Consider the following 55,400-nt stretch of genomic DNA (forward strand, 5'->3'; position numbering starts at 1 on the left):
CGGGGATGATCCGTGCGCTGGTCCTGTGCCTGCTGGCCGGGCCGGTCGCGGCCGACCCGCTGTTTCAGGATCGCTCGGGCGCGCTGCCGATGCATATCTATGATGGCGGCTGGGAACATTTCGTCGGTGGCGGCGTCGCAGTTTTCGATTGTAACAACAACGGCTTGCCGGACATCTTTGCCGCAGGGGGTGAAACCCAAGCCATCCTGTTGCGCAATGGGGGTGATTTCCGGTTTACCCCCCTGCCGCTGCCTGCGCTGACCGGTGTGACAGGGGCCTATCCGATCGACATTGACGCCGATGGCGCGATGGATCTTTTCGTGATGCGCGTCGGCCCCAATATCGTGCTGCGCGGCGATGGCGCTTGCGGCTTTACCGATGCGACCGCCGATTGGGCTGTGCCTATGGGCGATCACTGGACCACCGCCTTTAGCGCCTGGTGGGACGGCGACGGCAGGCCGGTCATGGCGGTCGGCAATTACGTTGACCGCAAGAACCCCGATGGCCCGTTCGAAGCCTGCGACGCCAACCAGATCCTGACGCCCGTAACAGGCGGCTATGCCAGCGTCGATCTGACCCCCGGCTTTTGCCCGCTGTCGATCTTGGCGGCCCAGGATGCGCGCGGGCGGTTGACGCTGCGGCTGTCGAATGACCGGCATTATTACGTCCGTGGCGGGCATGAACAGATGTGGGATATCGCTGAAGGGCGGTTTCTGGGGCCGGATGATGGCTGGCAGAATGTCTCGCTTTGGGGGATGGGGATTGCCAGCCGCGATCTGACCGGCAATGGCCGCGATGATGTGATGCTGACCTCTATGGGTGATCAGCTGCTGCAATTGGCGCAAGAGGACGGCACCTATGCCAATGCGCCCTACAGCATCGGCACCTATGCCCAGCGCCCGCATACCGGCGATGACGGGCGCCCCTCGACCGGTTGGCATGCGGAATTTGCGGATGTGGACAATGACACCCGCGCCGATCTGTTCATCGCCAAAGGCAATGTCGACCAGATGCCGGGGCTGGCCATGGCCGACCCCAACAACCTGCTGATGCAGCAAGCCGATGGCCGTTTTGTCGAGGCGGGCCAGACCGCAGGTATCGCCACCACCGCGCGGTCACGCGGGGCGGCTTTGGCTGATTTCGACGGGGACGGGCGGCTGGATCTGATCGTCGTCAACCGCCGCGCGCCGCTAAAGATTTACCGCAATGTGACCAAGGACACCGGAAATTGGCTGCAAATCGCGCTGCGCCAATCGGGTGGCAACCGCAATGCGATCGGTGCAATCGTCACGGTCACCACCGACAGCGGCACACAAAGCCAGCAAAACATCATCGGCGGCGGTCATGCCGGTGGCAAGGCGCTGCCGCTGCATTTCGGTCTGGGCAAGGCGGATCGCGCGATCGTCACTGTGACATGGCCCGATGGGGCGCAAAGCAGGCATCAGGTTCAGGCGAATGCGCCCCTAACCCTCGGGCATCCGCGCGACGGCTAGACCGCTTGGCACCGCATCGGGGATGCCCAGCACGCCCGCCTGCGCATTGGGATCTGTCAGGCTGTCCAGAAAGGCCAGCAAAGCCTCCAGCCCCGCCGCATCCACATTGACCGGCGCGACTGTCACCGCCGCCGCAATCGCCGCATCATCGGCGCGCCCGCGCGTATCATCGACCGGCAGATCAGGCAGCAGCGCAAGATCGAGCGTATAAGCCTCTAGCGCTGCCACCGGATCAAGATGCGCGACCAGGAAAGCGCGCAGATCGGCATAGGCCCCCGAATGCCCATAAGGGCCGGTCAGCGCCACATTGCGCAGGCTGGGCGTGCGAAAGGCGTAAAGGTCCGCCGCATCGCCCGTGACACGGTAGCGGCCCAGATCGCTGGCATGGCTTTCGAACCGTTCCGCCTTGCCCGGCCCGATCTGTGGCACGCCCATCGCGTGAAACTGATGGTCGGTCAGGAAAGGGCCGGAATGGCAGCTGACGCAGCCCGCCGCGCCATAAAACAGCGCCATGCCGGTGGCGGCGGGTTCGGGCAAGGTGGCCTCGCCGCGCAGGACCGCGTCAAAGGGGGCATTGTCGGACCGCCATTCCAATTCCATGAAGGCCGCAACCGCGTTGGAAATATCGGTAAACCCGATCTGGTCGGGGCTGTCGATATGGTCATAAACCGCGATGAAAGCATCGCTATAGGCGGGGATATCCGCGACACGTTTGGCGATGATATCCCAAGCACCACCCTGCCCCGTGATCATGCCGCGCCGGACCGCCTGGGCCACGTCGTTTTCGCTGTAATGGCCGGCCATTTCATCCGCAGACAGCACCGGAAACATCGTCTGCGCCGAGAGAAGCGAGGCAAAACCCGCAACCATGTCGTCGGCCAGCGGCGTGCGCAGGCCACCGGGGCGGGCGGGGTCCACCTCGATCCGGCCATCATGGAACAGGACGGCAAATTCATGCGCGCCAAGATTGAACAAGGCCGGCGCATTGCGCGGGATGCGCTGTTCTGGCCGGTTGGCGGGGTCGGCCACACGGTCAGGGCCAAGCCCCGTGCCGCCATCGCCCAGACCCAGCGACAGCCCGTCACCGGTGCCAAAGGCAGGGTGATGGCAGGTCGCACAAGACACATCACGGTTGCCCGACAGGATCGGGTCATAGAACAGAAACTGGCCCAGTTCCGCCTCGGCGCGGTTGACGAGCCTGAAATCGGCATCGCTTAACGCGCGCGGCAAATCCTGCGCCGCCGCATTGCCCGCCATCACGGCAAACCCCAAAACCAGACGCATGTGATCCCCCCTGTTCGCAGGCCGGATCGTATCACCTGCCAAGGGGCTGGCAAGCCTGCATCATTCCATCCGTTTGCGAATCCGGCTGACCATCAGCCAGACCAGCACCAGCACGATCGGCGTGGCGACCGCCGTCATCACGGGTTTGGTGATGCCAAAAGCCTGTTCCAGCGGCGCGGCCATGTAAAGCGCCAGATTGACGGCGTAATAGCTGATTGCGACAACCGACAGACCCTCGACCGTGCGCTGCAGGCGCAGTTGCAGATCGGCGCGCTTGTCCATGCTGGTCAGCAATTCCTGATTCTGCGCCGAGCGTTCGACATCGACCCGGGTGCGCAGCAAATCCCCCGCCCGCAAGGCGCGTTCGGACATGGCGTAAAGCCGCGCTTCGGTGGATTTGACGGTGCGCATGGCGGGGTCGAACCGGCGCATCATGAATTCGCCGAATGTCTGGCGCCCGCCGAACCTTTCTTCGCGCAGGACCGCAATGCGCTGGTTGACGATGGTTTCATAGGCCCCCGCCGCGCCAAAGCGGAATGTGGTCTGCGCAATCGTATTCTCGATCTCGGCCGAGACCTGCAACAAAGATTGCAGCACCTTGGCGGGGTCGGCCATCGACAGGCGCATATCTTCCAGCAGGCTGGTCAGGATCCTGTCGAATTCCGCCATCTTCGGCCCCAGCGAGCGCGCCTTGGACAGGGCCAGCATCGACATCGCCTTATAGGTCTCGATCTCGCACAGGCGTTGGACCACCCGGCCGATCCGGCGGTCATCGACATGCGGGCGGGCAAAGACGGCAAAGCGCATATGCCCTGCCGTATCGATGCGGAAATCACCCGCGATCACCAGATCGTTTTCCACAACCCGGCTGATCGCAAGGCTTTCCGGCACGAACCAATCTTGCGCCTTTTTCAAAATGCCGTCATCGCCATCGACCACCTCGATCCTGATCAGCGCCGATGTCACCCGCGTCCCCGGTGCCTTGGACAGCCAATCATCGGGAAACACCTCGAATGTGGCGGCATCAAAGGGGCGCGAGGCGACACCTTCGCCAAAGACCGTATAGGTCACGAATTCGGTATGGCTTTCCCATTTCAGCTGATGCTTGCCGATGGTGCCAAAATAATGCGTGGCATCGGGCTGCGGATGCTGCGCGCCGAACCGGTCCAGCAGATCGATCAGATGCGCGCGATCCGCCGCACGGTCGCGGCCCGCGGCATTGCTGGCCGGTTTGATCGCCAGATAGGCCGCACGGCTGGGCGCGCCCACCGCCGGGAATGGGCGCGCATGCAGTTCATTCGCCAAAGTATAGCGCTGGGGATGGTCGGCAATCGGCGGCATGGCGGGCGCTTTCACAATCAGGTCACGCCCACACTAGCGTCGCAATTCGCCATGTAAATATAAAATCGTTGATTTATAATTACTTAGTCGCACACAAAGGTATACGGTGGACGGCATGGCGCGGGCCGGGATAGAAAACGCCATGTCGCGCATCGTGCTGTTCAACAAACCTTTTGGCGTCCTGTCGCAATTCACCGATGCGCGCAGCCCCTCGCCCCGCCCCACGCTGTCGGCCTATGTCGCGCTGCCGGGCGTCTATCCTGCCGGGCGGCTGGATCGCGACAGCGAAGGATTGCTGGTGCTGACCGATGACGGGGCCTTGCAAGCGCGGATCGCGGATCCACGCTACAAACTGCCGAAAACCTATCTGGTACAAGTCGAAGGCGCGCCGACCGACGCCGATCTGGCCCCGCTGCGGGAGGGTGTTTTGCTGAACGATGGGCCGACACGGCCTGCGCAGGTGCAGCTGATCGCGCCGCCCGTGCTATGGGACCGCGACCCGCCGGTGCGGTTTCGCAAATCGGTCCCGGATCGCTGGATCGCAATCACGATCAAGGAAGGCCGCAACCGCCAGGTCCGCCGGATGACGGCGCATATCGGCTTTCCGACACTGCGGCTGGTGCGCTGGCAGATCGGCGATTGGACCCTGGACGGGCTGGGCCCTGGTGCCTGGCGCGACACCACGCCGCGGTGATGTCACGACGGGGGGCGCAAGATTTTTCGTCCGAAAAATCTTGCCGGGCAGAAAGGTTTTTCGGACGAAAAACCTTCAGCGCTGCGGGCGCTTTCGTTGTTTATTAACCTCAAAACCGTGTTCTACGGTGCCGGTTGATGTCGCGTTATTAAATGAGGTCAGTTCCAACGAGAGCCTGATTGAGATCAGTCATCACAACAAAGTCACTTTCGTCAGACATTGTCTCAACGCCATCACCTTCGACAAACAATGCGTCATGTGCCGTCTCAGCGTCAAAACCAGCAGCGAGCGTAAACACACCGCTTGTTGCATCGTAGCTACCGTATACAACTTAGGATACCCCGTCTCTGAATTCGTTAAATTGATTCGTGACTAGAAAATCACTCGGCGCAATACCTGCAGTCGTTACATCGAGCTTATCGGTGCCGGAAACAAAATCAGTAATAACATCAACACCGTTTCAAACGTGAAGCTGTCACCAGGCATGATATTAACAGCAGTAACGTCGACGGCACTAGCAACCACGCTCTGATCTTCCGCACTGAAACCTGCAAACGTATCCGCACCTGCGCCACCCGTCAGCGTATCCGCACCTGCACCACCAGTGATTATATTCCCTCCATCGTTGCCTATCAGGCTATTGCTCCCGTCATTGCCGATAAGGGTCACGTCTTCACTTGCGGCCATGTTACGAGCGTCAACGTTTAGCGCAGTTGTGCCAGTATTTTCGCCTGCAGCATCGCTGATCTCAATCGTCTCGACAGTGACGCCCGCATTGAGTGTCAGGGTCTCGTTCGCCGTTGTCGAGGTAAAACGAATTGTGTCTGTCCCAGCATTTCCATCGATATCCTCGCCAGCTGCGTGATCAGCTGCAGCCGCAATGATGAACACATCGTTCGGATTGCCTGTGCCGCCGCCGTCGCTGCCGTCCAGATCATCGGCTCCAGCGCCGCCAATTATTGTTACGCCGTTCATGTTATTCGTATTGGTGATGATGTCGTTGCCTGCAGATCCGACGTAGCTGCCTATGGCTATGACGTCGACCAACATATGAAACCCGCCGGTCGCAGCGTTGGTAACCGATGCAAGCGACATGTCGACACCAGTCGCACCAATACCAGCTGTTACTCGCGCATCTGTGTTGGCTCCACCCAAATTTTCGGTTGCGTTTGTTGCAGTGAATGCGCCGTTCACTGTTGCTCTGACCTTCGCGCCCGCCGCGACTGTGAACACATCCCCAGTCCCTAAGTCGCTTATCGTGTCTGTCCCTGATCCAATAGTGAAGATGTCATTGCCCGCACCACCACTCAGCGCATCATCGCCCTGGCCGCCATCAATCGCATCATCTCCGAATGATCCACTGATCGTGTCGTTGCCGGCTCCGCCAGTTATTGTGTCATTGCCACTTGTCCCCGTAATGGTGCTTGCCAGAACGGCGCCCCCATCGATCGTGAGGCCCACACCAAAATTTTGACCTGAGTAATTGACGGTAAGGTTGTTTGCTGTGATTTCAATTCGCTCGAACTCTGCGAACTGATTGATTGCATTTGGCGCAAAATTTGCCGCGACGGTTAGAATATCCGTTCCATTTCCACCGCGTACGGTCGCATCGTTTTCATCAGCAATCACCGTGTCATCTCCATCTCCGGCACGGATTACGTCATTGCCCGCACCCCCATCGAGGGTGTCATTTCCATCGCCACCGGCGATGTGGTCGTTTCCCGCTCCGGCGTCGATATTGTCGCTGCCGTCGCCGCCAAAAATGAAGTCGACACGATTACCCGCCCCGGAGGTGTCAATTGTATCATTGCCTGCGGTGCCGAGGGTGAATGTCTGCGCCGAGACGGAACTCGTCTGACCATTCGCACGGGCGAACAAGGTGCCTGTGGTGACAACCCCCTGCTGAACCAGCGTGAAAGCATTGCCGCCGACAAGGTTGGCCAGAACGCCACCGCCTGTCACCTCGAGCGTCGCGTCAATATCGGACTGAACGGTGAATGTGTCGGTCGGGTTGTTCACGGACAATACCGGTGCTGGGCCTGCGGGTGCGGGCGGCGCTGGTGGCGTGAAGCCGTTCTCGGCCAGTTGCCGTTCCAAACCTGCCCATGTGTCAAGAGACAGGCCGGGGTTGGCTTGGCCATTCGCGATTGCTGTCGCTGCATCCTTTACCTGGGCATAGAGGTCTGATGGTAACCCAAAGACCGCCCGCGCTTCGGTCGAGGTCAGGTTGCCAACCGCAAGGATACGCTGGTTCACGATGTCCATCGCGCTGTCTATCTCTGCCCGCAGCGCGTCAAAAACAGAAGTGGAATGGCCTGCCGCTTCAAGACCCGCCCGGTATGCGCTCAAAACCGCCCCAATGGTCGCATCCCCCCACAGATCCATCTCGCTCTTGGGGTTTTGGGCGACGTGCTGCACAAGGACCGTGTTCAAGGCGCTAGACGCGATATCAAAGGCTGGACGTGCGTCAAGTCCTGCCCCCTGACCAAGGCCGGTTAATGCGCGGGTGATATTGGCAAGTTGCTGGGCCACATGTTCGGCATCCCGAGCAGCTGCAGTGCTGATATTAGCTGCATCAAACGGATTGTAGCTCAACAGGTCGACTGACAGCCCCAAGGCCTGACGTAGCTCGGCCTCGGACAATGTGGTCTGAGCAAGCACCGTGGTCATTGGCGACATAATTGTTGCCCCTGCCGGCGTTTCCGCAAAAAAGCCTGAAAGCACCCGTCCTGAGGCCGCATCGGTCGTTGTAGCGGTTACTTCACCGGCAAGTCCGGAATCTATCGGTCCTCGCAAACTGAAGGTACCGTCCGCATGCGTTATCGCAAAGCTTTCGCCGGGATCATGCACGCCATTGTCGTTGTCATCGAGGAAGACACGGAAATCATCCAACAGCCCTTTGATAGCCAAGCCACTTACCGTGGTCGTTGCAGCCTCGGTCGAACCTTCTGAGCTGCGGCAAGCGCCAAGCCCCAACGCTGAAGCCATCACGACTGACCCGTTGATGACTTTCTGTTTTTGTAAAGCATATTTGGGATTTGAGGGGTCTCGCTGACGAGTTGGACGATGATATTCCATTGGATCTCCAAATTTTTCCAATGGTTAACAACAAAAAAATAACAAAGGTTACAAAGGCAACAAAGCCCCGCTACCATCGTTCTCTCTGACAGCAGCAGAAAATGCGCGCCGCAACGCGCGCTGTTGACCCTAGATGTTCGGTCCCGGCATCTGGTGGATCGGCTTATGGATGAATCTGTCCGGCTCGGATATCCAGATCTTGCAGATGTCGTCGCAAGACGTGAGACCGCCGAGTGTCTTGAGCCTGCGTGCGAAGTTGTCGGCGGCCATGAAATCCGCCAAATGGATGCGCAGCTGGTCGTGGTCATCGTGATGGAACCGCGTGACTGTTGGGTCTTTGATGGTGCGGTTCATGCGCGACCAGACCGTTGGTCCATGGATGGTTTGGCGTCGTCAGATGGTGCTCGATCCCATTGGCCATTGCCCTCGGACCGATGGCGGACCATGGCTCGCCCTCGCAGATCATGTCGAAGCGCATCGGCCGTGAACAGCCGAAGTGCACCCCGACACGGTGCGCTATTGGGAACGCAAGGCGCGGATCGACCTGCGTGGCTGGGCACCTGACCCTCTGTTGCGGGCGCTGGGCAAGGACGATCTGATCCAGCGCCATAGCGACCCCGCAATCCCGATGGTTGGGGCGTTTTCGCACATTATGCGCGCATGGGGTGGTGCCTTCGCCGACAACGCGAACCACGCCCAGCGCCAGCCAGGCAGCGCACGCACCCGCAAGGGGCACCCTATCGTGCGATGGCGATCAACGGAAAGGGCCGGTGTTTCGCGGTGGCATGACCACTGGCCCCAAGACGCCCGAAGGCCGCGCAGGCATGACAGACGCGCAGCAAGCCGGAATGACTGCCTGACACACTCTATGCGTTTATACTTTCCTTTATAATACAACCAGAGAAAGAATAGGCCGGCATTACCCAGCCTAAGGCCAGACCGTTGCAGATTAACGATTTCATCGACCGTTGGAAAAACTCGGGCGGCAGCGAACGCGCCAATTTCCAGACCTTTGCGAACGAACTCTGCGACGCGCTGGGCGTGCCGCGCCCTGCCCCGGCGACGGAAACCGCGACCGCCAATTCCTATTGCTTTGAACACCTCGTGACCTTCATCCACACCGGCAGCCAGACGCGGGGGTTTGTGGACCTCTACCGCGCGGGCCATTTCGTGATGGAAGCCAAACAGGGCGTTGCAGCCGCTGTGGATGATGCACAACCCGCCCTTCTACCCGACCTGCCCAGTGCCACCCGCAAGGGGCATGGCACGCGCGGCACGCGGCGCTGGGATGATACCATGCTGCGCGCCCGCAATCAGGCGGATGGCTACGCGCGCGCGGTGTCGCGCAAGGATGGCTGGCCGCCCTTCCTGCTGGTGGTGGACGTGGGCCATGTGATCGAAGTCTATGCGGACTTCTCGGGACAGGGCCAAGGTTACACCCAGTATCCAGACGGCAACCGCTACCGGATCACGCTGGACGATCTGCGCAATGAGGCGACCCGCGACCGCCTGCGCACGATCTGGACAGACCCGCACGCGCTCGACCCGTCCAAGATCGCGGCCCAAGTCACCCGCGAAGTGGCTGACAGGCTGGCCGCGCTTGGCAAGTCATTCGAAGGGCAAGGCCACGAACCCGAGGCGGTGGCGCGTTTCCTAATGCGGTGCCTTTTCACCATGTTTGCCGAAGATGTGGAGCTGATCCCGCACAACAGCTTTTCGGACCTGCTGAAACGGTTGCGCGGGCATCCCGAACACGCGGCCCCTGCGCTCAAAGGACTATGGGAAACGATGAACACCGGCGGGTTTTCGCAGGTGCTGACGATCGACCTGAAACGCTTTAACGGGGGCCTGTTCAAAGAGGCCGACGCCCTGCCCCTGTCCAACGTGCAACTGTCGCTGCTGATCGACGCCGCCAGCCGCGATTGGCGCGAAGTCGAACCGGCCATTTTCGGCACCCTGCTGGAACGCGCATTGGATAAGAAACAGCGCCACAAGCTGGGCGCGCATTACACGCCGCGCGCCTATGTCGAACGGCTGGTAGTGCCGACCATCATGGACCCTTTGCGCAGCGACTGGCGCGATGTGCAGGCGGCGGCGCTGACCTTGGCCGCCCAAGGGCGCGACGATGACGCCCGCGCCGCTGTGCGCGCCTTTCACGACCAGTTGTGCGAAATCCGCGTGCTGGACCCGGCCTGCGGATCGGGCAATTTCCTTTATGTCGCGCTGGAGCTGATGAAACGGCTGGAAGGCGAAGTGACCGCCCTGCTGGCCGAACTGGGCGAGGATCAGGCGAACCTGTCGCTGGCAGGCCATACCGTGGACCCGCACCAGTTTCTGGGGATCGAACTGAACCCCTGGGCGGCGGCGGTGGCCGAACTGGTGCTGTGGATCGGCTATCTGCAATGGCATTTCCGCACGCATGGCACGGCATCCCCCGCCGAACCCGTGCTGCGCGATTTCCGCAATATCGAAAACCGCGATGCGGTGCTGACCTATCAGGGCACGCAACCAAGGCTGGATGATGCAGGCGCGCCTGTCACCCGCTGGGACGGGACCAGCACCATTTTGCACCCTGTCACCGGCGAACAGGTGCCAGATGCGGCGGCGCGCGTGGCCGTGCTGGATTACATCAAGCCCGCCCCCGCCAAATGGCCCGAGGCGGATTTCATCATCGGCAACCCGCCGTTTATCGGGGCAAGCCGGATGCGCGACGCGCTGGGCGATGGCTATGCCGAAGCCTTGTGGAAAGCATATCCCAAAATGCCGCAAAGCGCGGATTTCGTCATGTTCTGGTGGGAAAAGGCGGCATTGGCAGCGCGCGCATGGAAACCGGTCACCGACAAGACCCGCGCCAAAGGCACGCGGCGTTTCGGGCTGATCACCACCAATTCGCTGCGCCAGACCTTTAACCGCAAGGTGCTGGAACCGCATTTGGCCGACCCGAAAACACCCCTGTCACTGACCTATGCCATTCCAGACCATCCGTGGGTGGATGCAGGCGACGGGGCAGCGGTGCGGATTGCCATGACCGTGGCGGAAAAGGGCAAGGCCACGGGTCGGCTGCTGACCGTGACCGAGGAAGTCAAAGGCGAGGCAGAGGCCGAAGGCCGCGCCGTGCGCTTTGATATCCAGAAGGGCAAGATTTTCGGCAATCTGCGGATCGGGGCAGATGTGGCGGGGGCGATGCCGTTAAAGGCGAATGATGGAATATCATCACCAGGCGTTAAATTGCATGGTGCAGGCTTCATTGTCACGCCAGCAACAGCACGGGCGCTCGGGCTTGGAACAGTAACCGGACTGGAAAACCATGTCCGAGAATATCGAAATGGGCGCGACCTCATGGCCAATTCGCGCGGCGTTATGGTCATTGATCTATTTGGTCTGACAGCGGCCGACGTGCGCGAACGGTTTCCGGCGATATATCAACATGTTTCGGACAACGTGAAACCCGAACGGGACCAGAATAACCGTGAGACCTACAAGCGCAACTGGTGGATACACGGCGAACCACGCAAAGACCTACGCCCTGCGCTGAAAGGCCTTTCGCGCTATATTGCAACGGTGGAAACGACGAAGCATAGGGTCTTCCAATTCGTTGAAGGGCACACGCTTCCCGACAATATGCTTATCGCTATTGGTCTTAACGATGCCGCTGCATTAGCAGTGCTGACATCACGCTTTCATGTCACATGGGCTTTGAAAGCGGGTGGCACTCTCGAAGACCGCCCGCGCTATAACAAGACAGTCTGTTTCGACCCCTTCCCCTTCCCTGACCCGACCGAAGCCCAGAAGGCGCATCTGCGCAGCCTTGGCGAACAGCTCGACGCGCATCGCAAGGCACAACAGGCGGCGCATCCCAAGCTGACCCTGACGGCCATGTATAACGTGCTGGAAAAACTGCGCGCGGGCGACCGGATCGAAGGCAAGGACAAGGACATCTATGACCAAGGGCTGGTCGGCATCCTGCGCGACCTGCATGACCAGATCGACGCCGCCGTGGCCGACGCCTATGGCTGGCCTGCCGATCTGTCCGACGATGACATCCTGCACCGCCTTGTGGACCTCAACCGTACCCGCGCGGCAGAGGAAGCGCGCGGTCTGATCCGCTGGCTGCGCCCAGAATACCAGAACCCCGCCGGTCACGCCGCGACCGTCAAGGCCGACCAAGGTGCGATGGACCTTGGCCCTGCTGTCACCACGGCCAAAGACCCCTGGCCCAAAACCCTGCCCGAACAGATCAAGGCCGTCCGCGCCGCCCTGACCGACATGGGCGAAGCGACGCCCGAACAAGTCGCCCGCCAATTTGCCCGAGGCCGCGCAAGCACGGTGCAACCCCTGCTGGAAAGCCTGACAGCACTAGGTCAGGCACGGCTAACGGATAAAGGGCGCTTCGCCGCGTGATGGCTGACCCGGTGGCGCGACTGTCGCAAGCACCCACCTGTCGATCGCATGGGGGGCCGAATCCTTGCGCCGATCCATCTAGGGACCGATGCGGCAAGGATATTGCGCGCAGCCACAAAATGGGGATTTCCCTGAATGCAGGGAAAATTCCTTTCCCATAAAGACGGGTAACCAAACGACACAAAGGATATTTAAGGGATAAGCAAAGATTACCCTAAGATTTTATCCATCAATATCATATAATTATTTGGATTTTAATGGTGCCCCCACACGGACTCGAACCGCGGACCTACTGATTACAAATCAGTTGCTCTACCAGCTGAGCTATAGGGGCACTGGTCGGGGCGTGCCCCGGTGGCGGGCGTATAGCAGGGTGAAATACACTCTGGCAATGCCGATCTGGTGGAAAATGTGCAAAATCTGCGCGCGACGATATCAGCGGTTCGCGCGCGCCAGCAAGATCACCGCAGCCAACCCCACCAGCGTGATCATCAAGGCGGCCGGGGCGGCCTCGGACAGGTTTTCCAGCACTGCCTTGGCATGGACCCGCGTGGCCAGTGTTTCATAGTTGAAAGGCCGCAGCAGCAGGGTTGCGGGCAGCTCTTTGACGATATCGACAAAGACCAACAGCAGCGCCGATCCCAGTGACGCGCGCACCAGCGGCAGATGCACCGCGCGCAGGGTTCCGCCTGCGGTGCGTCCCAGTGACCGCGCGGCCATCGGCAGGCTGGGCGATACCCGCCCCAGCGCCGCATCCGCAGCGCCTTGTGCGATGGCAAAGAACCGCACGACATAGGCCAGCACCAAGGCCGCGGCCGATCCGGTCAGGATCAGGCCGGGGTCGCTGAACCCCGCGGCCACCAAAGCATCGGCCAGCCGGTTGTCAAAGGCGGCCAGCGGCACCAGGATGCCAAGGCCCAGCACAGCCCCCGGCGCGGCATAGCCGATGGCCGTGACCGGCATCAGCAGCGCAGGCAGCCGGTGGCGCGACATCCGCACGCCATAGACCATGAACACCCCGCCCAGGACAGTCAGCACCGCCGCGATCCCACCGACCGTGACAGTGTGCAAAACCGCCCGGCGCAGCCCCGGGGCCAGCCATGTCTCGGCATCAAGCGCATGGCTGCTGATCACCACCACCGGCAGCACGAATCCCATCAGCACCGGAAAGAGGCAAAGCGCGGTCACGCCCCAGGCCTTCCAGCCGGTCAGCGCTTCGGGTGCGACCGGCCTTGCGCCGCGCGCAGAGCCAAAGAAACGGATCTTGCGACGGCTTAGCTTTTCGGCCAGCACAAGGATCACGATCACCGCCAGCATCGTGGTCGCAAGCTGCGCCGCCCCGCCCAGATTGCCCGCCTGCAGCCAGACCGAGAAAATCCCGGTCGTCAGGGTCTGCACGGCGAAAAAATCCACCGTGCCGAAATCATTGACGGTTTCCATCATCACGATGGCGACGGCGGCGGCGATCGCAGGGCGCGCCAGCGGCAGCCCGACCCGCAAGAACCGGCCCCAGGCCCCTGCCCCCAGCGCGCGGGCCACCTCGAAAGCGGCCCCCGATTGTTCGCGAAAGGCCGCACGCGCCAGCAGATAGACATAAGGATAAAGCGCCGCGCTTAGCACCACGATGGCCGCTTCGCGGGTGCGGATCGCGGGGAACCAGTAATCGCGCGGGCTGGTCCAGCCAAAGGTTTCGCGCAATGCTGTCTGCACAGGGCCTGCATATTCCAGAAAATCGACCAGCGCATAGGCCCCCACATAGGCCGGCACCGCCAGCGGCATCAGCAAGGCCCATTGCAGCACCGCACGGCCGGGAAAGCGGTACATCACCACCAGCCAGGCCGTGCCGGTGCCCACGACAGCCGTGATCGCCCCCACACTGAGCATCAGCACAAAGGTGTTCGACAGATAGCGTGGCAGCGTCGTGCTGATCAGATGTGGCCAGATATTCTCGGTCGGTGTCAGCGCAAACCAGATCACCGCAAGGATCGGCATCATCACCGTCGCCGCAATCACAAAGGCGCCGACCGACCAAGGGTCGATCCGGCGTCGTCTGGGGCGGGGCAAGGAAATCTGACTTATTTGATCGGACATGAAAACCGGCTTAGTCGAAACCGGTTTCGCTGTCCAGAATGCGCCTGATACTGTAAAGCAGGGCAAAACGCCGGGGACCGCTTATGCAGATCGCTTTTCATATCGGCGCGCATTGCACCGACGAGGACCGTTTGCTGAAATCGGTGCTCAAGAATGCGCAGATCCTTGCCCAGCAAGGCATTGCCGTGCCCGGACCCGGCAAATACCGCAGCCTGATCCGCGAGGCGATCCACGGGTTGGCCGGCAATGACCTGCACCCCGACACCCGCGATATCCTGCTGGAAACGATCACCGATACCCAGACCCCGCGACGATTGGTCCTGAGCAACGAGAATTTCCTCTGCGTGCCGAACCGGATCTATGAACATGGCGTCTTTTATCCGCAGGCCGAAACCAAGACCCGCGGCCTGCACCGGCTGTTCCCCGAGGATGAGATCAGCCTGTTCATGGCGATCCGCAATCCCGCAGGTTTCCTGCAAGACAGCTTGGCCCGCATCCAGCAGACCCGTATTGACGCCAACCTTGGCGTACTGGACCCCGAAGAGATCCGCTGGTCGGACGTGATCCGCCGCATCAAGCAAGGCGCGCCGGACACATTGCTGACCCTGTGGTGCAACGAGGATTCGCCGCTGATCTGGGATCAGCTGATCCGCCGCCTGTCAGGGATCGACCCGCAAAGCCCGATCACCGGCGGCACCGACCTGCTGGCAAGCCTGCTGGACCCCGAGGGGATGGCGATCCTGTCGGATAGTCTTGCCAAGGCGCCGTTTGACAGCGATGCCGACCGCCATGACATGATTGCCGCGATCTGGTCCGAACATGCCCGCCCGGATGTGGTCGATCAAGACATCGAGCTGCCCGAACTGGACGCCGCCAGCGTGGCCCATCTGACAGCGCTTTATGAACAAGACCTTGCGGTGATCGATGCGATGCCGGGGGTCGAATTGCTGCTGCCGTTCCGCTGATCTGTCAGGACATGCCCAGCGCGGACATGTAAAGATCCATCACGGCCTCTTCTTCGGCCAGATCATTGGCGTCGCGTTTGCGGATCGCGATGATCTTGCGCAGGACCTTGGTGTCATAGCCGCGCCCTTTTGCTTCGGCCATCACCTCTTTCTGGGCATCGGCGATGTCTTTCTTTTCCGCCTCTAGCCGTTCAAAGCGTTCGATGAACTGGCGCAGCTCTTCGGCGGCGACGTTGGATGTGGTCTCGATGATTGAATCGGTCATGGCGCTCTCCTGCGGGTTGGCGTTTCCTAGCGGCTGGCCTGTGGACCCGCAACCCTTGCGCCGCACCCGCCCCCGCGCTAGGGCAGGCAAAACAAACGAGGTACGGGATGGAAATCGTTATCTGGATCGGTGCGGCCATGTCGGCGATCGGCCTGATCGGGATCGGCTATAGCGTTGTCATGGTGATGCGCGCCAAGCGGGCAAACCTGCCTGATGCCGAAATGCGCGCCCGTCTGGGCAAGGTGCTGCCGGTCAATCTGGGGGCTTTGTTGGTCTCGGTGCTGGGGCTGATGACGGTCGCGCTGGGGATCATGCTGGGCTAAGGCCCGTCACGGGTGACCTGCAAGGCCAGCGCGGCCAGAACCGGCACCGCCTGACCGTAAGCGCGGGCCTGATCGGGGTTCGAGGCATTGCCGCTCTGCGCGCGCGCGCCCACCCCTGCAAGGATCGCAGCCAGCCGGAAAAACGCAAAGACCAGATAAAACGCCCAATTGTCGATTGCGGGCAGGCCGCGCCGCGCAACATAGGCCGCGACATATTCCGCCTCGGTCGGCAGGCCATGCGCTGTGCGGTCGATCCCGCCCAAGCCCCGCATCCGGCCATCATGGGGCAGCCGCCATTGCATGCATTGATAGGCCAGATCGGCCAGCGGATGGCCCAGCGTGGATAATTCCCAATCCAGCACGCCCAAGATATCGGGCGCATCCGGCGCAAAGATCATATTGTCCAGCCGCCAATCGCCATGCACCAGCGCCACCTGCCCGTCATCGGGCGGCATTTGCTGTGCCAGCCATGCCATGATCTGCGCCATCGCGGGCGTCGGTTCTGCCACACTGGCCAGATATTGGCGCGACCAACGGTCCAGCTGGCGGACAAAATAAGTGCCGGGCTTGCCGAAATCCGACAGGCCGACAGCGGCGGTATCGACATCATGCAACGCCGCCAGCGCCGCATTCATCGCGTCATAGATCGCAGCCCGACCCGCCGGTGCCACCTCGGGCAAGGCCGGATCCCAGAAAATGCGCCCGTCCAGATGTTCCATCACGAAAAACGCGCGCCCGCTGGGCGATGTGGCGGCATCGGCCAGATGCAACATGCGCGGCACCGGCACCGCTGTCTTTGCCAGCGCCTGCATGACGCGAAATTCACGCTCTACCGCATGGGCCGAAGGCAGCAGGTCCCCCGGCGGCTTGCTGCGCAGCACATAGCGCCCGCTTTGGGCGGTGATCAGATAGGTCGGGTTGGATTGGCCAGTGCCGAATTTGGCAACCTCTTGCACAGAAGCGATGCCCGGCACGGCGGCGGACAGATATCCATCCAGCTGTGCCAGGGACATGCCCAGATCTTTTGCCGCCTCTTTCATCCCGCAATAGGGCCATGTGACGCCAAGTAGCGCAAGCCGTTGATTGACACGGACCGCCCGCGATGCACGATGTCCTAGGGGGAGGAACACCATGGACCTTGGACAGACCGCGCGGCTGAAACCCGTGCTTGCCGCCGTCAAGGCGATGATCGCGGATGAGATCGCGCCACTGGATGCCGAATTTCTGTCGCAGGTCGATATCGGCGACCGCTGGCAATTCACCCCGCGCCAGTCCGAAATCCTCGAAGGGTTAAAGACCAAGGCCCGCGACCGGGGCCTGTGGAATTTCTGGGATACGTTCGGCGATGGACCCAGCCTCAACACCGTCGAATATGCCTATCTGGCCGAGGAAATGGGCAAAAGCCATCTGGCCGCAGAGGTGTTCAACTGCAACGCACCCGACACCGGCAATATGGAGGTGTTCGCCCGCTACGGCACCGCGGCGATGAAGGACCGCTGGCTGAAACCGCTGATGGCGGGCGACATCCGGTCGGCCTATCTGATGACCGAACCCGATGTGGCCAGCTCGGACGCCACCAATATCGCCATGACCTGCGTGCGCGACGGCGATGATTATGTGCTGAACGGGCAGAAATGGTGGGCGACGGGTGCGGGCGATCCGCGTTGTGCGGTGCATATCGTCATGGTGCGCAGCAACGATGAGGCGCCCAAGCACCAGCGCCATTCGATGATCGTGGTGCCTGCCGACACGCCCGGCATCGTGAAACTGCGCGCGATGGAGGTTTACGGCCATGACGACGCGCCGCATGGCCATATGCATTTTCGCTATGACAATGTCCGCGTGCCCGCCGAAAACCTGCTGCTAGGGATCGGGCGCGGGTTCGAGATCGCCCAAGGCCGCCTTGGCCCCGGCCGCATCCATCATTGCATGCGCGCCATCGGGCAGGCCGAAAAGGCGCTGGCGCTGATGTGTGAACGGTCGGTCAGCCGGGCGGCCTTTGGCAAGCCCTTGGCGGAATTGGGCGAAAATTACGACCTGATCGCCACCGCCCGGATGGAGATCGAACAGGCCCGCCTTTTGTGTCTGAAAGCCGCATGGATGATGGACCAACGCGACAAACGCGCCGCTGCCCCTTGGATCAGCCAGATCAAGGTGGTGGCCCCTGCCGTGGCGCTGAAGATCACCGATATGGCGGTGCAGATGTTCGGGGCAGCGGGCGTGTCACAGGACACACCGCTGGCGCGGCAATGGACGCATCTGCGCACGCTGCGGCTGGCCGATGGCCCCGATGCGGTGCATCGCCGACAGGTCGCAAGGGCGGAACTTGCCGCTTATGGGACGGGGCAGAAGATATCGTAGATGCGTTCCAGCAAGGGGCGCACCCGCGGGTCAGCCAGATGATAGCGGATATTGCGGCCGTCACGGGTACAAGACACCAGGCCTTCGTTGCGCAAGCGCAGCAATTGGCCTGATACATAGGATTGGCTGGCACCAAGGGCGGTTTCCAGATCGCCGACCGACATCTCGCCCGGCACCAGCGCGCAAAGAATGCGCAGCCGGCCGGGGTTCGACAATGCCTTCAACAGCTCTGCCGCTTCGGTCGCTGCGGCATCCATCGGGTCCAGTTTGAAATCTGTTGCTTGTTTCATAGCGTCACCCTACAGCCCTTTTTTATACATTTCAACATTGAAATGTTTTCGGAAATACTTATTGTATGACCGCAAAGGAGAATCAACATGAAACCAGATGTCAAAGCCTTCTTCGATGAAGCCACCAACACGATTTCCTACGTTGTGCGCGAACCTCAGGGCAGCGCCTGCGCGATTGTTGACAGCGTGCTGGATTACGACCCCGCCGCAGGGCGCACCGATACGACATCCGCCGATGCGATCATCGCCTGGGTCAAGGACCAAGGGCTGACTGTCGCCTGGATCCTCGAAAGCCATGTCCATGCTGACCATCTGTCTGCCGCCCCCTATCTGCAACAGCATCTGGGCGGCAAGATCGGGATCGGGTCCAATATCACCATCGTGCAGGATACTTTCGGCAAGATCTTCAATGAAGGCACCGAATTCCAGCGTGACGGGTCGCAATTTGATGCGCTCTTCAAAGAAGGTGATGCGTTCCATATCGGGCAGATGCGCGCCGAGGTGCTGCATACGCCGGGCCACACCCCCGCCTGCCTGACCTATGTGGTGGGCGATGCGGCCTTTGTGGGCGACACTTTGTTCATGCCCGATTTCGGCACGGCGCGCTGCGATTTTCCGGGCGGATCGGCCGAAGACCTTTACAATTCGATCCAGAAAATCCTGGCCCTGCCCGATGAGACACGGATTTTCGTGGGCCATGATTACAAGGCCCCCGGCCGCGATGAATTCGCCTGGGAAACCACTGTGGGCGAACAAAAGGCGATGAATGTGCATGTGGGCGCGGGCAAACCGCTGGAAGATTTCGTCTCTATGCGCACGACGCGCGATGCGCAGCTGGGCATGCCTCGGCTAATCCTGCCATCGCTGCAAACCAATATGCGCGCGGGCAATCTGCCCGAACCCGAAGACAATGGCGGGCGCTATTTCAAAGTGCCGATCAACCAGCTTTGATCGCGACAACATAAGGAAAGACAATGCAACAAGATTGGATCATGGGCCTGATCGGCGGCGGGCTGATCGGGACGGCAGGAGCTTTGTTCCTGCTGGTGAACGGGCGGATCATGGGGGCCTCTGGGATCATCGGCGGGCTGGTCGATGGCAGCGGGCGCAGTGATTGGCAGGAACGCGCAGCGCTGATCGCGGGGCTGGTGCTTGTGCCGGCCATCGCCGCAGCGGCGATCGGCGGGTCGGAAACCAACCTGACCGGCAATTGGGCCGTCATCATCGCGGCGGGGCTACTGGTCGGGATCGGCACAAGGCTGGCCAATGGCTGCACCTCGGGGCACGGGGTCTGCGGGATTTCGCGGCTGTCGCTGCGCGGCATCGTGTCCACCGCGTTTTATATCGGGGCGGGCGGTCTGACGATGGTCCTGTTCAAACATGTGCTGGGGGTGATCTGATGCGCGCTTTTGTTTCTTTCCTGACGGGCGGCCTGTTCGGGCTGGGCCTGCTGGTGTCGGGCATGACCGATACCACCAAGGTGCAAGGCTGGCTGGATGTGTTCGGCGATTGGGACCCGACGCTGGCCTTTGTGATGGGCGGCGCGATCATTCCGATGGCCATCGCCTGGCGGCTGACGGTCGGGCGTAAACCCGTGCTGGCGGCTGCTTTTCCTGCGCCGCCCGAACCTCGGATCGGGCGCAACCTGGTGATCGGATCGACGCTGTTCGGCGCAGGCTGGGGTCTGGCGGGGCTCTGTCCCGGCCCGGCGATTGCCTCGCTCAGCTATGGTGGCGCGGGTGGTCTTGTCTTTCTGGCAGCAATGCTGGCAGGTATGATGCTGACACCGGGGCTGCGGGTCCGTTTCGAGCGCGCCCTGCCTGCAACATAAGAGGACGATCATGGATATCCGACACATCACCCCCGATTACGCGGTCACACCACAGATTGATGTGGCGGATATCGCCGCGATTGCCGCGGCTGGTTTCACCACGATCATCTGCAACCGGCCCGATGCCGAAGTGCCGCCTTCGCATCAGGCCGAAACGATCCGCGCCGCAGCAGAGGCGGCGGGGATCACCTTTACGCTGAACCCCGTGACCCATCAGGGGCTGAACATGGGCATGGTCGATACCCAGATGGCGGCGGCTGACGCCTCATCCGGGCCAGTGCTGGCCTATTGCGCATCCGGCACGCGGTCTTCGATTGTCTGGTCGCTGGGGCAAGCGGGCAAGATGCCGACCGATGCGATCATCGCGGCCACAGCGCTGGCGGGCTATGATCTGGCCGGGATGCGCGGGCAGCTGGATATGCTGGCCAAGGGGTAAAACGCGGCACCAAAACGGATCGCCTGCGTCAGGGCGCGGTGCTGGTTGATCCAGCATCGCGCCCTTTTTGCGCGGGATAAGCCGCCAGTAGATGTCATATGGCGCCATGCCCCGCCCAGCATGGACCGGCGCTTGCCCCGCACTTTCGCCAATGATCAGGTCAGCAGCGCGCAGGCCGCCTTGCCCCCCGGCGGCGCGCGGATGCGGCCAAGCGCGTCTCACGCCCCTTCCAGCAGGCCCGCCATATCGTGATCATCGGGCTGGTCGGACTCGTCGAACTGCAGGGACATATCGCCAGTCATATCGCCGGTCATATCGTCAGAGATGTCTGATGCCATATCTGGGGCCATGTCCAAGGCCATATCCGGCAAGGCCACGCTGCCGCTGACCAATTCATCCATATCCATGCCGGGGGGCAATTCGATCCGCACGGCGCGGTGCCCGGCCAATTGGCCCAGTTTCGCCTGCGCCACAAAAGATCCATCAGCCGCGATCAGCCGGACCGAATTGACGGTGCAGCCCGGCAGCGCCACCACCTGCCCGACCTGCAAGGCCTGCGCCTGCCCCAGCGGCATTTTGAAACGGTGCAAACGCGCGGTCAACATGGCGGCCGAATCCTGCACCACGGCGCTGAATGCCGTGCCCCAATCCAGCACGGGGGCGGGTGTGTCGGGGGCGTCGGATTCCGCCTGCACCGGCAGGACCAGCATCACCTCGCCCAGCCGGTCACCGGCGCCGAGTTCCACATTCATCCGCAACACGCGGTAATCGCCATCATCCAGCAGCAGACCGGCCAGCCGGCTGTCGGCCAGCCTGTCGCCGACGCTGACATCATCGACCCAGCCATCATAAGCGGTGGTCATCACCGCCGGGGGCAAGGCCTGCAGAAACGCCACAAGCAAAGGATCGCACAGCGCCTTGTCCGTGCCGGTCGCGGGGCGGTCATCGGCGGGATGATCCAGCAGCCGGCCTGTGGTCTGCACCTCGACCATGGCGGCGCGCAATTGCATATCCACCGCGACAAACCCCGCCAAAGCACCCCGCCGGTCCAGCCCGACCAGCATCAGCCCCGGATCCAGCCCGCCCAGCAAATCATCCAGCCGCCCGACATCATCGGCCGTGCTGGCCACCCGCAGCACCAGCCCGCCCGCATCGCTGGCCGCCTTGACCAGCGCCAGCCGCACAGCGCGCGACGTGGTCAGCGGGCTGACGGCGGGCGTGCCAATGGCCTGCCCCGCCATGCGCCGCAGAATAGAGATATGAGAGCTGTCAGTCATGCGCCTGCCTTGGGTCTGACCCCAGATTACACCCGCAGAGATTACTTTTCCGCTAAGACCCGGCCAGCGCGGCGAAATCGGCGCGGCTAGATCGGCAAGCTCACACGGAACGCCGTGCCGGATGTGCCGGGCAGATAGGTGATATCGCCATGCAGCCGGTGCATGATCTCGCGGCAGATCGCCAGCCCAAGCCCTGCGCCGCCTGCCTTGGATTCATCCGCCAGCCGCGAGAATTTTTCAAAGATCAATTCATGATTCTGCGCCGCGATCCCGATGCCATTATCCAGAAAATCAATCCGATGCTGCCCTTTGGCACGGCTGACACGAATCGTCAGCGCCGGCGACTTGGCGTCGCAATATTTCGCCGCATTCGAAATCAGGTTGATGAACACCTGTACCAGCCGGTCCAGATCGGCGGTGATCTCGATCTCTTCGGTGGCGCGGTCGCGCAGGATCGTCAGGTTGCGGTCATGCACCCCCGCCGCCGCAATCGCCCGGTCCAGCAGCACCGACAGCCGCCCGGTCTGCGGGCGCAGCACGACCTGTCCGTTTTCCAGCACCGACAAATCCAGCAGATCATCCAGCAGCAGCGACAAGCGGATCGATTCGTCCAGGATGATCCCGGCATAGCGGTTGCGATCCTCGGCGGGCAGATCATCCTCGCGCAGGATTTCCGAAAACGACCGGATCGAGGTCATCGGCGTGCGCAATTCATGGCTGATCTGGCTCAGAAACGCATCTTTCTGGATCGACAGCGCCGTCAGCTTGGCATTGGCGTCGCGCAGCGCGCGCGCGGTGGCCTCTTGTTCGGCGGATTTCGCCTCGAGCCGGTTGGAATATTCCAGGATCTGGGCGGCCTCGTCAGCCACGGCGATCAGATCCTCGACCGAGACACCGCTGCCCCCCGTCAATTGGCCGATCATCGCATGGGCGGTCGCAGCCCCGACAGAGCCGCCCAATTCGCGTTCCAGCCGCGCGACGAAATCGGTGGTGGCCTTGGGCAGCTGACCGGGGATGCCCTGGCGTGTGGCCTCGCGCGCAAAGATCCGCTGCGCCTCGGTCCGGCCGATGATGCGTTGCGACATCAACAGCAGGTCCTCGGCGGCGGCAACGGGGCGCGACCATGTCCGCGCGCCGGTGGTATGTTCAAAGACATTGACGAATTGCGCGCCTTGCAGCCGTTCCAGCGGCGATGGAAAGGTCACCAGCGAGACACCCACGAAGGCCGCAGTATTCAGCAGCATCGACCACAGGATGCCATGCACCAAGGGATCGATCCCGCCGATCCCGAACAGCGCCTCGGGGCGCAGCCAGCCGATGCCGAAAGGCCCGTGCACAAAGACCTCGGCCGGGATCACGGCACCGGGGCCAAAGCTGGGCAGAAACATCGACCAAAGCCAGACCACCAGCCCGGTCAGCAGACCTGCCGCCGCCGCAGGCCGGGTCGCGCCGCGCCAGAAGATACCGCCGATCAGCGCGGGCAGCACCTGCACCGAACCCACGAAAGAGATCAGCCCGATCGCCGCCAGCGCCGTGCCCCCGCCCGACAGCCGGTAATAGACAAAGCCCAGCGCCAGCACGCCCGCGATGGACAAGCGCCGCGCCAGCAGCGTCAGCTGGCGCACATCGCCTGACATCGCGCCGCGCTGGTCGCCCTGCAAGGCGAACCACAAAGGCACCACGATGTGATTGGACACCATCGTCGCCAGCGCGATGGTCGCCACGATCACCATGGATGTGGCAGATGAAAAGCCGCCCAGAAAAGACAGCATTGCCAATCCGTTAGCGCCCTGGCTTAAAGGTATTGTCAAGACGAACAGATCAGGGTTGCTGCCTGCGGGCATCAGGTCAAGCCCGACCACCGCGATCGGCACGACAAAGAGGCTCATCGCCAGCAGATAGGCCGGAAAGGCCCAGCTGGCGAAACGCAGCTGCGCCTCGTCGTCATTTTCCACCACCATGACCTGAAACATCCGCGGCAGGCAGACAAAGGCCGCGGCCGAGACAAAGATCAGCCCGAACCAGCGATGCGTGTCCTGCTCCCACAGTTCCAGATCAGCGGCATCGATCCGCGCCATCATCTGCACCGGGCCACCGCCCAGCCCCCAGACCACGAAAACGCCGACCGCGATCAGCGCGAAAAGCTTGACCACCGCCTCGACCGCGATGGCCGTGACAATGCCGGGATGGCGTTCATTGGCATCCAGGTTGCGGGTGCCGAACAGGATCGTAAAGACCGCCAGCCCCCCCGCGAACCACATCGCGGCGCGCGCGAAATCGCCATCGGTCCAGGCCGCCCCCTCATGATCTGCAAAGACCGCCAGTGACAGCGTGACCGATTGGATTTGCAGCGCGATATAAGGCGTGGCCGCGACCACGGCGATCAGCGTGACAACCGCGCCCAGCCGGCGCGATTTGCCAAAGCGCGACGAGATCAAATCCGCAATCGAGGTGATCCGCTGCGCCCGCCCGATCCGCACCAGCCGCCGCAACAGCCACCACCAGCCCACCATCACCAGCGTCGGCCCCAGGTAGATCGTCACGAATTCCAACCCCGACCGCGCCGCATAGCCCACCGCGCCGTAAAAGGTCCAGGCCGTGCAATAGATGCTCAGCGACAGCGTATAGATCACCGGCGCATGCAGCCATTTCGCCTGCCCCGCCGCCGCCCGCCTTTCGGCCAGAAAGGCCACCCAGAACAGCGCCGCCACATAGCTGAGCGCGACAAGGATCAGGATATTGAAGGAAACCATTACCGCCGCATGTCATCGGGTGAATGGTCGGTATCGGGCAACAGCCGCGCCAGCACCGCCGCCAGCCCGATCAGGATCAGCCAGATCACGAAAATATACGCCACCATGCCCGATTTCGAGGGTGTCTCGGGGCCAGAGCTTGCCCAGAGCAGCGGGATGAACCACAAGACCGCCCCCAGCACGGGCAGGAATTGCGCAGCATCCCCCAGCCGCCGCTGCCGATAGCTGGCCCGCTCCAGAAAGACCGGCGGTTTGGCGGGCGGTTTGGCAGGCGGTTTGGCGGGCGGTTTCATGGGGCCATCATGGCGCGGACATAATCGCGCACATCGCTGTTGGAAAAGGGTTTGGTCATGAAATGGCTGGCACCCAGCCGCAGGGCCAGCGCGCGGTCCTTGTCCTGCCCGCGCGCGGTCAGCATCATCACCGGGATATCCTTGGTGACATCGGTGCTGCGCAATTCGCGCAAGATCTCAAAGCCGCTGCGCCCCGGCAGCATCACGTCAAGAATGATCATATCGGGCGGCAGGGCCAGCACCTTGGCCATGGCGGTCTGACCGTCTTGATGGGTATGCACGGTCCAGCCGTCGCGCGACAGGATGAATCCGATCGCCTCGATGATGTTTGGCTCATCCTCGATCAGAAGGACGCGCTTGCCCATCCCATCGCCTCCCCTTTGCTCGCCGCGCTGGCGCGCGGGCTCCCCTTGGTATCGACTATCCTTGTTTCAGAGCGGCCTGTCAAAGCGCAGTTGGCGTGCCGATGATCGCAGGCTCGCGGCGGCTGGCGCAATCGGCGCGCGGACAGATGCGGCAGGCAATGCCGACAGGCACCGGCGGCGCGCTGGCCTGGGCCATATCGGGCAGCACCAGCATCGTGCTGCGCAAGACCGGCGGCAGATCGAATTGATGCACCGCCAGAGGCATCGCGATCGCATAGCACAACAGCCGTGGCGCTGTCGGTCCGGGCAGGATCGCCTCGGCGCGCAGCGGCTGGCTGGGGCGGCTCAGCGCTGCGAACAAAGGCCAGAGCGGACAGGCCGCCCCCATCGCGGGCATCGCAAAGCCCGGCACCGGTTTAAGATAGATCAACGCCCCCGCAGCATCGCAAACGGCAAGCCCCATCGGCGGATGGCCCGCATCGGGCGGCAGACAGGGCAACCGGCGCAGGACCGTGGCGAAATCAACGCCATATTGCGCGGCCAGCTGGGCGGGGTCATAATGGCAGGCCCGCGCCGCCTGCGCAAAAGCGGCCATCGGCAAGGCGCGCGCATCATCGGCATATTGGCGGCAGATCCCGGCCAGCAGCGCCGCCGCCGCCCCGGTCAATCCCGATTGCGCGACAATATCCTCTGGGCTGGCCGTTTCGGCCTCGATCATCGGCAGGTGATAGCTGTGCTGCGCCAGAAACGCATCGACCTGCCCCATCGGCGTATCGGGCGACGGATCGGCGGCGGCGGGCGCGTCCAGATAGGCCACCAGCGCCTCGCTGCTTTTGCCAAGGCGCAGGCTGTCGGTATGGATGTTTTCGTGAAACCGGCGCTGCCAATCGGCGTCGATCTGTTCCTGACCGACAAGAATCGCCGCGCTGGACCGGATCGCGGTCACCGCCGAAATCACATCATGCAGGGCCGTCGCCAGAAACGGGTCATGCGCCATGCGGTCGGTCAAAGCATCGACGCGTTGATCCAGCACCGCCAAACGGCGCGCCTGCAAGGCGATCAGCCCGGCCCAACCGGGGAAACGCGCGACCAATTCCTCGGCGCGGGCGATTTCGGCCATGTCACCGGCAAGGCCTGCGGCGCTATGCAGCTGGTCCAGCAGGTCGCGATCCGCGCCATCGGCAAGACTGGAGGGATCAACCCCCAGCGCGCGCGCCAGATCGGTCAGCAGCTTGCCCCCAATCCGGCGGCGGTTATGTTCGATCAGGTTCAGATAGGACGGCGAGATCCCCACGGCCCGCGCCACATTGGCCTGCCGCAGGCCCAGATCGATGCGCTTTTCGCGAATGCGGGTGCCGGTCATGCGTGCTATGGTCATCGGGTCCTGTCAGGCTGTCGCTGTGGCCATCCGGCATTTCGGGGTTTCTTTTACAAGATTTACTGCGCACGCAAAATACAATGACAACTTTGACAGCGGCTTTGGTTCAAATGCAAGATATTGGGACCAGCCCCGTTAACATTTTGGCAAGGTTCAGAGCCGATTCTGTTGGTGACAGTATTCCCCTGATGGATGAACGCCATGGACCCGTCTTTACATCTTACGCCGACATCGCCCGCCGCGATGCCCTATGCCGCCCAGCCCCGGCAGCTGCCCGATACCACGGTGGCACCGGTCAGGTCCTTGCAGGCCGCCGCCACGCTGCCGCCCGAACGCCCCTTTGTGGCACAGGCGGTCGCGGCACGGCTAGACAGCGGCTTTGCCGAAGACCCCGCCGAAATTCTGCCCGATGACCGAATCCTGCGCCCCTATGGCGTGCCGATGCTGCCCGCGGACAAGCCCGAGGATGACATCACCGCGCCACCCAGCACGCAAGACCGCCCGCAGAAATTGTAAATCCTTGACGCAAGGTTGCGCATTTTGCGCCGCTGCCGCTTCCCACCATGGCCCGCTTACCCTATAAGCGCACTGGATGTGCAAAGCCCGCAAAAAGCGGGGCATGAACGATAGGCAACGGGCCGAGGAACAGATGAGCAATAAAACCTCCCACGATAGCGATGTCAGCTTTATTCAGGCGCTGGCAGAATTGCTGCGCCAGAACGATCTGACGGAATTGCAGGTCAAGCGGGATTACGGCGAAAACGACAGCCTGAATGTGCGCGTCAGCCGCCAGACACAGACACTGGTGCAGGCCAGCGCCCCCGCGGTGGCAGCAATGCCCGCCGCACCGGCCGCCGCCGCCCCAGCAGCCCCCGCCGCCAGCGCCAATACCGACCCCGCCAGCCATCCGGGTGCCGTGACATCGCCGATGGTCGGCACCGTCTATATGGCCCCTGAACCCAATGCCGCGCCTTTCGTGGCCATTGGCCAGAATGTGCGCGAAGGTGACACGATCTTGATCATCGAAGCGATGAAAACGATGAACCATATTCCCGCCCCCCGCGCAGGCACAATCCGGCGCATTCTGGTCGAAGATGGCGGCGCGGTCGAATTCGGCGCACCTCTTGTCATCATCGAATAGAGGCTGCGATGTTTGAAAAAATCCTGATTGCGAACCGGGGCGAAATCGCCTTGCGGGTCGTGCGCGCCTGCCGCGAAATGGGCGTGAAATCGGTGGCCGTGCATTCCACCGCCGACAGCGATGCGATGCATGTGCGCATGGCCGATGAGGCGATCTGCATCGGCCCGCCCGCATCCGCGCAAAGCTATCTGTCCTTTCCCGCGATCATCTCGGCCTGTGAAATCACCGGCGCGCAGGCGATCCATCCAGGCTATGGGTTTCTGTCGGAAAACGCAGCTTTCGTGCAGGCCATCGAAGATCACGGGCTGACCTTCATTGGACCCACCGCCGAACATATCCGCATCATGGGCGACAAGATCACCGCCAAGGACACGATGAAGGCGCTTGGCGTGCCCTGCGTGCCCGGATCGGACGGCGGCGTGCCCACGCTCAAGGATGCGCAGCGCGTCGGCGCGGAAATCGGCTATCCGGTCATCATCAAGGCCACGGCCGGCGGCGGCGGGCGCGGCATGAAAGTGGCGCAGACAGAAGCCGATATGGAAAAAGCCTTCCATTCCGCAAGATCCGAGGCGAAAGCCGCCTTTGGCAATGACGAAGTCTATATCGAGAAATATCTGACCACGCCGCGCCATATCGAAATTCAGGTCTTTGGCGATGGCAAGGGCAATGCCGTGCATCTGGGCGAACGCGATTGTTCGCTGCAACGCCGCCACCAAAAGGTGTTCGAAGAAGCCCCCGGTCCCATCATCACCCCCGCATTGCGCGCGCGGATCGGCAAGGTCTGCGCCGATGCTGTCGCCGCGATCAATTACATCGGCGCGGGCACGATCGAATTTCTGTTCGAAAACGACGAATTCTATTTCATCGAGATGAACACCCGCCTGCAGGTCGAACATCCGGTGACCGAAGCCGTCTTTGGCGTCGATCTGGTGCGCGAACAGCTGCGCGTCGCCTCGGGCCTGCCGATGTCCTTCACCCAGGATGATCTGCGCATCAACGGCCATGCGATCGAAGTGCGGATCAATGCCGAAAAGCTGCCAAATTTCGCGCCCTGCCCCGGCACGATCACGCAATATCACGCGCCGGGCGGCTTGGGCGTGCGGATGGATAGCGCGCTTTACGACGGCTACCGCATCCCGCCCTATTACGACAGCCTGATCGGCAAGCTGATCGTGCATGGCCGCGACCGGCCAGAGGCGTTGGCGCGTCTGGGCCGCGCTTTGGGTGAATTGATCGTCGATGGTGTGGACACGACCATCCCATTGTTCCATGCGCTGCTGGCCGAACCTGCGGTGCAGTCGGGGGATTACAACATCCACTGGCTGGAACATTGGCTGGAAACAAACCTGTCCTGACGTGACAATGTCCCAGCCTCCGCTGACGCCTGCGCTTGTCCTGCAAGCCTATCGTCTGGGGGTCTTTCCAATGTCCGAAAGCCGGGACGACCCGGGTATTTTCTGGGTCGATCCGCGCAGGCGCGGTGTGTTTCCGCTGGACCAGTTCCGCATCAGCCACAGCCTTGCGCGGACCATCCGGCGCGGCCAGTTCCGGGTCAGTTTCGACACCGCCTTTGCCGATGTGGTCGATGGCTGCGCCGACCGGCCAGAGACCTGGATCAACCCCAGCATCCGCGATCTGTCGCTCATGCTGCACCGCCAAGGCCATGCCCATGCCGTCGAGGTCTGGCAGGATGCGCAGCTGGTGGGCGGTGTCTATGGCATCCATATCGGGGCCGCGTTTTTCGGCGAAAGCATGTTCAGCCGCGCCACGGATGCCTCAAAGGTGGCGCTGGCCTATCTGCTGCATAACCTGCGCGGCAGCGGCTTTACCCTGTTCGACACGCAATTCCTGACGCCGCATCTGCCCAGCCTTGGGGCCGTGGAAATCCCGCGCGCCCAATATCACCGGATGCTGGCGGCGGCGGTTGCTCAATCCGCGCGGTTTTCGACCGCGGTGCCGGCATCCAGCGATGTGATACAGCGCAAAACCCAGACATCGTAACGCGGATGGTCCAGCGCATTCAGCGCAGGCGAGGACGCCAGCATCCAGCCGGCAAAGACCGGCGTCACCTGATTGCGGCTATGGATCATCAACGCCGCATAGCCGTCGCTGGCCACATGATCAGCCGGATAACGGCAGTCATTCAGCGTGACCGACAAGGCGCCGAAAGCGTCGCTTTGCCCGTTGCGCAAGGCCAGATCGGTCACAGCGCCGGTCAGCTTGTCCAGAATGCGGATCTCTGCGCCGATGCCCGACAGCATCTGTTGGCCGGCGGCGGGGGCGGCCAGCAGCAGGCAGGCCGCTATGGCGGATAATCGCCGCATCGCCCTATTCGGGGGTCCAGGCTTCGTAATCCTTGCGGTCGGCGGGGGCCATGCGCCGGATCGAACCGGCAGGCGCATAGGCCGCCATCGTGCCGGTCAGGTTCGGCTGATGCGGCTTTTCCCAGCTTTTGCGCGGCAAAGGCGTCTCGGTCGGGGGTTCATCCCATGTGTGATGCAGCCAGCCATGCCATTCGGGGCTGACCCGCGAGCCTTCGATCGCGCCGTTGTAAATCACCCAGCGGCGGCTGTCATCGGCATTGCGGTAATAGATATTGCCCTGCGCATCCGTCCCGACGCGCAACCCTTTGCGGGATGTCCACAACTGGGTGCCATAGGTCTGTCCATCCCACCATGTGAAAATGCGTTTGATTGAATGGCCAATACCCATGCTGCCTCTCCGGTAAACTGCGGCTGTCATGCCCTATTGCGCGCAAAAGGTCCAGCCTGCGCAAGGCGTCCCTTTCTTCCGAGAAGAAAATATCCCCGCCGGAGGCTCCCGATGACGCGGGGCCACCAAGGATGCGGCATCAGCCTGCCGTCGCGGGTTCTTTTTTCTTCACGTCGTCATGGATCATCAAGGGCGCAACATCGGATGTCACCGCCTCTTCGTTGACGACGACTTCGGTCACCGTGTCCAGACCGGGCAGGTCGAACATCGTATCCAGCAAGATGCCTTCCATGATCGAGCGCAAGCCGCGCGCGCCGGTCTTGCGCTTGATCGCGCGTTTGGCGATGGCGGTCAGGGCGTCATCGGTAAAGGTCAGCTTGGTGTTTTCCAGCTCGAACAGGCGCTGATATTGCTTGACCAGTGCATTCTTGGGCTTGGTCAGGATGGTGATCAGCGCGTCTTCGTCCAGATCGGTCAGCGTGGCGATCACCGGCAGACGGCCGACGAATTCCGGGATCAGGCCGAATTTCAGCAGGTCTTCGGGTTCGAGATCCTGAAACACCTCGCCGATGCCGCGTTCGTCCACATCCTTGACATCCGCACCAAAGCCCATGCCAGAGCCTTTGCTGCGCCGCGCGATGATCTTGTCCAGCCCGGCAAAAGCACCGCCACAGATGAACAGGATATTGGTCGTATCCACCTGCAGGAATTCCTGCTGCGGATGTTTGCGCCCGCCCTGCGGCGGCACCGAAGCAACGGTGCCTTCCATGATCTTGAGAAGGGCCTGCTGCACACCCTCGCCCGAGACATCACGGGTGATGCTGGGGTTGTCGGATTTGCGGGTGATCTTATCGACCTCGTCGATATAGACGATGCCGCGCTGCGCGCGTTCGACGTTGTATTCGGAAGCCTGCAACAGTTTCAGGATGATGTTCTCGACATCCTCGCCGACATAACCGGCCTCTGTCAGGGTGGTGGCATCGGCCATGGTGAAAGGCACATCAAGGATGCGCGCCAGGGTCTGCGCCAGCAAGGTCTTGCCGCAGCCGGTCGGCCCGATCAGCATGATGTTGGATTTCGCCAGCTCGATATCGGATTTATCGGCATGGTTCAGGCGTTTGTAATGGTTATGCACGGCCACGGACAAGACCCGCTTGGCATGGACCTGGCCGATCACATAATCGTCAAGAACGGCGCAGATCTCGGAAGGGGTCGGCACGCCTTCGCCGGATTTCAGGCCGGATGCCTTGGTTTCCTCGCGGATGATATCCATGCAAAGTTCGACGCATTCATCGCAGATGAACACGGTCGGCCCGGCGATCAGCTTGCGCACCTCATGCTGGCTTTTGCCGCAAAAGCTGCAGTAAAGCGTGTTTTTGCTGTCGTTTCCGGTCGTCGTCGCCATATCAACCCTCTTGGCCTCTTGGCCCGTAAAACATGAACGGGCTGCCCTGTCTCGACACTAGGACAGCCCGCCAAGGTCTACAATGTCAAAATGACCAGTTTCCGGGTCACTTTTTCACCGTGGTGAATGACGCAAGATCATTCAGATGATTTTTCGCGGTTCACCACGATCTCGTCGATCAGGCCCCAATCCTTGGCCTCTTCGGGGGACATGAAATTGTCGCGTTCCAGCGCAGTCTCTACCTTTTTCAGGGGCTGGCCGGTGTGTTTGACATAGATTTCGTTCAACCGCGTCTTAAGCTTCTGGGTCTCGGCGGCATGGATCATGATATCCGTCGCCTGCCCCTGATACCCGCCCGAGGGCTGGTGGACCATGACCCGGCTATTGGGCAGCGAAAAGCGCATGCCGGGGTGGCCTGCGGTCAGCAACAGCGACCCCATGGACGCGGCCTGCCCGATGACCAGCGTGCTGACCTTGGGTTTGATGTATTGCATCGTGTCATAGATCGACAGGCCGGATGTCACCACGCCACCGGGGCTGTTGATATACATGCTGATTTCTTTTTTCGGGTTTTCCGATTCCAGATGCAGCAATTGGGCCACGACCAGCTGGCTCATCCCGTCATGCACGGGACCGTTCAGAAAGATGATCCGTTCCTTCAAGAGACGCGAAAAGATGTCATAGGCGCGTTCGCCACGCGCGGTCTGTTCCACGACCATGGGAACAAGGTTCATATAGGTTTCAACGGGGTCTTGCATGTTCATGCCTCTCTGCTGGACGGATGTCCGACTTCATCAATTCGCCCGACATTAGGCGTCGGCGCGGGGGGCTTCAAGGGCTGGTTGTAAGGTGGGTCAAGACCCACCCTACGCGCGTCATCCGACGTGAAACAGCGAGGCGAAAAGCCGCGGATCAAGGCTTTCGGCGGCAAAGGTCGGCCCTTCGGTCATGACCGAGACCGCGTCATGGCTGTGCAGGCTTTCCTGATGGCTGGCAATCACCCGGAAATCCGACACCAGCGGTTCCAGCTGCAATTGTTCGGTGAACAGGCGCGCGGCATCCTCGACAAAGATCGGATTGGCGGCGTTCAGCTCTGCAAAGGCCTGTTCATCCTCGCGCTTGACCATGACCTGCGTTTCGGTCGGCACCGCCGCACGGGCGCGGTCGATCAGATCTTCGAACCACAGGATCGGCCCATCCTCGACCAGCACCGAGATCCGCGCCACCGAGCGTTGCGAATGCGGCGTCGCCAATTGGCCGCGGAACTGGCGGGCATGTTCGGACAATTCGAGCGAACAGGGGCAGGTCGATGAATAGACATAATCCAGATGCACGATCTTTTTGCGCACCCCGGCGCTTTCGACCAATTCCAGCGCGATATCGTAATATTGATAGCCTGCCAGCCCCGAGCGCAGGCTTTGCACCTTCATCGGAAAGCTGAACCGCATCTGGATACGCGCATCAAAGCTGTCCAGATCGGATTTATAGGCATCCAACGCGCGTTCGATCACTTCGAAGCTAAAGGTTTCCTCGGCATGCTGGTAAAATGTCCGCATGATGCGCGACATGTTGATGCCCTTCTTTTCCGCCTCCAGCGACACGGTGCCGGTCACCGATGTTTCCAGCGTCAGATCGCCATTGTCGCGGGTGCGGAACCTTATGGGCAGACGAAAGTTGGAAATCCCGACATGCTGGATCTGCTGCTTGGCGCCGCGGATCAGGCTTGATGGCCCGTTCTGCAGGTCAGGCATCGAGGCTTTATAGGCCTCGTCCACCGCGAAATCCTCGGGATAGGCGCGGGCAAGGGCGGGGTAATGCGACACCTCTTGTCCGGGGATCAGACGCGACACCAAAGGGTCAAGCGTCGCCACTTCCTCGGGCGTGACATCACCGGCCCAGCGCCGCAACAGCGCAAGCGCCGCCTCGGCATCGGATCTGGTGGGCTGGCGATCCATGTCGCGTGCGTGGATATTCATATCGAGACCCTCTTGTCGTGCATCCGCCTTGCGAAGATGGCGCTGCTGCGGCGCATGTCCAGCCATGCTGCGGCAAAATTGTAACAAATCGGCACGAAGGTCAGACATCCCCACATCCCCTTTGCCGCAAAACGATCGGCACCCGCAGGTCAAGCCTGCCGGAAAAGGTCGCAAGATGCCAGCCTTGATCGCTGCTTTACCCGATTGCCGCGCGCAGATCGGCCAGCAGATCGGCCGGATCTTCCAGCCCGATGCTGCACCGGATCAACCCCGGTGTGATCCCCAGCGCGATCTTGGTCTCGGCATCCAGGCGTTGATGCGTTGTCGTCGCGGGATGGGTCACGATGGATTTCGCATCGCCCAGATTATTCGAGATCGTGAAGATTTCCAGCTGGTTCAGCAGCGCAAAGGCGGCCTCTTTGCTGCCCGCATCAATCGCCATCACCGTGCCGCCTGCCCCCATCTGCGCCATGGTCAGCGCATGTTGCGGATGATCGGCCAGACCGGGGTAGATCACCCGCAGCTTGCCATCCGCCACCAGCGCCTGCGCGATCTGCTGGGCGCTGGCCGCCTGCGCGCGCACCCGCAGATCCATCGTCTCTAACCCTTTGAGCATCAGCCAGGCGGTGAAAGGCGACATCGACCCGCCGGTATGTTTCATGAACGGCTCTACCGTGCCGCGGATGAAATCGCGCTTGCCAAGGATGATCCCGCCCAAGGCCCGCCCCTGCCCGTCGATATGTTTGGTCGCCGAATAGATCACCACATCCGCGCCCAAAGCCACCGCATCCGAAAACACCGGCGTCGAAAAGACATTATCCACCATCACCATGGCACCCTGCGCATGGGCCAAAGCGGCGACCGCCTTGATATCGACGACTTCCAGCGTCGGGTTGGAAATGCTTTCAAAGAACACCAGCTTGGTATCCGGCCGGATCGCGGCCTGCCATGCGGCCAGATCGGTGCCATCAACAAAGGTGACATCGACCCCGAAACGGGGCAGCACCTCTTGCAGGATGTAAAGGCACGACCCGAATAATGCGCGCGCAGAGACGACATGATCCCCCGCCCGCAGCATTGCGGCCAGCGCCCCGTGCACAGCCGCCATGCCAGAGGCGGTGGCAAAGCCATCCTCGGTCCCTTCCAGCGCGGCGATCCGGTCCTCGAACATCGCAACCGTCGGATTGCCGTAACGGGCATAGATGAATTCATCCTCCCCCGCCTTGATGAACCGCGCCTCGGCGGCTTCGGCGCTGTCATAGACAAAGCCCTGCGTCATGAAGATCGCTTCGCTGACCTCGCCATATTGGCTGCGCCGGATGCCGTGATGCACCGCCTTGGTGCGTTTGTTCCAGTCACTCATCATCTGCCCTCGCGCCCGCAGCGCATGAAAAAACCCCGACACCGGCAAGGTATCGGGGTCTGCAAAACCCGCCACCTTTTTAGCAGATTGTTTAACGTGGCCTGCAATCCGGAGACAAATCGCCACCCGCCTGACATAAGCCGCCGCCTTGGCCGCGTCAATGGGCAGCGCAGGGCCGGGTTCAGTCGCGCGATTGCTGCGGATCTTCGATCAGATATTTCTGCAAACCGATGATCTGGACCCACAAGAACAGGAACAAGACGACCGGAAAGGCGAATGTTTCCAGCTTGACCCAGGTTTCGGTCGATTGGGTGCGCCAGATGATTTCATTGGCGATGGCCAGCACGGCAAAGATGAAGGCCAGCCGCTTGGTAAAGATCATCCAGCCCGCGCGCTGCATCGGCAGGAATTCTTCCATCACGAATTGCAGATAGCTTTGCCCGCGCAACAACCCGATCCCCAATAGCCCCGCCATCGCGCCGTAAACGATGGTGGTTTTCATCTTGAAGAACCTCTCGTCGTTGAACCAGGCGGTCAGCCCGCCGAAAAAGATCACCATGAAGGCGGTGAAAATCTGCATCCGGCTCAGCTTGCCGGTCAAGGCCCATAAGATCCCCATCGCGACCAGCAGGATCGGCACAAAGACCAGCGCGGCGATGATGAAACCGGAATAATCCGTGCCGCCAAATGTATAGGTCTCGTCCTTGATGCGCAGGTAGATCAGGAAGAACGCCAGCGTCGGCCCCAGTTCCAGCACCTGTTTCAGGATCGGGTTGATCTGTCTTGCGGCCATCTTGATCTCCTTCAGCCCCCCATTTCCACGATCACGGCGCCCAAGGCAACCAATGTCATCAAGATCAACCGCCGCGGGCCGACCTTTTCGCGCAGGATGAACCAGCCGATCAAGGCGGCAAAGACGGTGGATGTTTCGCGCAGCACCGCCGCCTCGCCGACTTTGCCCACCATGGTGGCCAGCATCACGCCGCCGAAACTGACCCAAGCCACCAGCGCGCCGATCACCCCGCGCCACATCAGCGGGGCCAGCACCGGCGGCGCGGCCATCCGGCGATAGCGCAGCCATGCCAGCACCGGAAAATCCAGCGCCGTGACAAAGAAAAACCACGCCAGAAAGGTGAAAGGGTCCGGCGACTGCCGGATACCAAAGGCGTCATAGGTGGTATAGATCGCCACCAGCAGCCCGCCGATCAGCGCCCAGACCAGACCGGTCTGCATGGATTTCAAATCCCGCTTTTCCTCGCTCAGGTTGCGCAGCGCTAGCAGCAGGATACCCCCCGACAAAAACCCCACCCCAAGCCATTGCAGGGCTGAATAATGCTCGCCGAAAAACAGCGATGCCGCGATCACCGTGACCAGCGGGCCGGTGCCGCGCACGACCGGATAAACCACGGTAAAGGCCGCTTTTTCATAAGCCCGCGCCATGGCGAGCTTATAGCCGAAATGGATCACGACAGCGCCTGCAAGGATCAACGCGGTCGCCATATCCGGCCAAGGCACAAGGAATAACGCGATCGGTGCGGTCAACACCAGCAGCCAGAAATCAATCGCGCCCCGCGTCAGCCACGGGTCATGGCGACCCTTTTGCAAGGCCCCGAACACGGCATGCGCCAGCGCGGACACAAGCGCCAAGATAGTCGCCAGCCGCGCGCCCTCGGGCGTGCCTGCGATGCTGACCAACCATTGGCTGAGGTCGTTCAAAGCCCTGTCACAGCTCCAGCCCGACAAGGGCGGCGGCGAATTCTTCGGGGTCAAACGGCGCCAGATCGTCGATCTGTTCACCCACCCCGATCGCATGGATCGGCAGGCCGAACCGATCGGCCAAGGCCACCAGCACGCCACCTTTGGCGGTGCCGTCAAGCTTGGTCATCACCAGCCCCGAGACAGCGGCCAGTTCCTGAAACACCTTGACCTGTTGCAGCGCATTCTGCCCCGTCGTCGCATCCAGCACCAAAAGCGTGTTATGCGGCGCCTCGGGGTCTTTCTTGCGGATCACGCGGACGATCTTGGACAGCTCTTCCATCAAATCAGCACGGTTTTGCAACCGGCCTGCGGTGTCGATCATCAACAGATCAGCGCCATCCGCCTGCGCGCGTGTCATCGCATCATAGGCCAGGCTGGCCGGGTCGGACCCTTCGGGCGCGGTCAGCACCGGCACGCCTGCGCGCTCTCCCCAGACCTGCAATTGTTCGACCGCGGCGGCACGGAACGTATCACCGGCCGCGATCACGACATGTTTGCCCGCCGCACGAAACTGGCTGGCCAATTTGCCGATCGTCGTGGTCTTGCCCGATCCGTTGACCCCCACGACCAAAACCACCTGCGGTGTCTTGGCATAGATCGGCAAGGGGCGTGCGACAGGCTCCATGATCCGGACCACCTCGGCCATCAGCAGGCGCTTGACCTCCGCGACCGACAGCCGCGTGCCGCGATGGCCTTCGGCAATATTGGCAATAACGCGCTGCGCGGTCTCGACACCCATATCGGCGGCGATCAGCAGATCCTCCAGCTCTTCAAGCATGGTATCGTCAAGACTGCGGCGCTGGACATCCGTATCGGTAAAAAGCCGCCCGATCAGGCCGGGTTTCGGCGCAGGCTCTGCGACAATCGCATCAAGGCCCGCGTCGATCTTGGCCGAGGATTTGAACATCCTCTCTTTGAGCTTGCTGAAGAACGCCATCACAACAGCCTTTCATGACTTCTGGGCCAAGACCTAGCCACTAAGTCAGCGATTGAAAAGACCAGGCCCCCCCATCTTCCGAGCATAAATATCCCCGCGCGGAGCGCCGCAACTGCGGCACAGCCGCAGGCCGCCTCAGATCTCGTCGCTGAAATGGCGCATGACCAGCCGGATCGGATTGGGCGCCGACTGCCCCAGCCCGCAGATCGATGCATCCGCCATCGCGGTACACAGATCGCCCAGCAAGGCGCGGTCCCATTCCGGGGCCTGCATCAGCTGCACTGCTTTCTGGCACCCCACACGGCAAGGCGTGCATTGCCCGCAGCTTTCATCCTCGAAAAACCGCAGCATGTTCAGCGCGGCATCGCGGGCGCGGTCTTGCTGGGACAGCACCACAACCGCAGCCGAGCCGATGAATGTGTCATGCGGCTGCAATGTGTCGAAATCCAGCGGCACATCATCCAGGCTTGCAGGCAACAGCCCCGATGACGGCCCGCCCGGTTGATAGGCTTTGAACAGATGGCCCGCCGCCATGCCACCGGCCGCCGCGATGATATCCATGATCGTCGATCCCGCAGGCAGGACATAGATCCCCGGCTGCGCCACCCGCCCGGACACCGAATAGGATCGCAAGCCTTTGCGCCCGTTCTTTTCCACGCCGTTCAGGATCTCGGGCCCTTCGCGGCAGATCCGCGCCACCCAAAGCAGGGTTTCCACATTATGCACCAGCGTCGGGCGGCCAAAAAGCCCGACCTCGGCCACGAAAGGCGGGCGGTGGCGGGGGATGCCGCGCTTGCCCTCGATGCTTTCGATCATCGCCGATTCCTCGCCGCAGATATAGGCACCCGCGCCGCGCCGCAGGTCGATATAGCCGGGGCTGACGATCCCCGCCGCTTCCAATGCGGCGATCTCGCGGCGCAACAAGGCCAGCACGGCGGGATATTCATCGCGCATATAGATGAAACAGGTTTCCGCCTCGATGGCCCAGGCGGCGATCAGCATGCCTTCCAGAAACACATGCGGCGTGCGTTCCAGGTAATAGCGGTCCTTGAACGTGCCGGGCTCGCCTTCATCGCCGTTCACGGCCAGATAACGCGGTCCGGGATTGCCGCGCACGAAACCCCATTTGCGCCCCGATGGAAAGCCTGCACCGCCCAAGCCGCGCAGCCCAGAGGCCAGCACCAATTCCTGCACCGCCTGCCAGTCACCATCCGCGCGCAAGCGTTCCAGCACCGCATAGCCGCCATCGGCGCAATAAGCGGCCAGGGTCTGGTAATCGGGCAGATGCGCATGGATATCACCCGCCGCAATCGCCGCCTGCACCTTGGCGGGCGTCGCATGGTCGATGTGGTGATGCCCGATTTCCAGCACGGGGGCGGTGTCACAGCGCCCCATGCAAGGCGCGCGCAGCACGCGGACCTCGGCCGGGTCCAGCCCCTGCTCGAGCGCGGCTTTCAGCGCCTGCGCACCGGCCAGTTCGCACGACAGGCTGTCGCAGACCCGGATCGTCAGGGCGGGGGGCGGTGTTTCGCCTTCTTTGACCACGTCGAAATGGGCATAAAAGGTCGCGACCTCATAGACCTCGGCCTGTGACAGGCGCATTTCCTCGGCCAGCGCCCGCAGATGGGCGGCAGAGAGATGGCCGTGGGCATCCTGCACCAGATGCAGGAATTCGATCAGCAGGTCCCGGCGGCGCGGCCTGTCGCCCAGCAAGGCGCGGATATCGCCCAAGGCCGCATCCTCTAGCTGCCGCCCCTTGGTGGTATGCCGTCCCTTGCCTTTACCGGATTTCCAGATGCCGTCTTGGTTGTCCTTGGCCATGCCCATATTCCCCGCTTTTGGCGCAGCATAGCCCGCGCCCGTCGTGCAAACCACGCAAAAGCGACGCCCCAAGGGCCAAAGCACGCAGCCCTGCGGTTTCGCTTCATTGCGCGCCCCCGCCGTGCTAATCACGCGCTATGACCCGCCCGCTGCCTCTTGCCCCGCGCCGATATCGCCCCTGTGGATACCAATCAACCTTGCGCCCTGCGGCGGCTGCCGTGCTGGGGGCCTGTCTGCTGGCTTTGCTGCCCGCGCCTGAGGCCAAGGCACAAGACAAGATGACCGGCGATGCATTTGACGCCCATGTCACCGGCCGCACGATTACCTTTCGCACCGAAACCATCGCGCGTTACGGGATCGAGGCCTATCTGACCGGCCGCCGTGTCATGTGGTCGGCCTTTGACGGCAGCTGCATGTTCGGCATCTGGTATGAAAGCGAGGGCGATATCTGCTTTCTCTATGAGGACGACCCCGAACCCAAATGCTGGGCCACCTATTTGCAGGATGGCAAGATCCGGGCGGAATTCAGCAATATTCCTGATGGCACCGTGATCTATGAAACCGATGCCGATGAACCGCTGATCTGCAACGATCTATCGTCCTGAGCGTACAGCGACCCGCCCATCGGCGAATTGGATTTCCAGATGGTCGGCCTTGGCCGCCGTCGCCTGATCGGTGACCAGCAGATCGCCCGCACGCACCACCGCATAGCCGCGTTTGAGCGTTTCCATATAGCCCAAGGTTTCGCGCAGCCGGTCAAGCGCGGCAAGGCGCGCCGTGCGTTCAGCCTGTTGCCGCGTGGCGCGGTCCGACAAGCGGCGCAGCAGCATGGCCAGCCTTTCGCCCTGCCGGTCCAGCCGGGCCTGCACCAGATCAGCCCGCAGCCCGCGCCCTGCCCTGTCCAGTGCCAGGCCCGCATCACGGGTCCGGCGCTGCAAGGCGGGGGCGAGCCTGTCGGACAGCGCTGTCAGCCGCCTGCGATCCTCGGCCAAGCGACGTTGCAGGATGGCCGGGCGCAATGCGGCATCGCTGAGTTGCAGACGCTTTTGCGCGGCGGCCTGCCGCAGGGCCGCGGGCAGGCGGTCGGACAGGTAATCCAGCCGCTGGCGTGGCCCGTCGACCAGCGTCTCCACCTGCGGCAAGGCGCGCGCCAGATCGCGCAGGCGCTGGCGGCGGATTTGCAGATTGTTGGACAAGGCGCGCACCAGCCGCGCGCCTTGCTGGTCGATCAGGGCCATCAGTTCAATGCGCACCGGCACCGCCAGTTCGGCCGCCGCCGTCGGCGTCGGGGCGCGCCGGTCAGCCGCGAAATCAATCAGCGTCGTGTCGGTTTCATGGCCCACGGCAGAGATCAGCGGAATATCCGATGCCGCCGCCGCGCGCACGACGATTTCCTCGTTGAACCCCCAAAGATCCTCGAGCGAGCCACCGCCCCGCGCCACGATGATCAGATCAGGGCGCGGCAGCGCGCCACCCGGCGTCAGGCGGTTGAAACCGGCGATGGCGGCGGCAACCTCGGCTGCGCATTTCTGGCCCTGCACGGCGACCGGCCAGACCAGCACCTTGCGCGGGAAACGGTCGCGCAGGCGGTGCAGGATGTCGCGGATCACCGCCCCCGAGGGCGATGTGACGACGCCGATGATTTCAGGCAGATAGGGCAGCGGTTTCTTGCGCGCGGTGTCAAACAACCCCTCGCCCGCCAGCTGCGCACGCCGCTTTTCCAGCATCGCCATCAAGGCACCGGCACCGGCGGGGGCGATATCCTCGATGATCATCTGGTATTTCGACTGGCCGGGAAAGGTGGTCAGCTTGCCGGTGGCGATGACCTCCATCCCTTCCTCGGGGCGGTGGGCCAAGCCAGCGGCGCGGCCTTTCCAGATAATACCCGACAGGACCGCGCGGTCATCTTTGAGATCCAGATAGATATGGCCCGATGCGGGCCGCGAAATCCGCCCCAATTCGCCGCGCACGCGGATATGGGCAAAGCCGCCCTCGATGGTCTTCTTGACCGCGCCAGAGATTTCAGAGACGGAAAATTCGGGCGTGTTATCGGCGCTTGGCTCGGCCGGGCCGTCGTCGAATAAATCCATCATCGGGGTGATCCTTGCGCAGTTTGGGACGCACCCTAAGATGCCATCGCCCAAAGGCCAAGCCCGGCCTTGTGATCTGCGCCATCCCTGACTAAGACCGCGGCAAGTTTTCAAAGGCGGAGAGACGGTGATGAACATCCTCATTCTGGGCAGCGGCGGGCGCGAACATAGTCTGGCTTGGGCGATCAAGCAGAACCCCAAATGCGACCGGCTGATCGTGGCACCGGGCAATGCAGGCATCGCGCAGATCGCCGATTGCGCCGATCTCAACATTCTTGATGGCGATGTCGTGGCGAATTTCGTCGCGGAAAATACCATCGACTTTGTCATTATCGGCCCCGAAGGCCCGCTGGCCGCCGGTGTCGCAGACCGTTTGCGCCGCACCGGCACGCTGGTCTTTGGCCCGTCGCAGGCCGCCGCCCAGCTGGAGGCATCGAAATCATTCACCAAGGCGATCTGCGATGCAGCAGCTGCGCCCACCGCCCTCTATGCCCGTTTCACCGAGGCCGCCCCCGCCCGCGCCTATGTGCAGGCCCAAGGCGCGCCCATCGTGATCAAGGCTGACGGTCTGGCCGCAGGCAAAGGTGTCACCGTCGCGATGACATTGGACGAGGCACTGGCCGCCCTTGACCATATGTTCGACGGCAGTTTCGGCCCCGCAGGCACCGCCGTGGTGATCGAGGAATTCATGGAAGGCGAAGAAGCCTCGTTCTTTGTGCTTTGCGATGGCAAGACCATCCTGCCTGTGGGCACAGCCCAGGACCACAAACGCGCCTTTGACGGCGATCAAGGGCCGAACACCGGCGGCATGGGCGCCTATTCGCCCGCCCCGGTGATGACGGATGAGGTCACGCAAAAAGCGCTGCGCGAAATCATCCAGCCCACGATGGATGAAATGGCGCGCCGCGGCACCCCGTTTCAAGGCGTGCTGTTCTGCGGGCTGATGATCGAAAACGGCCAGCCACGGCTGGTGGAATATAACGTCCGCTTCGGTGACCCCGAATGCCAGGTGCTGATGATGCGCCTTGGCGGGCAGGTGCTGGACCTGCTGCAAGCCTGCGCCGAGCAGCGCCTGCACGAGGTCAGCGTGAACTGGGCCGATGACCATGCGCTGACCATCGTCATGGCGGCCAATGGCTATCCGGGCGATTACGCCAAGGGCAGCGTGATCGGCGGGCTGGATGCGCAGCTAGAGGATAGTTTCCACATGGTGTTCCATGCCGGGACCAAGCGCGCGGACGGCCAATATCAGGCCAATGGCGGGCGGGTGCTGAACATCACCGCGCGCGGCGCGACACTGGCCGAGGCGCATGAACAGGCCTATGCCATGGCGCAAGGCATTGACTGGCCGGGCGGGTTTTACAGGTCGGATATCGGCTGGCGGGCGTTGTGACGGGGGACGGGGTTGGGTTTTGACGTCGTTTCAAGGCTAACCCTGTCGCGTGACGGCCAGACGGGTGGCGTGAGCATCGCGTGAAGCACTGACCTGAATTGAACAGCGAGTCCTTGGCGCAAATCGCAGCGAACGGTGGGAATGAGCCGATTCTGTGGAAAAACACCGTGTTGCTGGTGCAGAAATTAGCGGTCTGAACAGGGCGCGAGCGCCTTTCTTATCAGGCTTTGCGCGTTTGCTGCGGTGCAGGAAAGATCTTGGCTAGTTTGCGGAGGTTTTGGGCGGTTGCGGCGAGGAGAAATTCGTCATTTGCACCGTTCGGGCCGCGCAATCGGAGTCTGCCCAACCCGAGAATACGTTTGAGATGGGCGAAGAGCATTTCCACCTTCTTTCTGAGCCGCATCGAGATGACGTATTGCTTGGTCTTGGCAATGTCGCGGGCGACCTGACGGGCGTCTTCGTGTTCTTCGCGCGTGATGGAGCGGAAGTCGGCATTTGGGCAGCATTTCGCTTTTGAGGGGCAAGCTTGGCACGTCAGTTTCAGGGCGCGATATTTGGCGACACCTTTGCCGTCCGGGCCTCTGTTTGGATCAGAATAGTTGCGGCGGAATTGCTTGAGGGCTTCGCCTTCGGGGCAGATGTATTGGTTGTTGTCAGCGTCCCATTCGAAATCAGCGCGGCTCCAGGTGCCGTCTGTCCGGCCTGCCTTATCAATGACGGGGATATGTGGCGCGATCTTGCGATCCACAAGCCAGCCCAGCATCGGGCCGGAGCCGTATGCCGTGTCCGCGATGATGCGCTCGGGATGCAGATCGAACGTGTCTTTGACACGGTCCAGCATCGTGCGCACGGACCCGACCTCGGCCTGCCGGATCGACCTGGTCGCCTCGACATCGACGATCACGGCGTGGTCGGTATCGATCAGGTAGTTGGTGGAATAGGCAAAGAATGCTGGGCCCTTGCGCGCTGCCGTCCACTGGCTGGACGGGTCGGAGTGGGACGTGAACTTGGGCTCGACGGTCGTGGCCGCGCCAAAGGCTGCATCATCCAGAACCTCCAGATATTCCCGAACTGCGCGTGGCGCATCATCCGGATCGATGGTTGACGGGTTCCAGCCTTCCTTCGCGGTCGAGTTCTGCTTGTTGGCATCGGCCTCGATCAGGCTGGCATCCGCCGCAAAGCGTTGGCCGCTGACCAGACCCTCTGCAATGCACCGCGCCACAGTCGTCTCGAATAGGTGGCGCAGCAGGTCGCTGTCGCGGAAACGGCCATGGCGGTTCTTGGAGAAGGTCGAGTGATCCGGCACACGGTCCGCCAGATCGAGGCGGCAAAACCACCGATAGGCGAGGTTCAGATGCACCTCTTCGCAAAGCCGCCGCTCGGACCGGATTCCCAAGCAATACCCCACCAACAGCATGCGGATCAGCAACTCGGGATCAATCGAAGGGCGGCCTGTGTTGCTGTAGAACGGAGCCAAGTGATGCCGGATACCGGACAGATCGACGAAGCGGTCGATCGAACGCAATAAGTGATCCTGAGGAACGTGACCCTCGATCGAGAACTCGTAAAACAACGCGCCTTGCGCCTCTTGCTTCGGTCCCAACATCGCAGTTCCCCCCGTATCATACGAGGAATTGAATCAGCGACAGGCACCCAAATCAACAAGAGTTTTTCAACGGAATAAGCCCAACTCGAGCATTCGACAGCGTGCAGCGAATGACCGAAACCCGATTGAGTTTTCCAAGCGATCAAGATAACTTCTGATGGTGGCCTTGCTCGGGCCTCCCCCCTCCACTGGGGCAGCATATGTCATGCGGAGCGACACCACTTCGAATCTAACCTGTTCGAGCACGCGCATAAGGAGGGATTGCGAAGACCGCTCGTAGAAGGGGGTTCAAGATGAGACTGTCATCACCAATCTACGCACTTAAGCGTCAAGCAAAATTGCTGGCACGCCACACCAATATCAAGCTCCACGAGGCACTCAATCAAATTGCCACCAAAGAGGGCTTCAGTGATTGGAGCCACTTGGCGTCCAGCTACTCCAAAGCGACACCAGCCAAGGAAATCATGAGCCAGCTCAATCCAGGCGATATGGTGCTGATCGGTGCGCGTCCCGGCCACGGCAAGACCCTTCTCGGGTTAGAGTTGGCCGCATTGGCTAAGAAAAACAAGCGCATAGGCTATGTTTTCTCGCTCGACTACAATGACAAGGATGTGTGGGATCGGTATGAAAAACTAGGTTTAGACGTAAAGGAAAGTGACGGCCCAATCGTCGTTGATACCTCTGACGTTATTTGTGCGGCTCACATCATTGAACGCCTCGCGACTACACCGGATCGCGCATTCATCGTTGTCGATTACTTGCAGCTTTTGGATCAAAAGCGCAGCAATCCCCCGCTGGAAGAACAAGTCCGGGCGCTGAAGAATTTTGCCATCGAATATGGAGCAGTTGTGGTTTTGATTTCCCAAATCGACCGCGCTTTTGAGCTATCGTCCAGCACCATGCCGACTCTTGCAGACATCCGGTTGCCAAATCCCCTCGACCTGTCGCTTTTCGACAAAAAGTGCTTCCTACATGACGGCCAAATACAGATAGAGATGGCAGCATAACCTCACTCGAACTTGCTTTGCGGACGTTCGTTGAAGGTCCGCTCCGTCCCACGCACCCGACCTTCATGCACGCTATTCTCAAGGTGCGATCTGGCATCCGGATACATGACGATTCAGCCAGTTTTACCCGCCAGACGGCACGGAAGACGCCTCAAGATATGCCATAAAAAAAGCCGCGCTCTCTGGCGCGGCTTTTTCCTCATTTCACATCCGCTTAAGCGGCACGCCCCACCAGAACGGACCCGATCTGCGCGGCGGCCGCATTCTCGTCATCGCCTGCAACGGCGGCGAATTCGCGGGTCAGGCGTTCAAGCGCGGCTTCGTAAAGCTGACGCTCGGAATAGCTTTGCTCGCGCTGGTCGTCTTGGCGGTGCAGGTCGCGCACGACTTCGGCGATGGCGATCAGGTCGCCGGAATTGATCTTTTGCTCGTATTCCTGCGCCCGGCGCGACCACATGGCCTTTTTGACCTTGGCCTTGCCGCGCAGGGTTTTCAGCGCGTGATTGACGACGTCAGGTGTCGCCAGCGCGCGCATGCCCACATCGGTGGCCTTATGGGTCGGCACCCGCAGGGTCATCTTGTCCTTTTCAAAGGCGATCACGAACATTTCCAGCTCGAACCCGGCCACTTCTTGCGTTTCGACAGAGACGATCTTGCCCACGCCATGCGCCGGATAGACGACAAACTGGTCGGGGCTGAATTCGCTTTTCTTCTTGGTCATGATTGTCCTTTCATGGCAATCCGGCACGTCAGGCGACAAAAAACCGTCGGTAACAAGCGTCACCGGCGGGTTAAGACGTATGGGCAGGATCACATCATTCGCGTCATTGAGGGGAATCATACCACAAAAACGCGCGCTTCGGAAGCATCCCTGCGCATGACGCAGCAATGCTTTGTTATCAGGGGTTTACCCTTAGCCGCCTTCGCCGGGGGCCTCGGAAAACAGATCCAGCTTGCCGGGCTTGCCATCCATGTCTTCGGCGCCGGGCAGCGGGTCTTTCTTGGTGATGATGACCGGCCACATTTCCGAGTATTTGCGGTTGAACTCGACCCATTTTTCCATGTCGGGTTCGGTGTCGGGCCGGATCGCATCGGCGGGGCATTCGGGTTCACAGACGCCGCAATCGATACATTCATCGGGATGGATCACCAGCATGTTCTCGCCCTCGTAGAAACAATCGACGGGACACACCTCGACGCAGTCGGTGTATTTGCAGGCGATACAATTGTCGTTGACGATATAGGTCATGGGGTCATCCGTAGTTCTTTGCCGGTTTGCTAAATCGGATCGCGCGGTCATTCAAGCGTGAAAGGGTCATCCATCCCGCGCTGCGTCATCATATCCCTGCGATCCTTTTTGGTGGGCCGCCCCTTGCGGTCACTGCCGGGGGTCTGGGGTGCAGGCTCTGTCACAGGCGTCAGATCCTCGTAAAGCGCCTGCGCCTCGGGCGCGGGGCCACGGCGCGTGCCGCAATCAAGGATGCGGATCACCCGTGTCTGATCGGCCTGCACAAAGGTCAGAACATCCCCCGCCCCCACGGCGCGGGCGGCTTTGCTGACCGGCGTGCCACCGACCCGCACCTTGCCCGCGGTCACGATTCCGGCGGCAATGCTGCGCGATTTGAAGAACCGCGCCTGCCAAAGCCATTTGTCCAGCCGGATCGTGACACGCGCGCCGTCGGTCAAGCCTTTTTGAACCCCGCCAAGGCGGCAGCAAAGGGATTGTCGGGATCAATCTGTTTTTCGCGCTTGGGCTTGGCCTGAAAGCTGTCGGGCTTGGTTTGCTGCATCTGCGGCTTGCCTTTCGGCTTGCCCTTGGGCTTGGCATTGCCGCGCGGGCGGTCATTTGTCGGACGTGCCGGGCGCGCAGCCCGTCCGCCCCAAGTGAAGGTATAGAACAGCTCCGTCTCGGGGGCGTCGGGCGTTTGCGGCGGTGCATCTGCAGGCATTTCTTGCGGCGTTTCATCCGGCACTTCGGCAGGTGCTGGCGCATCATCCGGCTGATCGGGTGTTTCAACCGGAATTTCGGTCGGCGGATCACCCGCCACATCGGCGCGCGGTGCCTTGACCTTCACGCGTTCGCCCTTGTCGGCCTTGTAGCCTAGCCCCGCCATCAAATCGGCGAATTGGTCCAGCGTCATGCCGGTGATCGACAGCATGTCGGGATTGGCTTCAAACCCGCCCCGGCTGTCCTTGTCGCGCAGCATATCGGCCAGACGTTCCAGCATGTCGATGCGGATCGCACGTTCGCCCGCGGCACGATAGCCCGCCATCGCGTAATAGCCGGGCACGGCATCTTTCGCGGCAGGCACTGTGACCAGACCGGGGGGCGGGCTTTGCGGGAATTCCGACAGATCGCGCGCCAGCGACCACAGCACAAGGCGCAGGCGGGTCGGGGCGGGTTTCAGCAGCAAAGGCTGGAAGATCGTGAATTGACCAAAGCGCACGCCATGTTTGCGCAAGGCAGACCGCGCATCCTGATCCAGCGCCTTGACCTCATCGGCGACATCACCGCGCGGGATGATGCCGAAATGTTCGGCCATCCGGTAGGCAAAGCCCTTGGCCGCCCCGATCAGTGTTTCGTCATTTTTCAGCGCCAGCAAAGGTTCAAATCCTGCCGCAATCTTGCGGTCGATGAAATGCTGCAAGCGGCGCTGGACCTTGGCCGCGACATCGGGGCCTGCCTCGTCATCGACAAAGACCGCGACACCGGGTTTCAGCGGGTCGGACCCTGCCACCAGCTTGCCCACGGCCTGATCGCCCCACATCAGGCCACCCTGTTCAGTGAAATCTATCTCTGTGTCGGGCGCGTTGTAGAAACGGTCCGCGCGCAGATGCAGATGCGGCGCGATCGCCTGCTGGGACGCCTGCCGGAGGGTTTTCGCCTCATCAGGGCTGCCCGCCTTGTCCATGCGGAAACGGAACCCTTCCAGACGACCGACAAATTCGCCTTCGACGGTCACTTCGCCTTTTTCATTCACCTCGGCCAACAGGCTCTCCTTTTGTTTGAGCCGGCGAAGCAGGATGCTGGTCCGCCGGTCCACAAATCTTTGCGTCAATGCGCCATGCAGCGCATCTGATAAACGGTCTTCTACAGCGCGGGTTTCATCGCGCCAATGGGAATCGTCACGCAGCCAGCCGTTGCGTTGGGCCACATAGGTCCAGGTGCGGATATAGGCCAGCCGCTTGGACAAAGTATCAATGTCCCCGTCGGTGCGGTCAATCCGGCGGACCTGCAAGGCGAACCAATTGGCCGAGACATGCCCAAGCTGGTGCAGATCGTTGTAGATCTGCATCAGCAGCCCGGCATGTTCACCCGCCGAAATACCGCGAAAATCGGGGATACGGCAGACATCCCACAGTAATTTCACCGATGGCCCGTCGGTGGCGCGCGCCGCGACCTCGGCATCCAGCGCCAGCGTTTTCAGCGCGGCCAGATCATCGCTTTCGCGCACGCGGGTCAGCCAGGGGTTATCGGTGCGATCCTCCAAAGATCCGATCAGCCGTTTGACAGAACCATATTGCAACCGGCTGTTGCGCCATTGCAATTTGGCGACAGGGCGGAACTGGTGGTTGCAGATCGCAGCAGCGACGGCATCATCCAAGGGCGGGGCCTCGCCCGTCACGCCAAAGGTGCCGTTTTCAATATGCCGCCCCGCGCGGCCCGCGATCTGCGCCAATTCCTGCGGTTCCAGATGGCGCATCCGGCGGCCGTCATATTTGGTCAGCGAGGAAAAGGCGACATGGCTGATATCAAGGTTCAGCCCCATCCCGATCGCATCGGTGGCGACAAGGTAATCCACATCGCCGTTTTGATACATTTCCACCTGCGCATTGCGGGTGCGGGGCGACAGCGCGCCCATGACAACGGCGGCACCGCCCTTGGTGCGGCGCAAAAGTTCGGCGATGGCATAGACATTATCGACCGAAAACCCGACGATGGCCGACCTTGCGGGCATCCGGCTGATCTTTTTGGACCCCGTATAGGTCAGTTCCGACATCCGGTCGCGGACCATGAATTGCGCGCCGGGGACCAGCGCGGCAATCGCGCCGCGCATGGTTTCAGCCCCCAGAAACAGGGTTTCATGCAGCCCGCGCGCATGCAGCAGCCGGTCGGTGAACACATGGCCGCGTTCGGGATCGGCGCAAAGCTGGATTTCATCAACAGCCAGGAAATCGCAGCCCATGCCCTCGGGCATCGCCTCGACCGTGCAGACCCAATAGGCCGCACGCGGCGGCACGATGCGTTCCTCGCCGGTGACCAGCGCCACAACCCCCGGCCCCTTGATCGCGACGATGCGGTCATAGACCTCGCGCGCAAGCAGGCGCAAAGGCAGGCCGATCACGCCGGTGCGGTAGGACAGCATCCGCTGGATCGCGTAATGGGTCTTGCCGGTATTGGTCGGCCCAAGAACGGCCGTGATCCGGGAACCTTGCATTTTCGTCCCCGTCAGGGCCGGGCGTCAGATCGCCTGGCCGCCCAGCTGTTGGTGCAAACGCGCGCGGTCGTCGCGGGTCTGCGCGGAATATGGCACGATCTGAAGGATCATGTCGTAAAGTTCAAGCGCCGCCTCGGGCCGTCCGGTTTCTTCCATCATGACCGCCAGCCCGCGCATCGCCTCGAAATGGCGCGGATTGCGGGTCAGCACCTCTTCAAGGTCGGCCATGGCGGGGCCGATTTCATCAAGCAGATAAAAGGCTGTGGCGCGCTGGTAATAGCCTTCGGCAAAATCAGGGGCATGGTCGACCAATGCGGAAAAATGATCAAGCGCCGCCTCGGGCGCGCCCGCATCCAGCGCATCCTGGCCCCGGCGCAGCAACAGATCCATCGCAGCCGACCCGCTTTTGGCCCATTCGGCGATGATCTGCTGTTCGATGCGCAAGGATCCGTCTTCATCACTCTGTGACAATTCCGCGAAAAGCTGGTCCAGCCTTTCGGTTTGTGCGACCAGGGGCTGCGAAAACCCCAGGCCCAGCACAAGTGCCGCAACGATACATTTGAAGCCAAGTCGATCTGCCATCATATCTGGCAATGTAATGCATCCCGCGACAGACACCAGAGCCTGCCTGCCGCAAATCATCACGAGAGGATCAAAATCATGAGCGAAGTCGTCACCGAAGCCGTCACCCAGCTGAACGCCAAGATGGGCGGCGCAGGCTTTGACGGAACCGCCAAATTCGTCATCGAGGATGAAGGCAGCATCATCATCGACCAAAGCGGCGCACGCGCTGCCGATGACGACGCCGATGTCACGCTGACCGCCAGTGCGGATGTGTTCAAGGCGATCCTTGATGACGAGCTGAACCCGACAACCGCTTTCATGACCGGCAAATTGACCGTGGATGGCGATATGGGGATGGCGATGAAACTGACCAGCGTGCTTGGCTGATGGCCGCTGCCGCCCCGTTTTTCGATGATATCGCAAACGGCCCGGCGGGCGGGGCGGCGCATTGGCTGACAACCAGCGACAAAAGGCGTATCCGCGCCGGTCATTGGCCGGTGGCGGGTGCCAAAGGCAGCGTGCTGATCTTTCCCGGACGCACCGAATATATCGAAAAATACGGGATCACCGCCCAGGCGCTGACAGCAGCGGGCTATAGCGTGCTGGCGGTGGACTGGCGCGGCCAGGGGCTGTCGGACCGGCTGATCGCTGATCCGCGCCTTGGCCATATCGGCGATTTCGCGGATTACCAGCGCGATGTGGCGGCTGTGCTGGCCCATGCCGCCGCACTTGATCTGCCACGGCCCTATTTCCTGCTCGCCCATTCCATGGGGGGCTGCATCGGGCTGCGGGCGCTGATCAACGGGCTGGATGTCAATGCGGTGATGTTTTCCGCGCCGATGTGGGGCATCCAGATGCCGCGCGCGACACGGTCCTTTGCATGGAGCCTCTCGACCCTCAGCCTGCCGCTGAAATGCGACGAAAAGCTGGTGCCCGGCCAATCCGCGACCAGCTATCCGCTACAACAGCCCTTTGCGGGCAATATGCTGACAAGCGATCCGGCCATCTATGCCGCGCTGCGCCAGCAGGTCGCAACCCATCCCGCTCTGGGGCTTGGCGGGCCGACCCTGCGCTGGCTGAACAAATCCTTGCAGGAAATGCGCGACCTGTCGCGCCTGCCCGCGCCCGCCATCCCCTGCCTGACCTTTCTGGGCAGCCACGAATCCATCGTCGACCCCGCCGCGATCCGCAGCCGCATGGCGCGCTGGCCGGGTGGATTACTGCACGAAATCAAGGGCGGCCAGCATGAAATGCTGATGGACAACCGCGACATGCGCGACAGCGTCACCGCCAAAACCATCGCCCATTTCGACGCGCATCCCTGACCGCATTATCCACATCTTCTTTTTTCCAAAAATACTCCCGCCGGAGGCGCAGGTCTGTCCACCGCCACCGGCAACCGCCATTGGCAGAACAATCCTAAACCCTATCTATCTTTCATGGCGGATGTGCTGACCTTCACCGACAGCGGGATCTATTGCCCCGCGGGCGATTTCTATATCGACCCCTGGCGTCCGGTGCCACGGGCGCTGATCACCCATGCGCATAGCGATCACGCGCGCTGGGGGATGGACAGCTATCTTGCCACCCCGACCACCGCCGCCGTGATGCGGCACCGGCTGGGCGAGATCAATGTCCAGACGATTGCCTATGACACCGCACAGCGCATCGGGGATGCAGAGGTGTCCTTTCACCCCGCAGGCCATGTGCCGGGATCAGCGCAGATCCGCATCGCGGTCAAAGGGCAGGTCTGGGTGGTCTCGGGCGATTACAAGATTGTGGATGACGGGCTGTCGGAACCTTTCGCGCCTGTCCGCTGTCATGCGTTCATCAGCGAATGCACTTTCGGGCTGCCGATCTTCAACTGGACGCCGCAGGATGTGTTGCGGGGCCAGATCAACCGCTGGTGGGCAGAATCTGCGGCCTCAGGCAAGACCGCGATCCTGGGGGCCTATGCTTTGGGCAAGGCGCAAAGGCTGTTGCGGCTGCTGGACCCCGATATCGGCCCGATCCTGACGCATGGGGCGGTGGAAAACACCAATGACGTGCTGCGCGCCCAAGGGATCGCCCTGCCCGCCACGACCCGCATCGATGCCGGTATCACCGCCAAAACCCATCCCGGCGCTTTGGTGCTGGCGACACCTGCCGCGCTGGATACCGCTTGGGCGCGGCGGTTCGGGCCGGCCTCGACCGCCTTTGCCAGCGGCTGGATGGCCCTGCGCGGGGTGCGGCGCAGACGGGCGGCGGATCGGGGGTTTATCGTCTCGGACCATGCCGATTGGGTCGGGCTGAATGACGCGATCAAGGCCACGGGTGCCGAAAAGATTTTCGTGACCCATGGTTACACGACGGCCTTTCAGCAATGGCTGCGCGATCAGGGCCATGATGCCCATATCGTCAGCACCGATTACCAGGGCGAAGGGTTCGACGCCTCCGAGGATGTGGCATGAAAGCCTTTGCCGCCCTTTTCGCCCAACTTGATGAAAGCACCAAGACCAGCGTCAAGGTCGCGGCCCTGGCCGCGTATTTCCGCACCGCCCCTGACAGCGACAAGCTCTGGACCCTGGCGCTTTTCACCGGGCGCAGGCCGAAACGGGTGATCACGGCGTCCAAATTGCGGCTCTGGGCGGCCGAGGTCGCAGGCCTGCCCGATTGGCTGTTCGAGGAAAGCTACAGCATCGTGGGCGATCTGGCGGAAACCATCGCGCTGGTGCTGCCCCCGCCGCGCGCCACCAGCGACGAAAGCCTGACCTATTGGATCATGCATCTGCGCGCCTTGGGCATGCAGGACGAGGAGGTGCGCAAGGCCGGCATCATCGCCGCTTGGGACCGGCTGCCGCCTGCGGAACGGTTTTTATTCACCAAGCTTTTGACAGGCGGTTTTCGTATCGGGGTCAGCGCGAAACTGATGATCCGCGCGCTGGCGCAGGCCACAGGCCAGCCGGAACCGGAATTGACCCATAGGCTGATGGGCAATTGGACCCCCGACAATGTCACCTGGACCAGCCTGATCGAGGCGGATGACCCGGGCACCGATGCGTCCCGCCCCTATCCGTTCTATCTGGCTTACGGGCTCGAGGATCTAGATGCCCTCGGCCCGCCTGCCGATTGGTCGGCGGAACGCAAATGGGACGGGATCAGGGGGCAATTCATCCTGCGCGGCAGCAATCATTACCTATGGTCGCGCGGCGAGGATCTGATGACCGACCGCTTTCCAGAGCTTGCGCAATTATGCGACGCCCTGCCCGATGGCACCGTCATTGACGGCGAGGTACTGGCCTTTGCAGATGATGCCCCCCTGCCCTTTGCCGCCTTGCAAAAAAGGATCGGGCGCAAAACCGTGCCGCGCAAATTGCTGGCCGAAGCGCCGGTGATCCTGATGGCCTATGATCTGCTGGAACTGGACCGCAGCGACATCCGCCAGCAGCCCTTTGCCGAAAGACGCGCGCATCTGGCGCGGCTTGTTGCGCGGGTTTCAACCCGCGCGCCCCTGCGGTTGTCACCGCAGGTGACATTCACCACATGGGACGATCTGGCCGCAGAACGCGAAAAATCCCGCGATCTGGGGGCGGAAGGGCTGATGCTGAAACGCCATGACAGCCCCTATCTGGCCGGTCGCAAGAAAGGCGATTGGTGGAAATGGAAGGTCGATCCGCTGACCATCGATGCCGTGATGATCTATGCGCAATCGGGCAGCGGGCGGCGGGCGAACCTGTTCACCGACTACACATTCGCCGTGCGCGACGGCGATGCGCTGGTGCCTTTCACCAAAGCCTATTCCGGCCTGACTGACGTGGAATTCCGCCAGATCACCGCTTGGGTGCGCAAGAACACGCTGCAAAAATTCGGCCCCGTCCGGCAGGTGCCGCCGGTCCATGTCTTCGAGATCGCCTTTGAAGGCATCAGCGAAAGCCCGCGCCACAAATCCGGCGTCGCCTTGCGGTTTCCGCGGATGCTGCGCTGGCGGCAGGACAAACCCCTGGCCGAGGCCAATACGCTGGACGATCTGCGCGAAATGCTGCGGCTTTACGGCTGACAGGGTTCCCTGTGCGGCTACGAGCGCCTAAGTATTGCGTCAAACAGCAATGAAAGCCGCGCCATGCAAAACCCTGTCTATGATGCCAATACCTCGGGCAAGAACGCTTTTGGCGATCTGCCGGAATGGGACCTGACCGACCTTTACCCCAGCCCCGACAGCCCCGAAATCACCCGCGACATGGCATGGCTGGACAATGAATGCGCGGCCTTTGCCGCCGATTACGAAGGCAA

At 61.7% G+C, this 55,400-nt stretch carries 52 protein-coding genes, 1 tRNA gene, 1 pseudogene and 1 riboswitch (2 of these 55 running past the window's edge); of the genes and pseudogenes, 23 read left to right on the forward strand and 31 right to left on the reverse strand.

Going from position 1 to position 55,400, the window contains the following annotated elements; translation table 11 throughout:
* Positions 1–9 carry the 3' portion of an ROK family protein gene (locus LOKVESSMR4R_RS09955; RefSeq protein ID WP_204248656.1) on the forward strand. It extends 1,257 nt beyond the left edge of the window, so the window shows 9 of its 1,266 coding nt (coding positions 1,258–1,266); its start codon lies off the left edge, out of view; it ends in the stop codon at positions 7–9.
* Positions 6–1,493, forward strand: a complete 1,488-nt coding sequence (locus LOKVESSMR4R_RS09960; RefSeq protein WP_087208009.1) for a CRTAC1 family protein — start codon at positions 6–8, stop codon at positions 1,491–1,493. Before LOKVESSMR4R_RS09955 ends, LOKVESSMR4R_RS09960 begins: the two co-directional genes overlap by 4 nt.
* Here LOKVESSMR4R_RS09960 and LOKVESSMR4R_RS09965 read toward each other — a convergent pair.
* Together LOKVESSMR4R_RS09965 and LOKVESSMR4R_RS09970 are read right to left on the reverse strand one after the other, a co-directional pair.
* On the reverse strand, positions 1,464–2,777 hold the full coding sequence (locus LOKVESSMR4R_RS09965) for a cytochrome-c peroxidase (protein ID WP_087208011.1): 1,314 nt from the start codon (positions 2,775–2,777) through the stop codon (positions 1,464–1,466). The two genes, LOKVESSMR4R_RS09960 and LOKVESSMR4R_RS09965, sit on opposite strands and share 30 nt — an antisense overlap.
* A 60-nt stretch (positions 2,778–2,837) precedes the next feature.
* Positions 2,838–4,118 carry a DUF3422 family protein gene (locus tag LOKVESSMR4R_RS09970; protein ID WP_087208013.1) on the reverse strand — a complete coding sequence of 427 codons (1,281 nt, stop codon included), beginning with the start codon at positions 4,116–4,118 and terminating at the stop codon, positions 2,838–2,840.
* A 142-nt stretch (positions 4,119–4,260) separates the two neighbouring features.
* On the opposite strand from LOKVESSMR4R_RS09970, the gene LOKVESSMR4R_RS09975 reads away from it, so the two are divergent.
* Complete coding sequence (locus tag LOKVESSMR4R_RS09975; RefSeq protein ID WP_087212996.1) at positions 4,261–4,812, forward strand: pseudouridine synthase; 552 nt, start codon at positions 4,261–4,263, stop codon at positions 4,810–4,812.
* Positions 4,813–5,217: 405 nt separating this feature from the next.
* Here LOKVESSMR4R_RS09975 and LOKVESSMR4R_RS09980 read toward each other — a convergent pair whose 3' ends face one another.
* Together LOKVESSMR4R_RS09980 and LOKVESSMR4R_RS09985 are read right to left on the reverse strand one after the other, a co-directional pair.
* On the reverse strand, positions 5,218–7,890 hold the full coding sequence (locus LOKVESSMR4R_RS09980; RefSeq protein ID WP_087208015.1) for a beta strand repeat-containing protein: 2,673 nt from the start codon (positions 7,888–7,890) through the stop codon (positions 5,218–5,220).
* A gap of 129 nt (positions 7,891–8,019) precedes the next feature.
* A pseudogene (locus LOKVESSMR4R_RS09985) lies at positions 8,020–8,299 on the reverse strand (integrase core domain-containing protein); the annotation flags it as partial.
* Between the two features lie 533 nt (positions 8,300–8,832).
* Between LOKVESSMR4R_RS09985 and LOKVESSMR4R_RS09990 the strand changes: the two are divergent.
* Positions 8,833–12,291: a class I SAM-dependent DNA methyltransferase gene (locus tag LOKVESSMR4R_RS09990; protein WP_204248657.1), complete on the forward strand. Its 3,459-nt coding sequence runs from the start codon at positions 8,833–8,835 to the stop codon at positions 12,289–12,291.
* Between the two features lie 258 nt (positions 12,292–12,549).
* Here LOKVESSMR4R_RS09990 and LOKVESSMR4R_RS09995 read toward each other — a convergent pair.
* Positions 12,550–12,625, reverse strand: a tRNA-Thr gene (locus LOKVESSMR4R_RS09995).
* Positions 12,626–12,726: 101 nt separating this feature from the next.
* Positions 12,727–14,382, reverse strand: coding sequence for an ABC transporter permease (locus LOKVESSMR4R_RS10000; RefSeq protein ID WP_087208019.1), 1,656 nt, complete (start codon positions 14,380–14,382; stop codon positions 12,727–12,729).
* Between the two features lie 83 nt (positions 14,383–14,465).
* On the opposite strand from LOKVESSMR4R_RS10000, the gene LOKVESSMR4R_RS10005 reads away from it, so the two are divergent.
* The gene (locus LOKVESSMR4R_RS10005; protein ID WP_087208021.1) at positions 14,466–15,347 is read left to right on the forward strand and encodes a hypothetical protein; all 882 of its coding nucleotides are present in this window, start codon (positions 14,466–14,468) and stop codon (positions 15,345–15,347) included.
* A 4-nt stretch (positions 15,348–15,351) separates the two neighbouring features.
* On the opposite strand, the gene LOKVESSMR4R_RS10010 is transcribed toward LOKVESSMR4R_RS10005, so the two are convergent.
* Positions 15,352–15,612, reverse strand: a complete 261-nt coding sequence (locus tag LOKVESSMR4R_RS10010) for a DUF2312 domain-containing protein (RefSeq protein ID WP_087208023.1) — start codon at positions 15,610–15,612, stop codon at positions 15,352–15,354.
* A gap of 107 nt (positions 15,613–15,719) precedes the next feature.
* On the opposite strand from LOKVESSMR4R_RS10010, the gene LOKVESSMR4R_RS10015 reads away from it, so the two are divergent.
* Entirely contained in the window at positions 15,720–15,935 is a 216-nt protein-coding gene (locus tag LOKVESSMR4R_RS10015) for a hypothetical protein (protein WP_087208025.1), read from the forward strand.
* Here LOKVESSMR4R_RS10015 and LOKVESSMR4R_RS10020 read toward each other — a convergent pair.
* Positions 15,932–16,948, reverse strand: coding sequence for a phosphotransferase (locus tag LOKVESSMR4R_RS10020; RefSeq protein WP_237331758.1), 1,017 nt, complete (start codon positions 16,946–16,948; stop codon positions 15,932–15,934). The two genes, LOKVESSMR4R_RS10015 and LOKVESSMR4R_RS10020, sit on opposite strands and share 4 nt — an antisense overlap.
* A gap of 118 nt (positions 16,949–17,066) precedes the next feature.
* On the opposite strand from LOKVESSMR4R_RS10020, the gene LOKVESSMR4R_RS10025 reads away from it, so the two are divergent.
* Entirely contained in the window at positions 17,067–18,296 is a 1,230-nt protein-coding gene (locus LOKVESSMR4R_RS10025; protein ID WP_087208029.1) for an acyl-CoA dehydrogenase family protein, read from the forward strand.
* On the opposite strand, the gene LOKVESSMR4R_RS10030 is transcribed toward LOKVESSMR4R_RS10025, so the two are convergent.
* Positions 18,269–18,586 carry an ArsR/SmtB family transcription factor gene (locus LOKVESSMR4R_RS10030; protein WP_087208031.1) on the reverse strand — a complete coding sequence of 106 codons (318 nt, stop codon included), beginning with the start codon at positions 18,584–18,586 and terminating at the stop codon, positions 18,269–18,271. The genes LOKVESSMR4R_RS10025 and LOKVESSMR4R_RS10030 overlap by 28 nt on opposite strands.
* An 87-nt stretch (positions 18,587–18,673) precedes the next feature.
* On the opposite strand from LOKVESSMR4R_RS10030, the gene LOKVESSMR4R_RS10035 reads away from it, so the two are divergent.
* Genes LOKVESSMR4R_RS10035 through LOKVESSMR4R_RS10050 form a run of 4 tightly spaced genes read left to right on the forward strand, consistent with a single transcriptional unit; the run spans position 18,674 to position 20,853 of the window.
* The gene (locus LOKVESSMR4R_RS10035; protein WP_087208033.1) at positions 18,674–19,537 is read left to right on the forward strand and encodes an MBL fold metallo-hydrolase; all 864 of its coding nucleotides are present in this window, start codon (positions 18,674–18,676) and stop codon (positions 19,535–19,537) included.
* A gap of 23 nt (positions 19,538–19,560) precedes the next feature.
* Positions 19,561–19,986 (forward strand): YeeE/YedE family protein, encoded by a 426-nt coding sequence (locus LOKVESSMR4R_RS10040; RefSeq protein ID WP_087208034.1) that lies wholly within the window; start codon positions 19,561–19,563, stop codon positions 19,984–19,986.
* Positions 19,986–20,417, forward strand: coding sequence for a DUF6691 family protein (locus LOKVESSMR4R_RS10045; RefSeq protein WP_087208036.1), 432 nt, complete (start codon positions 19,986–19,988; stop codon positions 20,415–20,417). Before LOKVESSMR4R_RS10040 ends, LOKVESSMR4R_RS10045 begins: the two co-directional genes overlap by 1 nt.
* 10 nt (positions 20,418–20,427) lie before the next feature.
* Complete coding sequence (locus LOKVESSMR4R_RS10050) at positions 20,428–20,853, forward strand: TIGR01244 family sulfur transferase (protein WP_087208037.1); 426 nt, start codon at positions 20,428–20,430, stop codon at positions 20,851–20,853.
* A 218-nt stretch (positions 20,854–21,071) separates the two neighbouring features.
* On the opposite strand, the gene LOKVESSMR4R_RS10055 is transcribed toward LOKVESSMR4R_RS10050, so the two are convergent.
* The 5 genes from LOKVESSMR4R_RS10055 to LOKVESSMR4R_RS10075 form a co-directional block, all read right to left on the reverse strand.
* The gene (locus LOKVESSMR4R_RS10055) at positions 21,072–22,130 is read right to left on the reverse strand and encodes a FliM/FliN family flagellar motor switch protein (RefSeq protein WP_237331759.1); all 1,059 of its coding nucleotides are present in this window, start codon (positions 22,128–22,130) and stop codon (positions 21,072–21,074) included.
* 86 nt (positions 22,131–22,216) lie between these two features.
* On the reverse strand, positions 22,217–24,883 hold the full coding sequence (locus tag LOKVESSMR4R_RS10060; RefSeq protein ID WP_087208041.1) for an ATP-binding protein: 2,667 nt from the start codon (positions 24,881–24,883) through the stop codon (positions 22,217–22,219).
* Positions 24,883–25,176, reverse strand: coding sequence for a hypothetical protein (locus LOKVESSMR4R_RS10065; RefSeq protein WP_087208043.1), 294 nt, complete (start codon positions 25,174–25,176; stop codon positions 24,883–24,885). Before LOKVESSMR4R_RS10065 ends, LOKVESSMR4R_RS10060 begins: the two co-directional genes overlap by 1 nt.
* Positions 25,173–25,541, reverse strand: a complete 369-nt coding sequence (locus LOKVESSMR4R_RS10070) for a response regulator transcription factor (RefSeq protein ID WP_087208044.1) — start codon at positions 25,539–25,541, stop codon at positions 25,173–25,175. The genes LOKVESSMR4R_RS10065 and LOKVESSMR4R_RS10070 overlap by 4 nt, the downstream gene beginning before the upstream one ends.
* Positions 25,542–25,620: 79 nt before the next feature.
* Positions 25,621–26,919, reverse strand: a complete 1,299-nt coding sequence (locus LOKVESSMR4R_RS10075) for a helix-turn-helix transcriptional regulator (RefSeq protein ID WP_087208046.1) — start codon at positions 26,917–26,919, stop codon at positions 25,621–25,623.
* A gap of 201 nt (positions 26,920–27,120) precedes the next feature.
* Here LOKVESSMR4R_RS10075 and LOKVESSMR4R_RS10080 point away from each other — a divergent pair, with 201 nt between their 5' ends.
* The 4 genes from LOKVESSMR4R_RS10080 (at position 27,121) to aat (ending at position 30,061) form a co-directional block, all read left to right on the forward strand.
* Positions 27,121–27,435: a hypothetical protein gene (locus LOKVESSMR4R_RS10080; protein ID WP_204248658.1), complete on the forward strand. Its 315-nt coding sequence runs from the start codon at positions 27,121–27,123 to the stop codon at positions 27,433–27,435.
* 133 nt (positions 27,436–27,568) lie between these two features.
* Complete coding sequence (accB, locus tag LOKVESSMR4R_RS10085; protein WP_087213002.1) at positions 27,569–28,060, forward strand: acetyl-CoA carboxylase biotin carboxyl carrier protein; 492 nt, start codon at positions 27,569–27,571, stop codon at positions 28,058–28,060.
* Positions 28,061–28,068: 8 nt separating this feature from the next.
* Positions 28,069–29,415: an acetyl-CoA carboxylase biotin carboxylase subunit gene (gene accC, locus LOKVESSMR4R_RS10090; RefSeq protein ID WP_087208047.1), complete on the forward strand. Its 1,347-nt coding sequence runs from the start codon at positions 28,069–28,071 to the stop codon at positions 29,413–29,415.
* A 7-nt stretch (positions 29,416–29,422) separates the two neighbouring features.
* On the forward strand, positions 29,423–30,061 hold the full coding sequence (aat, locus tag LOKVESSMR4R_RS10095; protein WP_087208049.1) for a leucyl/phenylalanyl-tRNA--protein transferase: 639 nt from the start codon (positions 29,423–29,425) through the stop codon (positions 30,059–30,061).
* Here aat and LOKVESSMR4R_RS10100 read toward each other — a convergent pair.
* The 10 genes from LOKVESSMR4R_RS10100 to LOKVESSMR4R_RS10145 all read right to left on the reverse strand — a co-directional run bounded on the left by LOKVESSMR4R_RS10100 (position 29,989) and on the right by LOKVESSMR4R_RS10145 (position 40,032).
* Positions 29,989–30,384: a DUF2155 domain-containing protein gene (locus tag LOKVESSMR4R_RS10100; protein WP_087208051.1), complete on the reverse strand. Its 396-nt coding sequence runs from the start codon at positions 30,382–30,384 to the stop codon at positions 29,989–29,991. The genes aat and LOKVESSMR4R_RS10100 overlap by 73 nt on opposite strands.
* A gap of 4 nt (positions 30,385–30,388) precedes the next feature.
* The gene (locus tag LOKVESSMR4R_RS10105; protein ID WP_087208053.1) at positions 30,389–30,772 is read right to left on the reverse strand and encodes an NADH:ubiquinone oxidoreductase subunit NDUFA12; all 384 of its coding nucleotides are present in this window, start codon (positions 30,770–30,772) and stop codon (positions 30,389–30,391) included.
* Between the two features lie 139 nt (positions 30,773–30,911).
* Positions 30,912–32,177 carry an ATP-dependent Clp protease ATP-binding subunit ClpX gene (gene clpX, locus LOKVESSMR4R_RS10110; RefSeq protein ID WP_087208055.1) on the reverse strand — a complete coding sequence of 422 codons (1,266 nt, stop codon included), beginning with the start codon at positions 32,175–32,177 and terminating at the stop codon, positions 30,912–30,914.
* Between the two features lie 137 nt (positions 32,178–32,314).
* Positions 32,315–32,935, reverse strand: a complete 621-nt coding sequence (locus LOKVESSMR4R_RS10115; RefSeq protein WP_026352472.1) for an ATP-dependent Clp protease proteolytic subunit — start codon at positions 32,933–32,935, stop codon at positions 32,315–32,317.
* Positions 32,936–33,052: 117 nt separating this feature from the next.
* Entirely contained in the window at positions 33,053–34,153 is a 1,101-nt protein-coding gene (gene folE2 / locus LOKVESSMR4R_RS10120) for a GTP cyclohydrolase FolE2 (RefSeq protein ID WP_204248659.1), read from the reverse strand.
* A 196-nt stretch (positions 34,154–34,349) separates the two neighbouring features.
* On the reverse strand, positions 34,350–35,519 hold the full coding sequence (metZ, locus tag LOKVESSMR4R_RS10125) for an O-succinylhomoserine sulfhydrylase (protein WP_087213005.1): 1,170 nt from the start codon (positions 35,517–35,519) through the stop codon (positions 34,350–34,352).
* 55 nt (positions 35,520–35,574) lie between these two features.
* Positions 35,575–35,652, reverse strand: a riboswitch (SAM riboswitch).
* A gap of 45 nt (positions 35,653–35,697) precedes the next feature.
* A complete protein-coding gene (locus LOKVESSMR4R_RS10130; RefSeq protein WP_087208059.1) occupies positions 35,698–36,309 on the reverse strand; it encodes an inner membrane-spanning protein YciB in 612 nt (203 codons plus the stop codon).
* Between the two features lie 11 nt (positions 36,310–36,320).
* Entirely contained in the window at positions 36,321–37,232 is a 912-nt protein-coding gene (locus LOKVESSMR4R_RS10135; protein ID WP_087208061.1) for a DMT family transporter, read from the reverse strand.
* Positions 37,233–37,239: 7 nt separating this feature from the next.
* On the reverse strand, positions 37,240–38,211 hold the full coding sequence (gene ftsY / locus LOKVESSMR4R_RS10140) for a signal recognition particle-docking protein FtsY (RefSeq protein WP_087208063.1): 972 nt from the start codon (positions 38,209–38,211) through the stop codon (positions 37,240–37,242).
* A 135-nt stretch (positions 38,212–38,346) separates the two neighbouring features.
* Complete coding sequence (locus LOKVESSMR4R_RS10145) at positions 38,347–40,032, reverse strand: NAD(P)H-dependent oxidoreductase subunit E (protein WP_087213008.1); 1,686 nt, start codon at positions 40,030–40,032, stop codon at positions 38,347–38,349.
* Positions 40,033–40,169: 137 nt separating this feature from the next.
* Between LOKVESSMR4R_RS10145 and LOKVESSMR4R_RS10150 the strand changes: the two genes are divergently transcribed.
* Entirely contained in the window at positions 40,170–40,637 is a 468-nt protein-coding gene (locus LOKVESSMR4R_RS10150; protein WP_237331760.1) for a hypothetical protein, read from the forward strand.
* On the opposite strand, the gene xseA is transcribed toward LOKVESSMR4R_RS10150, so the two are convergent.
* Positions 40,626–42,125: an exodeoxyribonuclease VII large subunit gene (xseA, locus tag LOKVESSMR4R_RS10155; protein ID WP_087208065.1), complete on the reverse strand. Its 1,500-nt coding sequence runs from the start codon at positions 42,123–42,125 to the stop codon at positions 40,626–40,628. The genes LOKVESSMR4R_RS10150 and xseA overlap by 12 nt on opposite strands.
* A 127-nt stretch (positions 42,126–42,252) precedes the next feature.
* On the opposite strand from xseA, the gene purD reads away from it, so the two are divergent.
* Positions 42,253–43,515, forward strand: a complete 1,263-nt coding sequence (gene purD, locus LOKVESSMR4R_RS10160) for a phosphoribosylamine--glycine ligase (protein WP_087208067.1) — start codon at positions 42,253–42,255, stop codon at positions 43,513–43,515.
* Positions 43,516–43,735: 220 nt separating this feature from the next.
* On the opposite strand, the gene LOKVESSMR4R_RS10165 is transcribed toward purD, so the two are convergent.
* Positions 43,736–45,121 carry a transposase gene (locus LOKVESSMR4R_RS10165; protein ID WP_087208069.1) on the reverse strand — a complete coding sequence of 462 codons (1,386 nt, stop codon included), beginning with the start codon at positions 45,119–45,121 and terminating at the stop codon, positions 43,736–43,738.
* Positions 45,122–45,414: 293 nt separating this feature from the next.
* Here LOKVESSMR4R_RS10165 and LOKVESSMR4R_RS10170 point away from each other — a divergent pair, with 293 nt between their 5' ends.
* Positions 45,415–46,128, forward strand: coding sequence for a DNA helicase (locus tag LOKVESSMR4R_RS10170; protein WP_087208071.1), 714 nt, complete (start codon positions 45,415–45,417; stop codon positions 46,126–46,128).
* A gap of 214 nt (positions 46,129–46,342) precedes the next feature.
* On the opposite strand, the gene LOKVESSMR4R_RS10175 is transcribed toward LOKVESSMR4R_RS10170, so the two are convergent.
* The 5 genes from LOKVESSMR4R_RS10175 to LOKVESSMR4R_RS10195 form a co-directional block, all read right to left on the reverse strand.
* Positions 46,343–46,849 carry a CarD family transcriptional regulator gene (locus LOKVESSMR4R_RS10175; RefSeq protein WP_040483067.1) on the reverse strand — a complete coding sequence of 169 codons (507 nt, stop codon included), beginning with the start codon at positions 46,847–46,849 and terminating at the stop codon, positions 46,343–46,345.
* A 192-nt stretch (positions 46,850–47,041) separates the two neighbouring features.
* Complete coding sequence (fdxA, locus tag LOKVESSMR4R_RS10180; RefSeq protein WP_087208073.1) at positions 47,042–47,377, reverse strand: ferredoxin FdxA; 336 nt, start codon at positions 47,375–47,377, stop codon at positions 47,042–47,044.
* A gap of 47 nt (positions 47,378–47,424) precedes the next feature.
* A complete protein-coding gene (locus LOKVESSMR4R_RS10185) occupies positions 47,425–47,814 on the reverse strand; it encodes an RNA-binding S4 domain-containing protein (protein WP_087208076.1) in 390 nt (129 codons plus the stop codon).
* The gene (locus LOKVESSMR4R_RS10190; RefSeq protein ID WP_087208078.1) at positions 47,811–50,567 is read right to left on the reverse strand and encodes a helicase-related protein; all 2,757 of its coding nucleotides are present in this window, start codon (positions 50,565–50,567) and stop codon (positions 47,811–47,813) included. Before LOKVESSMR4R_RS10190 ends, LOKVESSMR4R_RS10185 begins: the two co-directional genes overlap by 4 nt.
* 24 nt (positions 50,568–50,591) lie before the next feature.
* Complete coding sequence (locus LOKVESSMR4R_RS10195; RefSeq protein WP_087213014.1) at positions 50,592–51,152, reverse strand: tetratricopeptide repeat protein; 561 nt, start codon at positions 51,150–51,152, stop codon at positions 50,592–50,594.
* 75 nt (positions 51,153–51,227) lie between these two features.
* Here LOKVESSMR4R_RS10195 and LOKVESSMR4R_RS10200 point away from each other — a divergent pair, with 75 nt between their 5' ends.
* The 5 genes from LOKVESSMR4R_RS10200 to LOKVESSMR4R_RS10220 all read left to right on the forward strand — a co-directional run.
* Positions 51,228–51,518, forward strand: coding sequence for an SCP2 sterol-binding domain-containing protein (locus LOKVESSMR4R_RS10200; protein WP_087208081.1), 291 nt, complete (start codon positions 51,228–51,230; stop codon positions 51,516–51,518).
* Positions 51,518–52,456, forward strand: a complete 939-nt coding sequence (locus tag LOKVESSMR4R_RS10205) for an alpha/beta fold hydrolase (protein WP_087208083.1) — start codon at positions 51,518–51,520, stop codon at positions 52,454–52,456. Before LOKVESSMR4R_RS10200 ends, LOKVESSMR4R_RS10205 begins: the two co-directional genes overlap by 1 nt.
* Before the next feature lie 114 nt (positions 52,457–52,570).
* Positions 52,571–53,581 (forward strand): ligase-associated DNA damage response exonuclease, encoded by a 1,011-nt coding sequence (locus tag LOKVESSMR4R_RS10210; protein WP_087208085.1) that lies wholly within the window; start codon positions 52,571–52,573, stop codon positions 53,579–53,581.
* A complete protein-coding gene (locus LOKVESSMR4R_RS10215; protein WP_087208087.1) occupies positions 53,578–55,167 on the forward strand; it encodes an ATP-dependent DNA ligase in 1,590 nt (529 codons plus the stop codon). Before LOKVESSMR4R_RS10210 ends, LOKVESSMR4R_RS10215 begins: the two co-directional genes overlap by 4 nt.
* A 63-nt stretch (positions 55,168–55,230) precedes the next feature.
* A protein-coding gene (locus LOKVESSMR4R_RS10220; RefSeq protein WP_087208089.1) for a M3 family oligoendopeptidase crosses the window boundary here: on the forward strand, positions 55,231–55,400 show its 5' portion. 1,636 nt of this gene lie beyond the right edge of the window; 170 of the gene's 1,806 nt are visible here — the first part of the coding sequence; the start codon lies at positions 55,231–55,233; its stop codon lies beyond the right edge, outside the window.

It is taken from the genome of Yoonia vestfoldensis (assembly GCF_002158905.1).
In the GTDB taxonomy this organism is placed as follows: domain Bacteria; phylum Pseudomonadota; class Alphaproteobacteria; order Rhodobacterales; family Rhodobacteraceae; genus Yoonia; species Yoonia vestfoldensis_B.

Bases quoted from the DNA above. Each gene is read 5' to 3' on its own strand.
- LOKVESSMR4R_RS10215 (WP_087208087.1), top strand. From the start codon at position 53,578: ATGAAAGCCTTTGCCGCCCTTTTCGCCCAACTTGATGAAAGCACCAAG.
- LOKVESSMR4R_RS10040 (WP_087208034.1), top strand. From the start codon at position 19,561: ATGCAACAAGATTGGATCATGGGCCTGATCGGCGGCGGGCTGATCGGG.
- LOKVESSMR4R_RS10075 (WP_087208046.1), bottom strand. From the start codon at position 26,919: ATGACCATAGCACGCATGACCGGCACCCGCATTCGCGAAAAGCGCATC.
- LOKVESSMR4R_RS10010 (WP_087208023.1), bottom strand. From the start codon at position 15,612: ATGACCGATTCAATCATCGAGACCACATCCAACGTCGCCGCCGAAGAG.
- LOKVESSMR4R_RS10035 (WP_087208033.1), top strand. From the start codon at position 18,674: ATGAAACCAGATGTCAAAGCCTTCTTCGATGAAGCCACCAACACGATT.
- LOKVESSMR4R_RS09970 (WP_087208013.1), bottom strand. From the start codon at position 4,118: ATGCCGCCGATTGCCGACCATCCCCAGCGCTATACTTTGGCGAATGAA.
- LOKVESSMR4R_RS10210 (WP_087208085.1), top strand. From the start codon at position 52,571: ATGGCGGATGTGCTGACCTTCACCGACAGCGGGATCTATTGCCCCGCG.
- LOKVESSMR4R_RS10130 (WP_087208059.1), bottom strand. From the start codon at position 36,309: ATGGCCGCAAGACAGATCAACCCGATCCTGAAACAGGTGCTGGAACTG.
- LOKVESSMR4R_RS10025 (WP_087208029.1), top strand. From the start codon at position 17,067: ATGGACCTTGGACAGACCGCGCGGCTGAAACCCGTGCTTGCCGCCGTC.
- LOKVESSMR4R_RS10195 (WP_087213014.1), bottom strand. From the start codon at position 51,152: ATGATGGCAGATCGACTTGGCTTCAAATGTATCGTTGCGGCACTTGTG.
- LOKVESSMR4R_RS10050 (WP_087208037.1), top strand. From the start codon at position 20,428: ATGGATATCCGACACATCACCCCCGATTACGCGGTCACACCACAGATT.
- LOKVESSMR4R_RS10100 (WP_087208051.1), bottom strand. From the start codon at position 30,384: ATGCGGCGATTATCCGCCATAGCGGCCTGCCTGCTGCTGGCCGCCCCC.
- LOKVESSMR4R_RS10165 (WP_087208069.1), bottom strand. From the start codon at position 45,121: ATGTTGGGACCGAAGCAAGAGGCGCAAGGCGCGTTGTTTTACGAGTTC.
- LOKVESSMR4R_RS10015 (WP_087208025.1), top strand. From the start codon at position 15,720: ATGGAAATCGTTATCTGGATCGGTGCGGCCATGTCGGCGATCGGCCTG.
- LOKVESSMR4R_RS10065 (WP_087208043.1), bottom strand. From the start codon at position 25,176: ATGAAACCGCCCGCCAAACCGCCTGCCAAACCGCCCGCCAAACCGCCG.
- LOKVESSMR4R_RS09980 (WP_087208015.1), bottom strand. From the start codon at position 7,890: ATGGAATATCATCGTCCAACTCGTCAGCGAGACCCCTCAAATCCCAAA.
- folE2 (WP_204248659.1), bottom strand. From the start codon at position 34,153: ATGAATATCCACGCACGCGACATGGATCGCCAGCCCACCAGATCCGAT.
- LOKVESSMR4R_RS10115 (WP_026352472.1), bottom strand. From the start codon at position 32,935: ATGCAAGACCCCGTTGAAACCTATATGAACCTTGTTCCCATGGTCGTG.
- LOKVESSMR4R_RS10200 (WP_087208081.1), top strand. From the start codon at position 51,228: ATGAGCGAAGTCGTCACCGAAGCCGTCACCCAGCTGAACGCCAAGATG.
- LOKVESSMR4R_RS10170 (WP_087208071.1), top strand. From the start codon at position 45,415: ATGAGACTGTCATCACCAATCTACGCACTTAAGCGTCAAGCAAAATTG.
- LOKVESSMR4R_RS10150 (WP_237331760.1), top strand. From the start codon at position 40,170: ATGACCCGCCCGCTGCCTCTTGCCCCGCGCCGATATCGCCCCTGTGGA.
- LOKVESSMR4R_RS10105 (WP_087208053.1), bottom strand. From the start codon at position 30,772: ATGGGTATTGGCCATTCAATCAAACGCATTTTCACATGGTGGGATGGA.
- LOKVESSMR4R_RS09965 (WP_087208011.1), bottom strand. From the start codon at position 2,777: ATGCGTCTGGTTTTGGGGTTTGCCGTGATGGCGGGCAATGCGGCGGCG.
- LOKVESSMR4R_RS10190 (WP_087208078.1), bottom strand. From the start codon at position 50,567: ATGCAAGGTTCCCGGATCACGGCCGTTCTTGGGCCGACCAATACCGGC.
- LOKVESSMR4R_RS10175 (WP_040483067.1), bottom strand. From the start codon at position 46,849: ATGACCAAGAAGAAAAGCGAATTCAGCCCCGACCAGTTTGTCGTCTAT.
- LOKVESSMR4R_RS09960 (WP_087208009.1), top strand. From the start codon at position 6: ATGATCCGTGCGCTGGTCCTGTGCCTGCTGGCCGGGCCGGTCGCGGCC.
- ftsY (WP_087208063.1), bottom strand. From the start codon at position 38,211: ATGGCGTTCTTCAGCAAGCTCAAAGAGAGGATGTTCAAATCCTCGGCC.
- LOKVESSMR4R_RS10070 (WP_087208044.1), bottom strand. From the start codon at position 25,541: ATGGGCAAGCGCGTCCTTCTGATCGAGGATGAGCCAAACATCATCGAG.
- LOKVESSMR4R_RS10145 (WP_087213008.1), bottom strand. From the start codon at position 40,032: ATGGCCAAGGACAACCAAGACGGCATCTGGAAATCCGGTAAAGGCAAG.
- accC (WP_087208047.1), top strand. From the start codon at position 28,069: ATGTTTGAAAAAATCCTGATTGCGAACCGGGGCGAAATCGCCTTGCGG.
- LOKVESSMR4R_RS10000 (WP_087208019.1), bottom strand. From the start codon at position 14,382: ATGTCCGATCAAATAAGTCAGATTTCCTTGCCCCGCCCCAGACGACGC.
- LOKVESSMR4R_RS10045 (WP_087208036.1), top strand. From the start codon at position 19,986: ATGCGCGCTTTTGTTTCTTTCCTGACGGGCGGCCTGTTCGGGCTGGGC.
- fdxA (WP_087208073.1), bottom strand. From the start codon at position 47,377: ATGACCTATATCGTCAACGACAATTGTATCGCCTGCAAATACACCGAC.
- LOKVESSMR4R_RS10060 (WP_087208041.1), bottom strand. From the start codon at position 24,883: ATGGTTTCCTTCAATATCCTGATCCTTGTCGCGCTCAGCTATGTGGCG.
- LOKVESSMR4R_RS10205 (WP_087208083.1), top strand. From the start codon at position 51,518: ATGGCCGCTGCCGCCCCGTTTTTCGATGATATCGCAAACGGCCCGGCG.
- metZ (WP_087213005.1), bottom strand. From the start codon at position 35,519: ATGATGAGTGACTGGAACAAACGCACCAAGGCGGTGCATCACGGCATC.
- LOKVESSMR4R_RS10020 (WP_237331758.1), bottom strand. From the start codon at position 16,948: ATGTCCCTGGCACAGCTGGATGGATATCTGTCCGCCGCCGTGCCGGGC.
- LOKVESSMR4R_RS09975 (WP_087212996.1), top strand. From the start codon at position 4,261: ATGTCGCGCATCGTGCTGTTCAACAAACCTTTTGGCGTCCTGTCGCAA.
- LOKVESSMR4R_RS10080 (WP_204248658.1), top strand. From the start codon at position 27,121: ATGGACCCGTCTTTACATCTTACGCCGACATCGCCCGCCGCGATGCCC.
- purD (WP_087208067.1), top strand. From the start codon at position 42,253: ATGAACATCCTCATTCTGGGCAGCGGCGGGCGCGAACATAGTCTGGCT.
- accB (WP_087213002.1), top strand. From the start codon at position 27,569: ATGAGCAATAAAACCTCCCACGATAGCGATGTCAGCTTTATTCAGGCG.
- xseA (WP_087208065.1), bottom strand. From the start codon at position 42,125: ATGATGGATTTATTCGACGACGGCCCGGCCGAGCCAAGCGCCGATAAC.
- LOKVESSMR4R_RS10030 (WP_087208031.1), bottom strand. From the start codon at position 18,586: ATGAAACAAGCAACAGATTTCAAACTGGACCCGATGGATGCCGCAGCG.
- clpX (WP_087208055.1), bottom strand. From the start codon at position 32,177: ATGGCGACGACGACCGGAAACGACAGCAAAAACACGCTTTACTGCAGC.
- aat (WP_087208049.1), top strand. From the start codon at position 29,423: ATGTCCCAGCCTCCGCTGACGCCTGCGCTTGTCCTGCAAGCCTATCGT.
- LOKVESSMR4R_RS10005 (WP_087208021.1), top strand. From the start codon at position 14,466: ATGCAGATCGCTTTTCATATCGGCGCGCATTGCACCGACGAGGACCGT.
- LOKVESSMR4R_RS10055 (WP_237331759.1), bottom strand. From the start codon at position 22,130: ATGACTGACAGCTCTCATATCTCTATTCTGCGGCGCATGGCGGGGCAG.